At 71.3% G+C, this 55,599-nt stretch carries 53 protein-coding genes and 2 pseudogenes (2 of these 55 cut by a window edge); 24 read left to right on the top strand and 31 right to left on the bottom strand.

All coding sequences use genetic code 11. The annotated features are described in order from the left end of the window. Positions 1-1,142, top strand: partial view of an NACHT domain-containing protein gene (locus ACZ4UV_RS29040; RefSeq protein WP_451022855.1) — the 3' end only. 1,903 nt of this gene lie to the left of the window's left edge; 1,142 of the gene's 3,045 nt are visible here — the last part of the coding sequence; its start codon lies beyond the left edge, outside the window; its stop codon occupies positions 1,140-1,142. Positions 1,143-1,205: 63 nt separating this feature from the next. Here the strand turns inward: ACZ4UV_RS29040 and ACZ4UV_RS29035 are convergent, their stop codons facing one another. After that, the gene (locus ACZ4UV_RS29035) at positions 1,206-3,731 is read right to left on the bottom strand and encodes an ATP-dependent Clp protease ATP-binding subunit (RefSeq protein WP_467841749.1); all 2,526 of its coding nucleotides are present in this window, start codon (positions 3,729-3,731) and stop codon (positions 1,206-1,208) included. Between the two features lie 430 nt (positions 3,732-4,161). Between ACZ4UV_RS29035 and ACZ4UV_RS29030 the strand changes: the two genes are divergently transcribed. After that, the gene (locus ACZ4UV_RS29030) at positions 4,162-4,848 is read left to right on the top strand and encodes an SCO3374 family protein (protein WP_451022774.1); all 687 of its coding nucleotides are present in this window, start codon (positions 4,162-4,164) and stop codon (positions 4,846-4,848) included. Here ACZ4UV_RS29030 and ACZ4UV_RS29025 read toward each other — a convergent pair. The 11 genes and pseudogenes from ACZ4UV_RS29025 to ACZ4UV_RS28975 all read right to left on the bottom strand — a co-directional run bounded on the left by ACZ4UV_RS29025 (position 4,827) and on the right by ACZ4UV_RS28975 (position 13,270). Further along, the gene (locus tag ACZ4UV_RS29025; protein WP_093500012.1) at positions 4,827-5,162 is read right to left on the bottom strand and encodes a histone-like nucleoid-structuring protein Lsr2; all 336 of its coding nucleotides are present in this window, start codon (positions 5,160-5,162) and stop codon (positions 4,827-4,829) included. The genes ACZ4UV_RS29030 and ACZ4UV_RS29025 overlap by 22 nt on opposite strands. A 307-nt stretch (positions 5,163-5,469) precedes the next feature. After that, positions 5,470-6,003 carry an amino-acid N-acetyltransferase gene (locus ACZ4UV_RS29020; RefSeq protein ID WP_294009416.1) on the bottom strand — a complete coding sequence of 178 codons (534 nt, stop codon included), beginning with the start codon at positions 6,001-6,003 and terminating at the stop codon, positions 5,470-5,472. Between the two features lie 9 nt (positions 6,004-6,012). Further along, positions 6,013-6,435, bottom strand: a complete 423-nt coding sequence (locus ACZ4UV_RS29015) for a BlaI/MecI/CopY family transcriptional regulator (protein ID WP_451022773.1) — start codon at positions 6,433-6,435, stop codon at positions 6,013-6,015. A gap of 138 nt (positions 6,436-6,573) precedes the next feature. After that, positions 6,574-6,753 (bottom strand): hypothetical protein, encoded by a 180-nt coding sequence (locus tag ACZ4UV_RS29010; RefSeq protein ID WP_390047548.1) that lies wholly within the window; start codon positions 6,751-6,753, stop codon positions 6,574-6,576. Between the two features lie 83 nt (positions 6,754-6,836). After that, positions 6,837-7,442, bottom strand: coding sequence for a hypothetical protein (locus ACZ4UV_RS29005; protein WP_451022775.1), 606 nt, complete (start codon positions 7,440-7,442; stop codon positions 6,837-6,839). 156 nt (positions 7,443-7,598) lie between these two features. Further along, a pseudogene (locus ACZ4UV_RS29000) lies at positions 7,599-7,784 on the bottom strand (hypothetical protein); the annotation flags it as partial. Further along, a complete protein-coding gene (locus ACZ4UV_RS28995) occupies positions 7,777-8,574 on the bottom strand; it encodes a type III pantothenate kinase (RefSeq protein WP_390047550.1) in 798 nt (265 codons plus the stop codon). The gene ACZ4UV_RS28995 and the pseudogene ACZ4UV_RS29000, both read right to left, overlap by 8 nt. 4 nt (positions 8,575-8,578) lie before the next feature. Beyond that, on the bottom strand, positions 8,579-9,556 hold the full coding sequence (nadC, locus tag ACZ4UV_RS28990) for a carboxylating nicotinate-nucleotide diphosphorylase (protein ID WP_451021134.1): 978 nt from the start codon (positions 9,554-9,556) through the stop codon (positions 8,579-8,581). Between the two features lie 5 nt (positions 9,557-9,561). Next, on the bottom strand, positions 9,562-11,310 hold the full coding sequence (locus tag ACZ4UV_RS28985) for an L-aspartate oxidase (protein WP_390047554.1): 1,749 nt from the start codon (positions 11,308-11,310) through the stop codon (positions 9,562-9,564). After that, positions 11,307-12,308 carry a pantoate--beta-alanine ligase gene (gene panC / locus ACZ4UV_RS28980; protein ID WP_467841742.1) on the bottom strand — a complete coding sequence of 334 codons (1,002 nt, stop codon included), beginning with the start codon at positions 12,306-12,308 and terminating at the stop codon, positions 11,307-11,309. Before panC ends, ACZ4UV_RS28985 begins: the two co-directional genes overlap by 4 nt. Continuing rightward, positions 12,305-13,270: a Rossmann-like and DUF2520 domain-containing protein gene (locus ACZ4UV_RS28975; protein WP_467841739.1), complete on the bottom strand. Its 966-nt coding sequence runs from the start codon at positions 13,268-13,270 to the stop codon at positions 12,305-12,307. The genes panC and ACZ4UV_RS28975 overlap by 4 nt, the downstream gene beginning before the upstream one ends. Positions 13,271-13,444: 174 nt before the next feature. Here ACZ4UV_RS28975 and ACZ4UV_RS28970 point away from each other — a divergent pair, with 174 nt between their 5' ends. Further along, positions 13,445-14,632, top strand: coding sequence for a threonine aldolase family protein (locus ACZ4UV_RS28970; protein ID WP_390047560.1), 1,188 nt, complete (start codon positions 13,445-13,447; stop codon positions 14,630-14,632). A 37-nt stretch (positions 14,633-14,669) separates the two neighbouring features. Here the strand turns inward: ACZ4UV_RS28970 and ACZ4UV_RS28965 are convergent, their stop codons facing one another. Further along, positions 14,670-15,344, bottom strand: a complete 675-nt coding sequence (locus tag ACZ4UV_RS28965) for a response regulator transcription factor (RefSeq protein WP_351501695.1) — start codon at positions 15,342-15,344, stop codon at positions 14,670-14,672. A 76-nt stretch (positions 15,345-15,420) separates the two neighbouring features. Continuing rightward, the gene (locus ACZ4UV_RS28960) at positions 15,421-16,626 is read right to left on the bottom strand and encodes a sensor histidine kinase (protein ID WP_351501693.1); all 1,206 of its coding nucleotides are present in this window, start codon (positions 16,624-16,626) and stop codon (positions 15,421-15,423) included. A 118-nt stretch (positions 16,627-16,744) separates the two neighbouring features. Between ACZ4UV_RS28960 and ACZ4UV_RS28955 the strand changes: the two genes are divergently transcribed. Next, positions 16,745-17,767 carry an SAM-dependent methyltransferase gene (locus ACZ4UV_RS28955; RefSeq protein ID WP_467841735.1) on the top strand — a complete coding sequence of 341 codons (1,023 nt, stop codon included), beginning with the start codon at positions 16,745-16,747 and terminating at the stop codon, positions 17,765-17,767. 137 nt (positions 17,768-17,904) lie between these two features. On the opposite strand, the gene ACZ4UV_RS28950 is transcribed toward ACZ4UV_RS28955, so the two are convergent. Beyond that, positions 17,905-19,056: an NADH-quinone oxidoreductase subunit D gene (locus tag ACZ4UV_RS28950; protein ID WP_390047566.1), complete on the bottom strand. Its 1,152-nt coding sequence runs from the start codon at positions 19,054-19,056 to the stop codon at positions 17,905-17,907. 31 nt (positions 19,057-19,087) lie between these two features. On the opposite strand from ACZ4UV_RS28950, the gene ACZ4UV_RS28945 reads away from it, so the two are divergent. Both ACZ4UV_RS28945 and ACZ4UV_RS28940 read left to right on the top strand, forming a co-directional pair. Continuing rightward, positions 19,088-19,591, top strand: a complete 504-nt coding sequence (locus tag ACZ4UV_RS28945) for a PH domain-containing protein (RefSeq protein WP_351501687.1) — start codon at positions 19,088-19,090, stop codon at positions 19,589-19,591. Next, positions 19,588-20,916 (top strand): PH domain-containing protein, encoded by a 1,329-nt coding sequence (locus tag ACZ4UV_RS28940; protein WP_451021131.1) that lies wholly within the window; start codon positions 19,588-19,590, stop codon positions 20,914-20,916. Before ACZ4UV_RS28945 ends, ACZ4UV_RS28940 begins: the two co-directional genes overlap by 4 nt. Before the next feature lie 182 nt (positions 20,917-21,098). Here ACZ4UV_RS28940 and ACZ4UV_RS28935 read toward each other — a convergent pair whose 3' ends face one another. Together ACZ4UV_RS28935 and ACZ4UV_RS28930 are read right to left on the bottom strand one after the other, a co-directional pair. Further along, positions 21,099-22,304, bottom strand: coding sequence for a hypothetical protein (locus ACZ4UV_RS28935; RefSeq protein WP_467841730.1), 1,206 nt, complete (start codon positions 22,302-22,304; stop codon positions 21,099-21,101). 97 nt (positions 22,305-22,401) lie between these two features. Continuing rightward, positions 22,402-23,514: an alpha/beta hydrolase gene (locus ACZ4UV_RS28930; protein WP_451021570.1), complete on the bottom strand. Its 1,113-nt coding sequence runs from the start codon at positions 23,512-23,514 to the stop codon at positions 22,402-22,404. 224 nt (positions 23,515-23,738) lie between these two features. On the opposite strand from ACZ4UV_RS28930, the gene ACZ4UV_RS28925 reads away from it, so the two are divergent. The 6 genes from ACZ4UV_RS28925 to ACZ4UV_RS28900 all read left to right on the top strand — a co-directional run bounded on the left by ACZ4UV_RS28925 (position 23,739) and on the right by ACZ4UV_RS28900 (position 28,800). Beyond that, positions 23,739-25,550 carry a phosphatidylglycerol lysyltransferase domain-containing protein gene (locus ACZ4UV_RS28925; RefSeq protein ID WP_451021569.1) on the top strand — a complete coding sequence of 604 codons (1,812 nt, stop codon included), beginning with the start codon at positions 23,739-23,741 and terminating at the stop codon, positions 25,548-25,550. A 100-nt stretch (positions 25,551-25,650) separates the two neighbouring features. Continuing rightward, a complete protein-coding gene (gene folP, locus ACZ4UV_RS28920; protein WP_390047576.1) occupies positions 25,651-26,544 on the top strand; it encodes a dihydropteroate synthase in 894 nt (297 codons plus the stop codon). Further along, a complete protein-coding gene (locus tag ACZ4UV_RS28915; RefSeq protein ID WP_451021568.1) occupies positions 26,541-27,044 on the top strand; it encodes a nuclear transport factor 2 family protein in 504 nt (167 codons plus the stop codon). The genes folP and ACZ4UV_RS28915 overlap by 4 nt, the downstream gene beginning before the upstream one ends. Positions 27,045-27,293: 249 nt before the next feature. Continuing rightward, complete coding sequence (folB, locus tag ACZ4UV_RS28910; protein ID WP_351499954.1) at positions 27,294-27,653, top strand: dihydroneopterin aldolase; 360 nt, start codon at positions 27,294-27,296, stop codon at positions 27,651-27,653. Next, entirely contained in the window at positions 27,650-28,261 is a 612-nt protein-coding gene (gene folK, locus ACZ4UV_RS28905) for a 2-amino-4-hydroxy-6-hydroxymethyldihydropteridine diphosphokinase (RefSeq protein WP_390047580.1), read from the top strand. The genes folB and folK overlap by 4 nt, the downstream gene beginning before the upstream one ends. A gap of 50 nt (positions 28,262-28,311) precedes the next feature. Beyond that, positions 28,312-28,800, top strand: a complete 489-nt coding sequence (locus ACZ4UV_RS28900; RefSeq protein ID WP_294009458.1) for a DUF3180 domain-containing protein — start codon at positions 28,312-28,314, stop codon at positions 28,798-28,800. Positions 28,801-28,813: 13 nt separating this feature from the next. On the opposite strand, the gene folE is transcribed toward ACZ4UV_RS28900, so the two are convergent. The 6 genes from folE to dacB form a co-directional block, all read right to left on the bottom strand. Continuing rightward, positions 28,814-29,419 (bottom strand): GTP cyclohydrolase I FolE, encoded by a 606-nt coding sequence (gene folE / locus ACZ4UV_RS28895; RefSeq protein ID WP_351499950.1) that lies wholly within the window; start codon positions 29,417-29,419, stop codon positions 28,814-28,816. Between the two features lie 138 nt (positions 29,420-29,557). Then, complete coding sequence (ftsH, locus tag ACZ4UV_RS28890) at positions 29,558-31,597, bottom strand: ATP-dependent zinc metalloprotease FtsH (protein ID WP_390047582.1); 2,040 nt, start codon at positions 31,595-31,597, stop codon at positions 29,558-29,560. A gap of 209 nt (positions 31,598-31,806) precedes the next feature. After that, positions 31,807-32,367: a hypoxanthine phosphoribosyltransferase gene (gene hpt / locus ACZ4UV_RS28885; protein ID WP_093500061.1), complete on the bottom strand. Its 561-nt coding sequence runs from the start codon at positions 32,365-32,367 to the stop codon at positions 31,807-31,809. Positions 32,368-32,443: 76 nt separating this feature from the next. After that, entirely contained in the window at positions 32,444-33,556 is a 1,113-nt protein-coding gene (tilS, locus tag ACZ4UV_RS28880; RefSeq protein ID WP_390047584.1) for a tRNA lysidine(34) synthetase TilS, read from the bottom strand. Positions 33,557-33,747: 191 nt separating this feature from the next. After that, complete coding sequence (locus tag ACZ4UV_RS28875; protein ID WP_351499944.1) at positions 33,748-34,881, bottom strand: zinc-dependent metalloprotease; 1,134 nt, start codon at positions 34,879-34,881, stop codon at positions 33,748-33,750. Positions 34,882-34,994: 113 nt separating this feature from the next. Then, positions 34,995-36,611, bottom strand: a complete 1,617-nt coding sequence (dacB, locus tag ACZ4UV_RS28870; RefSeq protein ID WP_467841722.1) for a D-alanyl-D-alanine carboxypeptidase/D-alanyl-D-alanine endopeptidase — start codon at positions 36,609-36,611, stop codon at positions 34,995-34,997. Positions 36,612-36,735: 124 nt separating this feature from the next. Between dacB and ACZ4UV_RS28865 the strand changes: the two genes are divergently transcribed. Both ACZ4UV_RS28865 and ACZ4UV_RS28860 read left to right on the top strand, forming a co-directional pair. Continuing rightward, positions 36,736-37,227 carry an inorganic diphosphatase gene (locus ACZ4UV_RS28865; RefSeq protein WP_018547987.1) on the top strand — a complete coding sequence of 164 codons (492 nt, stop codon included), beginning with the start codon at positions 36,736-36,738 and terminating at the stop codon, positions 37,225-37,227. 162 nt (positions 37,228-37,389) lie between these two features. Further along, complete coding sequence (locus ACZ4UV_RS28860; protein ID WP_451021765.1) at positions 37,390-39,048, top strand: threonine/serine exporter family protein; 1,659 nt, start codon at positions 37,390-37,392, stop codon at positions 39,046-39,048. 81 nt (positions 39,049-39,129) lie between these two features. Here ACZ4UV_RS28860 and ACZ4UV_RS28855 read toward each other — a convergent pair whose 3' ends face one another. Then, positions 39,130-40,086 carry a DedA family protein gene (locus tag ACZ4UV_RS28855; protein ID WP_467841816.1) on the bottom strand — a complete coding sequence of 319 codons (957 nt, stop codon included), beginning with the start codon at positions 40,084-40,086 and terminating at the stop codon, positions 39,130-39,132. 141 nt (positions 40,087-40,227) lie between these two features. Here ACZ4UV_RS28855 and ACZ4UV_RS28850 point away from each other — a divergent pair, with 141 nt between their 5' ends. Beyond that, the gene (locus ACZ4UV_RS28850; protein WP_451021763.1) at positions 40,228-40,593 is read left to right on the top strand and encodes a YbjQ family protein; all 366 of its coding nucleotides are present in this window, start codon (positions 40,228-40,230) and stop codon (positions 40,591-40,593) included. 34 nt (positions 40,594-40,627) lie between these two features. Here the strand turns inward: ACZ4UV_RS28850 and ACZ4UV_RS28845 are convergent, their stop codons facing one another. After that, entirely contained in the window at positions 40,628-41,389 is a 762-nt protein-coding gene (locus ACZ4UV_RS28845; RefSeq protein WP_390047592.1) for a MerR family transcriptional regulator, read from the bottom strand. A 136-nt stretch (positions 41,390-41,525) separates the two neighbouring features. Between ACZ4UV_RS28845 and ACZ4UV_RS28840 the strand changes: the two genes are divergently transcribed. Both ACZ4UV_RS28840 and ACZ4UV_RS28835 read left to right on the top strand, forming a co-directional pair. Then, positions 41,526-42,812 carry an ion channel protein gene (locus ACZ4UV_RS28840; RefSeq protein WP_451021762.1) on the top strand — a complete coding sequence of 429 codons (1,287 nt, stop codon included), beginning with the start codon at positions 41,526-41,528 and terminating at the stop codon, positions 42,810-42,812. A 76-nt stretch (positions 42,813-42,888) separates the two neighbouring features. After that, entirely contained in the window at positions 42,889-44,298 is a 1,410-nt protein-coding gene (locus ACZ4UV_RS28835) for a glutamate decarboxylase (RefSeq protein ID WP_390047596.1), read from the top strand. 120 nt (positions 44,299-44,418) lie between these two features. Here ACZ4UV_RS28835 and ACZ4UV_RS28830 read toward each other — a convergent pair whose 3' ends face one another. From ACZ4UV_RS28830 to ACZ4UV_RS28820, 3 genes are all read right to left on the bottom strand, one after another. Further along, positions 44,419-44,958 (bottom strand): DinB family protein, encoded by a 540-nt coding sequence (locus ACZ4UV_RS28830; protein WP_451022610.1) that lies wholly within the window; start codon positions 44,956-44,958, stop codon positions 44,419-44,421. A 105-nt stretch (positions 44,959-45,063) separates the two neighbouring features. Then, the gene (locus tag ACZ4UV_RS28825) at positions 45,064-46,524 is read right to left on the bottom strand and encodes an aldehyde dehydrogenase family protein (protein ID WP_451022609.1); all 1,461 of its coding nucleotides are present in this window, start codon (positions 46,522-46,524) and stop codon (positions 45,064-45,066) included. Positions 46,525-46,678: 154 nt separating this feature from the next. Beyond that, a complete protein-coding gene (locus ACZ4UV_RS28820; RefSeq protein WP_351499958.1) occupies positions 46,679-47,503 on the bottom strand; it encodes a helix-turn-helix domain-containing protein in 825 nt (274 codons plus the stop codon). A 333-nt stretch (positions 47,504-47,836) separates the two neighbouring features. On the opposite strand from ACZ4UV_RS28820, the gene ACZ4UV_RS28815 reads away from it, so the two are divergent. Next, complete coding sequence (locus ACZ4UV_RS28815; protein ID WP_451022608.1) at positions 47,837-48,337, top strand: ATP-binding protein; 501 nt, start codon at positions 47,837-47,839, stop codon at positions 48,335-48,337. Between the two features lie 91 nt (positions 48,338-48,428). Here the strand turns inward: ACZ4UV_RS28815 and ACZ4UV_RS28810 are convergent, their stop codons facing one another. Beyond that, positions 48,429-48,698 carry a DUF397 domain-containing protein gene (locus tag ACZ4UV_RS28810; RefSeq protein WP_177232996.1) on the bottom strand — a complete coding sequence of 90 codons (270 nt, stop codon included), beginning with the start codon at positions 48,696-48,698 and terminating at the stop codon, positions 48,429-48,431. Between the two features lie 214 nt (positions 48,699-48,912). On the opposite strand from ACZ4UV_RS28810, the gene ACZ4UV_RS28805 reads away from it, so the two are divergent. The 4 genes and pseudogenes from ACZ4UV_RS28805 (at position 48,913) to ACZ4UV_RS28790 (ending at position 50,864) form a co-directional block, all read left to right on the top strand. After that, positions 48,913-49,155: a hypothetical protein gene (locus tag ACZ4UV_RS28805; RefSeq protein ID WP_451022607.1), complete on the top strand. Its 243-nt coding sequence runs from the start codon at positions 48,913-48,915 to the stop codon at positions 49,153-49,155. An 85-nt stretch (positions 49,156-49,240) separates the two neighbouring features. Continuing rightward, positions 49,241-49,544: pseudogene (gene rpsN / locus ACZ4UV_RS28800) on the top strand (30S ribosomal protein S14). A gap of 173 nt (positions 49,545-49,717) precedes the next feature. After that, entirely contained in the window at positions 49,718-50,194 is a 477-nt protein-coding gene (locus tag ACZ4UV_RS28795) for a hypothetical protein (RefSeq protein ID WP_451022611.1), read from the top strand. Between the two features lie 154 nt (positions 50,195-50,348). Further along, entirely contained in the window at positions 50,349-50,864 is a 516-nt protein-coding gene (locus tag ACZ4UV_RS28790; RefSeq protein WP_390047603.1) for a DUF4232 domain-containing protein, read from the top strand. A 296-nt stretch (positions 50,865-51,160) separates the two neighbouring features. Here the strand turns inward: ACZ4UV_RS28790 and ACZ4UV_RS28785 are convergent, their stop codons facing one another. Beyond that, entirely contained in the window at positions 51,161-52,300 is a 1,140-nt protein-coding gene (locus ACZ4UV_RS28785) for a DUF2786 domain-containing protein (protein WP_467841713.1), read from the bottom strand. Positions 52,301-52,449: 149 nt separating this feature from the next. Here ACZ4UV_RS28785 and ACZ4UV_RS28780 point away from each other — a divergent pair, with 149 nt between their 5' ends. Together ACZ4UV_RS28780 and ACZ4UV_RS28775 are read left to right on the top strand one after the other, a co-directional pair. Further along, a complete protein-coding gene (locus tag ACZ4UV_RS28780) occupies positions 52,450-53,223 on the top strand; it encodes a Clp protease N-terminal domain-containing protein (protein ID WP_451023287.1) in 774 nt (257 codons plus the stop codon). Positions 53,224-53,289: 66 nt separating this feature from the next. Then, complete coding sequence (locus ACZ4UV_RS28775; protein WP_467841710.1) at positions 53,290-54,978, top strand: bifunctional 3'-5' exonuclease/DNA polymerase; 1,689 nt, start codon at positions 53,290-53,292, stop codon at positions 54,976-54,978. A 9-nt stretch (positions 54,979-54,987) separates the two neighbouring features. Here ACZ4UV_RS28775 and ACZ4UV_RS28770 read toward each other — a convergent pair whose 3' ends face one another. Then, positions 54,988-55,599, bottom strand: partial view of an AfsR/SARP family transcriptional regulator gene (locus tag ACZ4UV_RS28770; protein ID WP_467841707.1) — the final stretch only. 2,577 nt of this gene lie beyond the right edge of the window; the window shows 612 of its 3,189 coding nt (coding positions 2,578-3,189); its start codon lies off the right edge, out of view — the gene reads right to left on this strand; its stop codon occupies positions 54,988-54,990.

Genomic DNA, 55,599 nt, shown 5'->3' with positions numbered 1-55,599 from the left:
AGCACGCCACGGCGTTGGATCCGGGGGTGCGGGCGGAGGTGGAGCAGCGGGCGGCGGCCCTGATTCCGCCGCGTACGAGCGAGGACGCGAAGCTCCTGGCGGAGGCGGGCCCGCTGGTGCTGGAGCTGCTGCCGGGGCCGGAGGGGCTGACCGACGCGGAGGCACTGGGGGTGACGGTGACGGCTTCGCTGCTGGGCGGGGAGGAACCGACGGGAGCCCTGGGGGTGCTGCGGAGGTTCCGCGAGCATCCTGACCTGGATGTGCGACGACAGCTGGTCGGCACCTGGGGGCGCTTCGAGGCCTCGGAGTACGCGAAAGAGGTGCTGGATCACCTGGATCGCAAGCAGCTCGGCCTCACCTGCGAGTCCGCCGAACAGCGAGCGGAACTGGCGCGGATGCGGCCCTGGCCCTACCTGGACTTCCGCGGTGAGCAGTCGGTCGAAGAGATCTACGCCGCCATACCCGCGCCCGAGACGGTGACCATCCTCGACGTGCAGGACAACTCCCTGCTCACCGATTTGAGTGCGCTTCTGCGGTTCAGTTCCCTCGCAAGCCTGAGGCTGACCGATTGCGAGGCCGCGCACGGCCTGGACGGGCTCGCCGAGCTTCGCCTCCTCCAGCTCAGCTGCAACGGCATCGCGGATCTCACAGGTCTCGGAGCGTTGCACTCACTCAGATACTTCTACGTGGATCAGGAAATACCCGCCGAACGTCTCACGGACATCCTGCCCGTCGATGCTCCGCTGGAAGTCCTCTTCCTGGGAGCGAACTCCACGAACCGGAGCGGCCTTCGAGGGCTGCAGCAGTGGTCGACTCTCCGCCGACTCAGCTTCAGCCGACTCGGTGCCGGGCTGACGGCGGACGACTGGCGGGCCGTCGCCGAACTCCCCCGACTGACCGACCTCTACATCAACAGGTCGGTCCTCAGGAATTTCCCGGAATCCTTCGAGGCCATGCCCGAGTTGCCGGGCATCACCTCAATCAGAGTCTCCCCCCTGTCCGGCGGCGAGGACCTCTCCGTCCTGGCCTCCCGGTTGCCGGGACTTCGCCAGGTGGACCTGCGCGGCACCGCCAGCCATCTGACCGCGGACCACTACGCGGCCCTCTTCCCGAACGCCACCGTCACCATGGACCACGTCTGAGCAACGCGAAGGGGCCGGTGCTCCGAAAAGCACCGGCCCCTCCCTCGGCGTACCCCCGAAGGGCTACGCCTCCTTGCTCAGGTTCGGTCCGGCGCCGCCGGCCGCCTGCTCGATCGGCGGGACGTCGGGCAGGGCCGACTTCTCCTCGCCGCGGAAGGTGAAGGTCTTGGTTTCGCCCTCGCCCTCCGTGTCGACGACCACGATGTGACCGGGGCGCAGCTCGCCGAAGAGGATCTTCTCCGAGAGCGTGTCCTCGATCTCGCGCTGGATCGTGCGACGCAGCGGACGCGCGCCCAGCACCGGGTCGTAGCCCTTCTTGGACAGCAGCTCCTTGGCGGACTGGGAGAGCTCGATGCCCATGTCCCGGTCCTTGAGGCGCTCGTCCACCTTGCTGATCATCAGGTCGACGATCCGCAGGATGTCCTCCTGCGTGAGCTGCGGGAAGACGACCACGTCGTCGACGCGGTTGAGGAACTCGGGCCGGAAGTGCTGCTTGAGCTCGTCCTGGACCTTGTTCTTCATGCGCTCGTAGTTGGTCTTCGTGTCACCCGAGGCCGCGAAGCCCAGGTTGAAGCCCTTGGAGATGTCCCGGGTGCCGAGGTTGGTCGTCATGATGATGACCGTGTTCTTGAAGTCCACGACCCGGCCCTGGGAGTCGGTCAGGCGACCGTCCTCCAGGATCTGCAGCAGGCTGTTGAAGATGTCCGGGTGGGCCTTCTCCACCTCGTCGAAGAGGACGACGGAGAACGGCTTGCGGCGGACCTTCTCGGTCAGCTGGCCGCCCTCTTCGTAGCCCACGTAGCCGGGGGGCGAACCGAAGAGACGCGACACCGTGTGCTTCTCGCTGAACTCCGACATGTCGAGGGAGATCAGCGCGTCCTCGTCACCGAAGAGGAACTCGGCGAGCGCCTTGGACAGCTCGGTCTTACCGACACCGGACGGGCCGGCGAAGATGAACGAGCCACCGGGGCGCTTCGGGTCCTTCAGACCGGCACGCGTACGGCGGATCGCCTTCGACAGCGCCTTGACGGCGTCGACCTGGCCGATGACCCGCTTGTGGAGCTCGTCCTCCATGCGCAGCAGACGCGAGGACTCCTCCTCGGTCAGCTTGAAGACCGGGATGCCGGTGGCCGTGGCGAGGACCTCGGCGATCAGCTCGCCGTCGACCTCGGCGACGACGTCCATGTCGCCGGCCTTCCACTCCTTCTCCCGCTTGGCCTTGGCGGCCAGGAGCTGCTTCTCCTTGTCGCGGAGGGAGGCGGCCTTCTCGAAGTCCTGCGAGTCGATCGCGGACTCCTTGTCCCGGCGGACGGCGGCGATCTTCTCGTCGAACTCGCGCAGGTCCGGCGGAGCGGTCATCCGGCGGATGCGCATCCGGGAGCCGGCCTCGTCGATCAGGTCGATCGCCTTGTCCGGCAGAAAGCGGTCCGAGATGTACCGGTCGGCCAGGGTGGCGGCCTGGACCAGCGCCTCGTCCGTGATGGAGACCCGGTGGTGGGCCTCGTACCGGTCACGCAGACCCTTGAGGATCTCGATCGTGTGAGGCAGGGACGGCTCGGCGACCTGGATGGGCTGGAAGCGGCGCTCCAGGGCCGCGTCCTTCTCCAGGTGCTTGCGGTACTCGTCCAGGGTGGTGGCACCGATGGTCTGCAGCTCACCGCGGGCCAGCATCGGCTTCAGGATCGAAGCCGCGTCGATGGCGCCCTCGGCGGCACCCGCACCGACCAGCGTGTGCAGCTCGTCGATGAACAGGATGATGTCGCCGCGGGTGCGGATCTCCTTGAGCACCTTCTTCAGGCGCTCCTCGAAGTCACCGCGGTAGCGGGAGCCGGCGACCAGGGCGCCGAGGTCCAGGGTGTAGAGGTGCTTGTCCTTGAGGGTCTCGGGCACCTCGCCCTTGACGATGGCCTGGGCGAGGCCCTCGACGACGGCGGTCTTGCCGACGCCGGGCTCACCGATCAGGACCGGGTTGTTCTTGGTACGGCGGGACAGCACCTGCATGACCCGCTCGATCTCCTTCTCGCGCCCGATGACCGGGTCGAGCTTGGACTCACGAGCGGCCTGGGTGAGGTTCCGGCCGAACTGGTCGAGGACCAGGGACGTCGAGGGGGTGCCCTCGGCAGGGCCGCCGGCGGTGGCGGTCTCCTTGCCCTGGTAGCCGGAGAGCAGCTGGATGACCTGCTGCCGCACCCGGTTGAGATCAGCGCCCAGCTTGACCAGGACCTGGGCGGCGACGCCCTCGCCCTCACGGATCAGGCCGAGCAGGATGTGCTCCGTGCCGATGTAGTTGTGACCCAGCTGAAGGGCCTCGCGGAGCGACAGCTCCAGGACCTTCTTGGCACGGGGGGTGAAGGGGATGTGCCCGGACGGGGCCTGCTGGCCCTGGCCGATGATCTCCTCCACCTGCTGGCGGACCGCCTCGAGCGAAATCCCGAGGCTCTCAAGGGCCTTGGCGGCGACACCCTCACCCTCGTGGATCAGGCCCAGGAGGATGTGCTCGGTGCCGATGTAGTTGTGGTTGAGCATCCGGGCTTCTTCCTGAGCCAGGACGACAACCCGCCGCGCGCGGTCGGTGAACCTCTCGAACATCGTTAATCGCTCCTCAGAGCGGTCAGGCAGTGGGGGGAACTTCCCCTCTCTGTCCTTCCGCAGCTTAGTCCCGCAAGCGGGGACCGCTCATTCCAACTGCCGACACCGTCGATGGCCTCCTGACCCCGAACGCCGACATCTGCTCCAACCCGATGGTGCGAGACGATGTTCCCGCAGGCCAGGCAGTTACCCTTTCCGCCAGTACGCCGATGGCGAACGTGAGACGCCCTCGCCTGCGTGTCGCCCCCTCCCACTAGGGATGTCTTACCCGCAGCTACGGACAGTCCATGCCGTGGGCCCCCGGTCCCTCCGCTACGGGCGAACAACCTTGCGTCTCTCCGGACCCCCGCACGCCCCGTTTTCCGGAACTGTGCGCATCCACACGCGCACCCAGCGTAACTCGAATGGTGTCGGGGCGGTTTCAGTCGGTATGGCTGGCACAGCACCTCTGGCCGCTTCAACGGTCCCTCACCCCCGTCGTCCGTTCGATTCCGCTTCCGGTTCCGAGTGCGGCGCCGGTTCCGGCCCGGGCGGCGTCCGGCACTGGTACGAGAACGATCTGGGGTGGGCAACGGTGCCCGGAGCGCCCGGAGAGTCGCTAAGGCTGGTCACGGGCGTGCGCTTCGACGTGCTGGAGGTGCCGGCGCGGGCGGGTGCACGGGCGCTCAGGCACCTGGTGCCGGGCTCTCCGGTGGCCCTTCAGGGCGACCGGATGCGGCTGCTGGTGGCAGCGGGCAGTGCGGAGGAGCTGCCGGGGCTGCTGGCCTGGCTGGAGTGGGGCGCACCGGCCCTCGATCTCGATCTGCGGGCGCTGGGCGCCGGGGGCGCGATGGACGCACCGGTACGGCCCGGGCCGGCGGTCACCGGGATCCGGCCGCCTTCCGGATCCGCCGGGGCCCCGGCCGAGCCCGTGCAGGGGGCCGCCGTCTGGCTGCGGCCCCCCGAGTCCGGGTGCGAGGTCGAGGCCTCGCTGCCGACGCTGTCGGCCATGGGGGGCGTCGGAGGCGCCCCCGATCTCGTACGACTGGTGGACACTGTGGCCACCGAGTGCCACCGCGTCCGGCTGCGGCGCGTGGGCCGCGGGCCGGAGGACAGTCAGGCGTTCGCGTCCTCGTAGGCCTGGCGAATCGTCGCCGGAACACGGCCGCGGTCGTTGACGTCGTAACCGTTCTCCTTGGCCCACGCGCGAATCTGCGCGGTGTCCTGGCTGCCGCCGGAAGCCGCACGGGCCTTTCCGCGTCCGCCCGAGGCACGGCCACCGGTACGTCGGCCACCCTTGACATAGGGGTCGAGAAGGCCGCGCAGCTTGTCCGCATTGGCGGTCGTGAGGTCGATCTCGTACGTCTTGCCGTCCAACGCGAACGTCACGGTCTCGTCCGCCTCGCCGCCGTCGAGGTCGTCGACAAGAAGGACCTGAACCTTCTGTGCCACCGGATTTCCTTTCATCGATAACTTCAGGGCCGGGGTCGCGGCGCCCGCCGTTTCGCCGCCCCCTGTTATATGCAGTACTGCAGTACCTCGGAAAGCAAACCGCTTTTGCGGGAAAAACACAAACCCCTGGGAGAGGCCGAGGGGCCCGCTCCCACCCGGAAACATGCGCGTTTCGGACATAGGGCACCGGGGCAAGGGGGGATGCCCGGAATAGCAGGCCGATCTCCGGCCGATCTCCGGCCATCTCTGCCTCGATGGCCCTTGTACGCCGCGATCCCCGTGGATCCCTCTCGATGCCTCTCGGCGATCACAGATGCAGAAGCATCCGACTGTTGCCCAAGGTGTTCGGTTTCACTCGTTCGAGTCCGAGGAACTCCGCGACACCCTCGTCATAGGAACGCAGCAGCTCCGCGTAGACATCGGTGTCCACGGGTGTCTCACCGATCTCCACGAAGCCGTGCTTCCCGAAGAACTCGACTTCGAAGGTCAGACAGAAAACGCGGCGAACACCAAGCCAACGTGCGGTCTCCAGCAACTTCTCCAGCAACTGATGACCGACACCGGCGCCCTTGAGGCCCCGGTTCACCGCGAGAGTGCGCACTTCCGCGAGGTCTTCCCACATCACGTGCAGCGCGCCGCAGCCGACCACCTCGGCGTTGTCGTCGCGTTCCGCGACCCAGAACTCCTGGATGTCCTCGTAAAGCGTCACCGTGGCTTTGTCGAGCAGGATGCGGTCGCGAACGTACACGTCGAGCAGGCGGCGCACGGCCGGGACATCGCTGGTCCGGGCCCGCCGGACGGTGATGGCTTTTGCGGTGACTTCGGGGCGCGTCGCTGACATGAGCGGACGCTATCGCCCGCCGGCGTCCGCCACCGAGCCGGGGTTCTCCTCTTGCGGAGCCGCCCGGTCTTCCCTCTCGCTATCCGGACCCTGCACGATGCGTACCGCGTCCCGCAGGGCCCGCCGCTGTTCGTCGCTCATCATCCCGAAGAAGGCGACGAGTGCGGCGGCCGGGTTGTCACTCTGCGACCAGGCCTCGTTCATCAGGGCGGCGGCGTAGGCGGCCCGGGTGGAGACGGCCTCATATCGATAGGCGCGCCCTTCGGCCTCCCGCCGGACCCAGCCCTTCTGATGGAGATTGTCCAGGACGGTCATCACCGTGGTGTATGCGATGGACCGTTCCCGCTGAAGGTCTTCCAGGACTTCTCGAACGGTCACCGGGCGGTTCCACTTCCACACCCGCGTCATGACCGCGTCTTCGAGTTCTCCCAATGGGCGAGGCACAGCTCAGAACAATAGTGGGAGATCTCACCAATGGCGTGCCGGACGTGCACTTTCATCAACAAAGGCGAACAAAAAGGGCGTACGACCCGGAAAGTGCGGTACGCCGCGGCGGGCGCGGCCCGGCTCTCAGACTCCGTCGGTCTTGGTGACGGCGGCCTGGCGGGCGTTCTCCGCGAAGGCCGCGTCGACGGCGGCGTCCTCCTTGGCCTTGGCGGCCCCGCCCTGGGTCTTCACGATCACCCGGACCAGACCGATGAAGAAGACGGCCATGACGACCGGAGGCACAAGCGCGGAGACGTAGTCCATGGGTCCAGGGTAGCCACGGAGTATCGGGCGAAAGGGGCGGGGTGGGCGAACCACTCCGCAACCCCCCGCCAGCTGCCGTTTTCTCAGCCCGCGGCGAGTTGCTGCGGGGGCCCGGCGGGCGGCGTGGCGGGCCGGCGCCGCGGAAAGACCTCGCCCGGCGTGGGAATGGGCCGCTTCGGCACGGCGGGCTCGGGCGGCGCGGGCCGCTCCGCGGGCTTCTCCTTGGGCTTCTTCTCCGGCTCCTTGGCCACTCCGCCCGGCAGGGCCGTCAGCCGGGCCCTGGAGACCGGAACGGCCGGTGCCGGTACCTTCCGGGCACCCTGGGCGAGCCGGGCCCGCACATCGCGCTCGGCGAGGTCCTGGCAGCGTCCGAGCAGAGCGGCGGCACCAGCGTTCCCCCGCAGCGCCCGCAGCGCGGCGAGGTCGTCCGGGGTGGGCCGGTGCCCGGCCCCCAGCGCCTCCTCCAGGAGGGCGAGATAACCGACGACGGTCCCCGGCAGGGCGGCACGGTACCGGGCCAGATCGGCCACCAGGAAGGCCCGCAGCCGGGCCCCCTCGCCGATCGCCTCGTCGAGCGACTCGGCGAGCCGATGACAGTCCTTGACGTCCTCGGCGGAGACGGGACCGGGGTGAAGGGCGAGGGCGAGAGCACGGCGGAGCACACGCAGCTCCTCCGCACCGAACGCCATGCCGCCGCGGGATCCGTATGGCGTGGGCATGGACCGAAGATACGCGTAAATCAGACAAACTCGACATAGCGACCGGGTGTGGCGCGACAGGGCCACCCACCTGGACGGTGCTCATCCACATCTCAGCCCGCTCGGCGCTCATCTCAGCTCCGGCGCTTGTCTCAGCCCGTCCGGCGTTTGAGGACGAGGCCGTTCAGGCAGAAGCGGGGGTCCGGGGGCGGCAGCCCCCGAAACGGACGGCCGCAACCGGGGGCGAAGGGGGCCCACCCCCTGAAGGGACGGGACGGGTAGGGGCGGCGGGGGCGAAAGACCCCACGCCGCCCCCACCGACCGCTCACATCCGCGACACGTTCCGCTCGTACACCAGCCGCAACCCCACCAGCGTCAGCCACGGCTCATGCTCGTCGATCACCGACGACTCCCCCAGCACCATCGGCGCCAGCCCACCCGTCGCGATCACCGTCACATCGTCCGGATCATCCGCCAGCTCCCGCGCCATCCGCCCGACCACCCCGTCGACCTGCCCGGCGAACCCGTACACGATGCCTGCCTGCATGGCCTCCACCGTGTTCTTCCCGATCACGCTCCGCGGCCGGGCCACCTCGATCTTCCGCAGCTGCGCCCCCTTGACGCCCAGCGCCTCCACGGAGATCTCGATACCGGGCGCGATCACACCCCCGACGTACTCGCCGCGCGCGGACACCGCGTCGAAGGTCGTCGCCGTCCCGAAGTCGACGACGATCGCCGGCCCACCGAACAGCTCGACGGCGGCGACCGCGTTGATGATCCGGTCCGCGCCGACCTCCTTGGGGTTGTCGGTGAGGATCGGCACCCCGGTCTTCACCCCGGGCTCCACCAGCACCGCCGGCACATCGCCGTAGTACCGCCGCGTGACCTCGCGCAGCTCGTGCAGCACGCTCGGCACGGTCGCGCAGATCGAGATCCCGTCGATGCCGTCGCCCAGCTCGTCGCCGAGCAGCGGGTGCATGCCCATCAGGCCCTGGAGGAGCACCGCCAGCTCGTCCGCGGTACGGCGCGCGTCCGTGGAGATGCGCCAGTGCTCGACGATGTCCTCGCCGTCGAAGAGCCCGAGGACGGTGTGTGTGTTGCCGACGTCGATCGTGAGGAGCATGGGGTCACTCCGCCTCGCGCAGGTCCAGGCCGATGTCCAGGATCGGCGAGGAGTGGGTGAGGGCGCCGACGGCCAGGAAGTCCACGCCCGTCTCGGCGTACGCGCGCGCGTTGTCCAGCGTGAGCCGCCCGGACGCCTCCAGGAGCGCGCGCCCGTCGACGATCGCGACGGCCTCCTCGCACTCCATCGGCGTGAAGTTGTCCAGCAGGATCAGGTCGGCGCCCGCGTCGACGACCTCGCGCAGCTGGTGCAGGGTGTCGACCTCGACCTCGATCGCCAGCTCCGGGAACGCCTCCCGCACCGCCTTGAAGGCCGGGCCGACGCCGCCGGCGGCGACCACGTGGTTGTCCTTGACCAGGGCCGCGTCGGAGAGCGACATGCGGTGGTTGACGCCGCCGCCGCTGCGCACCGCGAACTTCTCCAGCGACCGGAGCCCCGGTGTGGTCTTCCGGGTGTCACGCACGCGTGCCTGCGTGCCGTCCAGAGCGTCCGCCCACGCGCGCGTGACGGTCGCGATGCCGGACAGCCGGCACAGGATGTTCAGCGCGCTGCGCTCGGCGGTGAGCAGGTCGCGGGTGCGGGTGGTGATCGACAGCAGCGGCTGGCCGGCCTCGACCCGGTCGCCGTCCTCGACGTGCCGCTCGACCTCGAACTCGTCGGTGCAGACCACGGAGACGACGGCCTCGGCCACCCTGAGGCCCGCCACGACACCGGCCTCGCGCGCGACGAAGTCGCCGGTCGCCACCGCCTCCTCGGGGATCGTCGCGACGGTCGTCACGTCCAGGCCGCCCGCCAGGTCCTCCTGGATGGCCACGTTCGCGATGTCCTCGACCTCGATGGGGTCGAGCCCGGCGGCGGCCAGCAGTTCGGCGAGCGCGGGATCGAGCCCGCACTCCAGGTACTCCTCGTCGCCCTCGGCGCCACAGGCACAGCCGTCGCCGCAGCCGCCGCCGTCGGCAAGGGGAAGGTCGTTGGTGCTCACGTCTGTCACTGCTCCTGGTGTGGCTGGTGCGGCCGGGTAGGGGGGAAGTCTGCGGTGTCGGTGGTGCCGACGGCCAGCGTCCGGTCCGGATTCAGCCGTACGACGATGTGGCGCCCCCATCGGGCGTCGTCGCGGTCGGCGTGGTCCTCGCGCCAGTGGCAGCCGCGGGTCTCCTCGCGGCGGCGGGCCGCCTCGACGAGCACGCGCGCGACGCACAGGAGGTTGGTGGCCTCCCAGGTGTCGACGCCGGGCTCGGCGGTCTTGCCGTTCTCGTCCAGGGCGTCACGGGCGTCCGTGTGCAGCCGCTGGAGCTGTGCGGCGGCCCTGGCCAGGGATTCCTCGGAGCGCAGCACGCCGGCGCCCTCGGTCATGATCCGCTGGATCGCGAAGCGGGCCTCGGGAGCGAGCAGCGGGTGCGCGGGCTTCTCGGGGTGCGGGACCGGTGCGGGCACGCGCGCGTGCAGGCCGTTGTCCGCGCGGGCCGCCGTGATGTCGGCGGCGATGCGCTCGGCGTAGACGAGGCCTTCGAGGAGGGAGTTGGAGGCGAGCCGGTTCGCGCCGTGCACGCCGGTGCACGCGACCTCGCCGCACGCGTAGAGCCCGGGAACGGTCGTGCGCCCCTGCGCGTCGGTGCGCACGCCCCCGGAGGCGTAGTGAGCGGCGGGCGCTATCGGGATGGGCTCGGTGACCGGGTCGATGCCGTTGGCCCGGCAGGCGGCCAGGATGGTCGGGAAGCGGTGCTCCCACATGTCGGCGCCGAAGTGCCGGGCGTCGAGGTACATGTGCTCGGCGCCCTTCGCCAGCATCCGGCGCAGGATGCCCTTGGCGACGATGTCCCGGGGTGCCAGTTCGGCGAGCTCGTGCTGCCCCACCATGAAGCGCACGCCGTCGGCGTCGACCAGGTGGGCGCCCTCGCCGCGCACCGCCTCGGAGACCAGCGGCTGCTGGCCCTCCGCTTCGGGGCCGAGGAAGAGCACGGTCGGGTGGAACTGCACGAATTCGAGGTCGCTGACCTCCGCGCCGGCCCGCAACGCCAGCGCCACGCCGTCGCCGGTCGACACCGACGGGTTGGTGGTCGCGGAGAACACCTGGCCCATGCCGCCGGTGGCGAGGACGACCGCGGGGGCGTGCACGGCGCCCACGCCGTCGTGCTGGCCCTCGCCCATGACGTGCAGGGTGACGCCGGCCGTACGGCCCTCGGCGTCGGTCAGCAGGTCGAGGACCAGGGCGTTCTCGAAGGTGCGCAGCCCACGCGCGCGTACCGCCTCCACCAGGGCCCGGGAGACCTCGGCGCCGGTGGCGTCGCCGCCCGCGTGCGCGATCCGGCGGCGGTGGTGGCCGCCCTCGCGGGTGAGGTCCAGGCCGCCCTCGGAGGACTCGTCGAAGATCGCGCCGGTGTCGATGAGCCGCCGTACCGCGTCCGGGCCCTCGGTGACGAGGAGCCGTACGGCGTCCTCGTCGCAGAGGCCGGCGCCGGCCACCAGGGTGTCCGCGAGGTGCTGTTCGGGGGTGTCGCCCTCGCCGAGGGCCGCTGCGATGCCGCCCTGCGCCCAGCGGGTGGAGCCGTCGTCCAGGCGGGCCTTGGTGACGACGACCGTGGTGAGGCCGGCGGCCTGGCAGCGCAGGGCCGCGGTCAGGCCGGCCACCCCGGACCCGACGACGACCACGTCCGCCGAGATGCTCCACCCGGGGGCGGGCGCGTGCAGTCGTATGCCGGTGCTGGTGCCTGTGCTGCTGGTGCCTGTGCTGGTCACGAGGCGGCTCCGAGGGTTCCGAAGGTGAGCGGAAGGTTGTCGATCAGCCGGGTCGTCCCGACCCGGGCGGCGACGGCGAGGACGGCCTCTCCGGTGAAGTCGTCGTCGATCTCGGTGAAGTCGGACGGATCGACCAGGGCGAGGTAGTCCAGTTCGAGCGGCGGGTCGTAGTGCACGGCCTCGTCCAGGACCTGGCGGGCGGCCGCGCGGACCGCCGCGGCGGCGTTCGGCACGGCCTTGGCGACGGCGTGTGCGTCGGCGGCCGCACGGGACTCGCCTATGGCGCTGAGCGCCTCGGCGCGCGCCCGCGTGGACGGCACCTCCAGCGCCCGCGCGCGCAGCGCCTCCTGTGCCGCGTGCCGGTCACGGCCGGCGAAGAGCGCGCGGGACAGCGTGAGCGCCGTGCGCCGGTCGTCGGCCGTCAGGTAGCGGTTGCGGCTGGACAGCGCGAGCCCGTCGGCCTCGCGCACGGTCGGTACGCCGACGATCTCGATGCCGAAGTTCAGGTCGCGCACCATGCGCCGGATCACGGCCAGCTGCTGGGCGTCCTTCTGCCCGAACAGGGCCGCGTCGGGCCGGGTGAGGTGGAGCAGCTTGGCGACGACGGTGAGGACGCCGTCGAAGTGCCCGGGGCGGGAGGCGCCCTCCAGGCGCGTGCCCATGGGACCGGCGGTGACCCGCACCTGGGGCTGCCCGCCCGGGTAGACCTCGTCGACGGAGGGGGCGAACACCACGTCCGCTCCGGCCTGTTCGGCGATCTTCAGGTCGGCGTCCAGGGTGCGCGGGTAGCGGTCGAGGTCCTCGCCGGCACCGAACTGGAGCGGGTTGACGAAGACCGTGACGACGACCTCGCCGTCCGGGCCGGCGATCTCGCGCGCGGCCCGGATCAGGGTGGCGTGGCCTTCGTGCAGGGCGCCCATGGTCATCACGACGGCGCGGCGGCCGTGCCGCACGCGCGCGTGCAGTTCGTCGGCGGTGCGCAGCAGCGCGGTGCTCATCGGGGGTTCCCCTCGGTGCCGTCGGTACCGGTCGTGCCGTTGCCGCCGTCGGCGCCGTCGGCACTGTGGGCGAGGACGCCGAGCAGGTCCTCGGCGAGCTCGGGCTTCAGCAGGCCGTGCGCGAGCGCGCGGTCGGCCGTCGCGCGGGCCATCGCCAGGTAGCCGTCGACGGCCTGCGGGGCGTGCCTGCGCAACTCCGTGACGTGCGCGGCGACGGTGCCCGCGTCCCCGCGCGCGACCGGCCCGGTCAGCGCCGCGTCACCGGATCGCAGGGCGTTGTCCAGGGCCGCGCCGAGCAGCGGGCCGAGCATCCGGTCGGGGGCCTCCACGCCTGCGGTGCGCAGCAGCTCCATGGCCTGGGCGACCAGGGTGACCAGGTGGTTGGCGCCGAGGGCGAGGGCCGCGTGGTAGAGCGGGCGGTTCTCCTCGAAGATCCACTCCGGTTCGCCGCCCATCTCGATGACCAGGGCCTCGGCGGCCAGCCGCAGCTCCTCGGGCGCGGTCACCCCGAACGAGCAGCCCGCCAGCCGCTGCACGTCCACCGGCGTCCCGGTGAAGGTCATCGCCGGGTGCAGGGCCAGCGGCAGCGCGCCCGCGCGCAGGGCCGGGTCCAGGACCTTCGCGCCGTACCGCCCGGAGGTGTGCACGAGCAGCTGGCCGGGGCGTACGGCACCGGTCTCGGCGAGGCCGGACACCAGGCCGGGCAGGGCGTCGTCGGGGACGGTCAGCAGGACCAGTTCGGCGCGCTGGAGGACCTCGGCGGGGGGTACCAGCGGGACGTCGGGCAGCATCGCCTCGGCACGCCGCCGGGAGGCGTCGGAGACCCCGGAGACGGCCACCGGGCGGTGCCCGGCGAGCTGCAGGGACGCGGCCAGCGCGGGGCCCACCCGGCCGGCGCCGACCACGCCGACGGTGAGCCGCGCGGGGCGGTCACTGGGGTCTGGCTGTTGGACTGTACTCACGCGAGGGTGGCCTTCCCGTTCCAGTCCGCTCTGGGTACCGGACGATTTCTCGTCATGTTAACGCTATCCGGTCCTGGGCCGATCGGTCGTCCACAGGCTGTGGGTGACGGGTCACACCGGTGGTACGGAAAAATGACGGGCCCCCGGGCGACGTGCCACGGCATCATCCACGGCATGAGTGATACGGCCACGGCCCAGGACGAGCAGCCGAAGGAACCCCTGTCGGCGGAGGACCGGATGCGGGAGCGGCGCTCCGCCGCCTACCGGGGGGCCACGCGCATCCTCGCGCGCATGGGCATGCGGGCTTCGCTCCGCGAACGGCTCGCGCGGCTCCAGGAGGCGGCCCCCGCGGTGTACGACCTGGACGAACCGTCGGACGTCTACGGCAACGGCGTCGTCGAGGCCCTGGAGCGGCGCGTGGCGACCGTGCTGGGCACGGAGGCCGCCGCGTTCTTCCCGACCGGCACGATGGCCCAGCAGGTCGCCCTGCGCTGCTGGGCGGCCCGCACCGGCAGTCCCACGGTCGCCGTGCACGCCCTCGCCCACCCCGAGGTGCACGAGCGCAACGCCTTCCGCGAGGTGGCCGGCCTGCGCACCGTGCGCGTCACCGGCGAGCCCCGGCTCCCCACCGCCCAGGAGATACGCGACTTCCCGGAGCCCTTCGGGGCGCTGATGCTGGAGCTGCCCCTCAGGGACGCCGGATTCGTCCTGCCCTCCTGGGAGGAGCTCACGGAGGTGGTGGAGGCGGCGCGCGAGCGCGACGCGGTGGTGCACTTCGACGGCGCGCGCCTGTGGGAGTCCACCGTCCACTTCGGGCGCCCCCTGCCCGAGATCGCGGACCTGGCGGACAGCGTCTACGTGTCGTTCTACAAGTCCCTCGAAGGTTTCGGCGGCGCCGCGCTGGCCGGCCCGAAGCCCCTGGTCGAGGAGGCGAAGACCTGGCGCCACCGCTACGGCGGGATGGTCTTCCAGCAGTTCCCGACCGCCCTGTCGGCCCTGGCCGGCCTGGACCGCGAGCTGCCCCGGCTCCCGGACTACGTCCGCCACGCGCGTGTGGTCGCCGCGGCCCTGCGGGACGGCTTCACCGAGGCGGGCGTCCCCTGGTCCCGCATCCACCCCGAGGAGCCGCACACCCACCAGTTCCAGGTCTGGCTGCCCTACGCCCCCGACGCGCTGGTGGAGGCGGCGGTACGCCAGGCCGAGGAGACCGGCACCTACCTCTTCTCCGGCTTCTGGGACCCGAAGGGCCCGGGCCTGTCGACGACCGAGGTCACGGTGACGGCCGAAGGTCTCAAATGGACACCGGAGGACGTGAAGGCGGCGGTCGCGGACTTTGTGGGGCGGCTGCCTGGAACGCCGTGAGCTGAAGCGCCCCTTCAGGGGCGCTGCCCGGCCGGCGTCAGCCGTGTCCGCCGCCCGCCCGCACCAGCCCGGTCTCGTAGGCCAGCACGACCACCTGCACGCGGTCACGGAGCCCGAGCTTGGTCAGGATGCGGCCCACATGGGTCTTCACGGTCGCCTCGGACAGCACCAGCCGGCTCGCGATCTCGCCGTTCGACAGGCCCTGCGCGACCAACACCATCACCTCGCGCTCGCGCTCGGTGAGCCGCTCCAGTTCCTGGTGCCGGGGCTCCTTGCCGACGGAGGGCAGCATCGGCGCGAAACGGTCGAGGAGGCGCCGGGTGGTGGAGGGCGCGACGACGGCGTCGCCGCTGTGCACGGAACGGATGGCGGCCAGCAGCTCGCCCGGGGGCACGTCCTTGAGCATGAAGCCGGAGGCGCCCGCCTTCAGCCCCGAGAAGGCGTACTCGTCGAGGTCGAAGGTGGTCAGGATGAGCACCTTCGGCGCGTCGGGCTGCTCGCAGATGCGGCGGGTGGCCTCCACGCCGTCCAGCTTGGGCATGCGCACATCCATCAGGACGACGTCCACTGCGGTGGACTTCAGCACCTGGAGGGCCTCGACGCCGTCGCCCGCCTCCGCGACGACCTCCATGTCCGGCTGGGCCGCGAGCACCATCCGGAACCCGGTGCGCAGCAGCACCTGGTCGTCGACGAGCATCACGCGGATCGTCATCGGGTCCTCTTCCGTTTCTTGTTCGGCCGCTCGGCCTGGGGGCGTGACAGGTGTCAACCGGGGGCGTGCGTATGCGTCAATGCGCTGGTTTGAGCGGCAGCAGGGCGCTGATGCGGAATCCTCCGCCAGGGCGGGGGCCCGCGTCGAGGGTGCCGCCCACCATGCCGACGCGTTCGCGCATGCCGATCAGGCCGTGCCCCTGGCCGTCGGCGCCGCCCTCCTCGTACATCTCGTGCGGTGCGCCCTTGCCGTCGTCCTCGACCAGCAGGCCGAGTCCGTCGTCGAAGTAGACCAGCCGCACGCTGGCGCCCGCGTTGGGGCCGCCGTGCTTGCGGGTGTTGGTGAGCGCCTCCTGCACGATCCGGTACGCCGTGAGCTCGACGCCGCTGGGCAGCGGGCGCGGGGTGCCCTCGACCTTGAAGTCGACGGGCAGGCCGGAGGTGCGGCACTGCTCGATGAGGTCGTCGATCTGCTCGACGTCGGGCTGCGGGACGTACTCGCCGACCTCCTTGTGCTCGCCGGTGCGCAGCACGCCCAGCAGGCGGCGCATCTCGGCGAGGGCCTGGCGGCCGGTGGAGGAGATCGTCTCCAGGGCCTTCTTCGCCTGGTCGGGGGCGGCGTCGAGGACGTAGGCGGCGCCGTCGGCCTGGACCACCATGACCGACACGTTGTGCGCGACCACGTCGTGCAGCTCGCGCGCGATCCGGGCGCGCTCGGCGGCGACCGCGACCTTGGCCTGCGCCTCGCGCTCCTTCTCCAGCCGGGCCGCGCGCTCCTCCAGCTGCGCGAAGTAGGCACGGCGGGTGCGCATGGAGTCGCCGAGCACCCAGGCGAGCACGAACGGCACCGTCTGGAACAGCACGATCGCGACGTGCCCCGGCAAGCTCGCCTCCCGCTGCGGCCACCGGATCTCCGCCAGGGGCGCGGCGCACAGCCCGGCGTAGAGGCCGAACCGGGACGCCCAGCGCGCGCCGACGGCGGCGTTCGTGCAGACGATCACCAGCATGGCGAAGTTGGCGACCGTCGTCTCCACGTCCAGCACCAGCTGGGCCAGGCCGGTGGCCGCGGCCAGCACCAGCATCGGCTCCGGGAAACGGCGGCGCAGCGCGACGACGACGCACATCACGACGGACACGGCCAGCATGGCGGCCCTGGATCCGTGGTGCTGCTGAGCCTCCCCGAGCTTCCAGGTGCTCGCGCCGGAGAGCCCGAGCAGGACGACGGCCCAGAAGCTGTCGACCCATGTCGGGTGCCTGCGGAGGAAGTCATAGAGGCGCTGCACGTAACCCAGAGTAGGGAAGCGTGATAGGTGCAGGGGTCAACCGGAGGGCCGATCCCTGTTCCGCACGTGTACTCCGCAAGGTGGAGAAGGTGATCACCTGTACGCCTAGTCTGGCCCGGTGACGGATGAGGCGACGCGAGAGACGGCCGACGACGCCCGGGGCTGGCGTGCGGCCACCGAGGCGGCCCTGTACGGCCCCGGCGGCTTCTACCGCCGCCCGGAGGGCCCGGCCGGGCACTTCCGTACGTCGGTGCACGCCTCGCCGCTGTTCGCCGAGGCCGTGGCCGAACTGCTGTGCCGGGTCGACGAGGCCCTGGGCCGCCCCGAGGCGCTGGACTTCGTGGACATGGGCGCCGGCCGGGGCGAACTGGTCACCGGCGTGCTCGCGGCCCTGCCCGCGGAGGTGGCGGCACGCACGCGTGCGTACGCCGTCGAACTCGCCGACCGCCCGCCGGGCCTGCCCGACCGGATCACCTGGCTGACCGAGCTCCCGCGCACGGTCCGGGGCCTGCTCTTCGCCAACGAATGGCTGGACAACGTGCCGGTCGAGGTGGCCGAGGTGGACCCGGCCGGGGTGCCTCGCCTGGTGCACGTCCGGCGGGACGGCACCGAACTGCTCGGCGAGCGGGTGTCGGGCGCGGACGCGCAGTGGCTCGCGCGGTGGTGGCCGCTGGGCGCCGAGCCGGGACTGCGCGCGGAGATCGGGCTGCCCCGGGACCGGGCGTGGGCGTCCGCCGTCACCAGCCTCCAGCGGGGGCTCGCGGTGGCCGTGGACTACGCGCACACCGTGGCCACGCGCCCCCCGTTCGGGACCCTCACCGGCTTCCGCGAGGGCCGTGCGACGGCACCCGTGCCGGACGGGGCGTGTGACATCACGGCGCATGTGGCGCTGGACGCGTGCACGGCGCTCGACCCGGCGCTCAGGCTGCCCGAGGCGCTCCTGTGCACGCAGCGCGACGCCCTGCGCGCCCTCGGCCTGGTCGGCGCACGCCCGCCGCTCACGCTCGCCTCCACGAACCCCGCCGGTTACGTGCGCGCCCTCGCGGCCGCGGGCGAGGCCGCCGAGCTGACCGCTCCCGGCGGCCTCGGCGACTTCCTCTGGCTGCTCCAGCCGGTGGGCATCGAGGACGCGCTGCTCTGAGCGCTCCGCTGGAAGGGCCGCGATCTGCCGCGATCTGCCGTCCGCCGACCGCGGCACCATCGTGGCTGGTCGCGCCCACGCGGCGGCAGCCGCATGTCGGACAAGGCCCCGCGCCCCTTACGGGGCGCTGTTTGCCCTTACTTGTCGATGTCCCCCACCACGAAGAACAGCGACCCCAGGATCGCGACCATGTCCGCCACCAGCGTGCCCGGCAGCAGTTCGGTCAGGGCCTGGATGTTGTTGTACGACGCCGAGCGCAGCTTCAGCCGGTACGGGGTCTTCTCGCCCTTGCTGACGAGGTAGTAGCCGTTGATGCCGAGGGGGTTCTCGGTCCAGGCGTACGTGTGGCCCTCGGGCGCCTTGAGGACCTTGGGGAGCCGCTGGTTGATCGGTCCCGGCGGCAGGTCCGCGAGCCGGTCCAGGCAGGCGTCGGCCAGGTCCAGGGCGTTGTGCGTCTGCTCCAGGAGGCACTCGAAGCGGGCCAGGCAGTCGCCCTCGGTGCGGGTCACCACCGTGAGGGTGTCCTGGAGCTCGCCGTAGGCCAGGTAGGGCTCGTCGCGGCGCAGGTCGAAGTCGACGCCCGAGGCGCGCGCGATGGGCCCGCTCACGCCGTAGGCGTGCACTGCCTCCGCCGCGAGGACGCCCACGCCCCGGGTACGGCCCCGGAAGATCTCGTTGCCGAGGACCAGGTCGTCGAAGACGTCCGTGCGGGAGCGCACGGCGGCCACGGCCGCACGCGCGCGTGCGGTCCAGCCGGCCGGCAGGTCCTCCTTGAGGCCGCCGACGCGGTTGAACATGTAGTGCATGCGCCCGCCGGAGACCTCCTCCATGACGTTCTGGAGCTCCTCGCGCTCGCGGAACGCGTAGAAGACCGGGGTGATGCCGCCCAGCTCCAGCGGATAGGAGCCGAGGAACATCAGGTGGTTGAGGACCCGGTTCAGCTCGGCGAGCAGGGTGCGGGTCCACACCGCGCGGACGGGCACCTCCATGCCGAGCATGCGCTCGACGGCGAGGACCACGCCCAGCTCGTTGGAGAAGGCCGACAGCCAGTCGTGGCGGTTGGCGAGCATGATGATCTGCCGGTAGTCGCGGGCCTCGAAGAGCTTCTCCGCGCCCCGGTGCATGTAGCCGATCACCGGCTCCGCCGAGACGATCCGCTCTCCGTCCAGCACCAGCCGCAGCCGCAGCACGCCGTGCGTGGAGGGGTGCTGGGGGCCGATGTTGAGCACCATGTCGGTGCTCTCCGCGGCGCCGCCGATCCCGACCGTGGTCTCCGTCGTAGGCGTCATGGATCCAGTCTCCCCTACGTACGCTGGCCCTATGGAGACGGGGAGCGCCGCCGGCGCCGAGACCACGGGGACCGAGCCGGTGTGGACGGGGCTGCCGCCCGGCCTGCTGCGGATGCGCCGGCTGCTGCTGGTGGTGTGGCTGGGGCTGCTCGCCCTGGCCCTGGGACTGCTGCCGGGCCTGCTCGCGGGCCCGGTGTGGGCGGCCTTCGCGCTGCTGCCGCTGGCCGCGCTGGCCTGGGGCTGGGCGCTGCTGGGCCGCAACTGGCGCTCCTGGCGGTACGCCGAGCGCGCCGACGACCTGCTGATCACCCGCGGGGTGCTGTGGCGCGAGGAGACCGTGGTGCCGTACGGGCGGATGCAGCTGGTGGAGGTGACCTCGGGGCCCGTGGAGCGGCACTTCGGGCTCGCCACCGTGCAGCTGCACACCGCGGCCGCGGCCACCGACGCGACGATCCCCGGGCTCGACCCGGCCGAGGCGGAACGGCTGCGCGACCGGCTCACCGAGCTCGGCGAGGCCCGATCGGCGGGGCTGTGACGGCGCCGGGCGTCGAGGGCGCCATAGGCGCGGGCAGGACCGTGGGTGAGCGGCGGCTGCACCCGGTGACGCCGTTCCGGCGGGCGTGGGCGCCGGTCGCGGTGCTCACGGGCTGGGCGGTGCACGACCCCAACCAGGCGCAGGAACAGCTGACGAAGCTGACCACGACCATGGTCCTGGGCGGGCTCGCCGCCCTGGTCACGGCGGGTGCCCTGTACGGCTTCCTCACCTGGTGGTTCACCTACTTCTCGGTGACCGACAGCGAACTGCGCATACGCACCGGCCTGTTGTTCCGGCGCACCGCGCACATCCGGCTGGAGCGGATCCAGGCCGTGGACGTCACCCAGCCGCTCCTCGCGCGCGTGGCGGGCGTCGCCAAGCTGCGGATAGACGTCGTCGGCACCGACAAGAAGGACGAACTCGCCTTCCTCGGCCAGGGCGAGGCGCGTGCGCTGCGCGCGGAACTGCTCGCGCGCGCCGCCGGGTTCGCACCGGAGACGGCGCACCAGATCGGCGAGGCTCCGGCGCACGAGCTGATGCGGGTTCCCCCGGCGAAGCTCGCGCTCTCGATCGTGCTGACGGGCGCCACCTGGGGCTCCCTGGCCGCCGCCCTGGTGGCCCCGCCGTTCCTCTGGCTGGCCACCCACAGCGTGTGGACGGTGCTCGCGACCGCCGTGCCGCTGCTCGGCGCGGCGGCCACGACCAGCGTGGGGCGGTTCGTCGGGGAGTACGACTGGACGGTCGGGGAGTCCCCGGACGGGCTGCGCATCGACCACGGTCTCCTCGACCGCACCCACGAGACCGTGCCGCCGGGACGGGTGCAGACCGTGCGGATCGTGGAGCCGCTGATGTGGCGGCCGCTGCGCTGGGTGCGGGTCGAGCTGGACGTGGCGGGTTCGGCGAACTCGGTGCTGGTCCCGGTCGCACCGCGCGCGGTCGCCGAGTCGGTCGTCGCGCGCGTGCTGCCCGGTGTGACCGTGCCCGGTGAGCTGCCGCGGCCGCCGGGGCGGGCCCGGTGGTGCGTGCCGATGTGGTGGCGCGGGTACGGGCTCGCGGTCACGGACGCGGTGTTCGCGGCGCGCCACGGGCTGCTGCGCCGGAAGCTGTCGCTCGTCCCGCACGCCAAGGTCCAGAGCGTACGGCTGACCCAGGGGCCCTGGGAGCGGCTGTGGCGGCTCGCGGACGTTCATGTGGACACGGGGGCCGACAAGACCGTCACGGCCCGGCTGCGGGGCGCCGAGGAGGCCGCGGCGCTGTTGCGGGAGCAGGCCGAGCGGTCGCGGACGGGGCGCCGGGCGGCGCGGCCGGACCGCTGGATGGCCTGACGGCCCGTCCGGTCGGTGGTCGGGTGCGGGTGCGTGGGGGCTGGTCGCGCAGTTCCCCGCGCCCCTAAAAGCAGGTCGGCGCGGTGAGCGCCCCTTCAGGGGCGCGGGGAACTGCGCGACCAGGCACGACGGCGCCGCACCCGACCACCGACCGTCCGTCCCGGCTCGGAACCGCCGCGTGTTCAGGACGCGGCGCTGCGCAGGCCCCCGAGGTTGATCTGCTCCGTCTCGTCGTGCGCGGTCAGGTCGATGACCTGGCCGACGCCGCGCGCCTGCGCGTCCGCGGGCTTGAACTCGGCCTCGGACTCGGCCTTGTGGAGCGCGAGCGCCTCCTGGCCGACGACGTCCGCGAGGTCCTCGTTGTGCATGGCCTCCAGGCCGCCCGCCGGCGTGCCCTTCTGGGTGCCGAAGAAGTCGAAGCCGCCGGTGACCAGCGGGCGCGGGATCGGCGCGGCCGGCAGGACCGCCACCGCGGTGGGCACCGTGAAGTGGCCCGAGGGCTGCACGGAGCGGGCGGACGGTGCCGTCGCGGGGTGGGCGTCCTGGTCCGCCGGTGCCGGGGTGGTGTCCTCCGCCTCCGGGCCGGCCGTGGTGGCGGCGGCCGCGCGGGCGTGCCCGTCGGCCGCCTCGGGCTGCCCCTGCGCCTCGTCCTCCGGCGCGGTCTCGCCCGTCGGGGCGGCCTCGGGCTCGGCGGCCGTCTCCGTCGCGCCCGCCGCCTCGGTGCCCGCGTCGGTCTCGCCCTTCGGGGCGTCCTTCTCGTCGAACCGGGCCAGTGCCACCTTGGCCCGCAGGAACAGCTTGGAACCCTCCGGCGAGAAGATCGCGGGAGCCGTCTCCTCGACCGTCAGCTCCTCGGCCTTCTCCTCGGCGGCCGCCACGGACTCCTCCGCCTCTTCCGCGCTGCGGGCGGGCGGCAGCGCGTTCGACGGCGCGGTGGCCTCGATCTCCAGCAGGCGGCGGCCCTCCAGGGCGCTCGCGCGCTCGGTCTCGGCCGTGGCATAGCGGCGCAGCAGGGACGCGTGCTCGTTGCGCAGTCCCGCCAGCTCCGACCGCTTCGCGCGCAGCCGCTGCTCCAGCTTGGCGCGCAGCTCCCGCGACTCCTCCAGGTCGGTCTCCAGCTCGGCGATCCGCTCCTCGTGGCGCCACTCGTCGCTCGCACGCGCGCGTGACAGGTCGGCCACCTGCTTGCCCGCCTCGCTGTCCCAGCGCCGCATGACGGCGGCGCCGACGGCGGCGGTGGCCGCGGCTATCGCGGCCAGGGTGCGCAGCACCGTCGGTTGGGAGAACAACCAGGGGCCCAGGGCGCAGACGAGGGAGACACCGGCGATCGCCGAGGGAGGCAACAGCCTGTGCAAGGGCGGGGAATGACGGTGACGTCCACGTGGCATGGCCAGAAACTTACCGCGCGTAGGCGAATCGTGGTGCCCCAGGCCGTAAAAACACAGCGACAACGAAGCCTTCACGCGGTACCGGCTGGGCCGGGACTCAGCGGTCGCTCAATCTGCCGCTGATCCACTGGAGGGTCGCAGGGATCTCGCGGCGCCAGGTGTTGAAGTTGTGGCCGCCGCTGTCGAGGATGATCGACGAGATCCGGGTCAGCTTGGTGGCCTCCACGCTCTTGATGAATTTCAGTGTGGCCTTGTAGTTGGTTTCTCCGACTTTGCTGCTGGTGACCAGCAGGGAAGTGTCCGGGGCGGGCTCGTGCTTCAGGAACCACCAGAGGTCGGCGCGGTTCTCGAGGTTCCGGTCGCCCTGGAAGAGGTCGCCGGTCGTGGCGTCGAGGGGCGCCTTGTACGACGGGGAGAGCCCGGCACCGGCCCCGTACACGCCGGGGTGGTGCACCGCGAGCTTGAGTGCGCAGTACCCGCCCGTCGAGTCGCCGACGATGCCCCAGCCGCCCGGCTTCACGGCGGCCCGGTAGTGCGCGCGCACGGCGTCGGGCAGGTCCCTGGCGAAGAAGGTCTCGGTCTGCGGGCCGTGCGGGACGTCCACGCACTCGGTGTCCCTGGGCGGTGCCACCGTGGGCCGCAGCATCACCAGGATCGTCGGCCGCATCTTCCCGTCCCGGACCAGGTGCTGCACCGTGCGCGGGTAGTGCAGCTTGTCGACCAGCGCCCGCGCGGTGCCGGGATAGCCGCTGAGGACGACCACCACCGGGAACGTCCGCGTGCGGTACTGCGGCTGGAAGTACTCCGGCGGCAGGTACACGTACGCGGGCGAGGTGATGTGGGTGGTCCGGCCGACTATGCCGACCTGCTGGATCTGACCGGCCGTCGTCGGCAGCGAGCCGCCCATGCCGTGCAGCTCCGACGTGGACAACACCTGGACCGGCCCGGACGCGTGGTTGACGACGACGCCCTGGTCGGTTTCCGTGCCGAGCAGGTCGGCCCAGCTCGCGTAGAAACCGAAGGCCTGGTTGACCGCTATCCCGACGCACGCGAAGAGCGCCAACTGGGTGGCCAGCAGAAGACCGACGCGGCCGCTGACGGCCCGCCAGTTCCGGCGGCCCAGCCGGGGCCACAGCCACACCGTGCCTACGAACAGCAGTACGGCGAACAAGATCGCCAATGCCAGCAGTTTATTGCTCGTGAGACCCATGAGGTGCTTCCTGCCTGCGCTTTCCCCCGTGACCACCGCCGCTTTCAGCGAGGCTTGCCCCGGGCTTTCCCTGGCCTTTGAACCGGCTTTCCGGTGGGGAGTGAACCTCTCCCCCCGAGACACCGTCCTAGAGGGCGCAATGTCGCCGGATGCCCGAATCGGGCCCGGATTCAAGGTCTCTCGCAGAACTACGGGATGCGATGTCTGTCAGGATAGATGGGGAAATGTCGGGCGAGGTTCCGAGCCGATCACGCCGGGCGCGGCGCATAGTCCGCGGCCCGCGCCCTGAGGCCGTCCCCGCTCTGGTCGGCAGGGCGTGCGCGGTCGTCGGCGTCCTGGACATTGCCGCGGGTGTGTTCCCGCGCTTCCGTCACAGCCGTATGCACGCCATGGCCGAGGTGCTGCCGGGCTCGCTCGGCCCGTTCGCCGCCGCGCTCTCGCTCAGCGTCGGCGTGCTGTTGCTGCTGCTCGCGCACGGGCTCAAGCGGCGCAAGCGACGGGCCTGGCGGGCCGCGGTCGCGCTGCTGCCGGCCGGTGCGGTCTCGCAGTTCGTGTACCGGCACTCGGTCATCGGCGTGCTGATCTCCCTGGCGCTGTTCGTGCCGCTCGTGATCCACCGCGACGAGTTCAAGGCGCTGCCCGACCCGCGCAGCAGGTGGCGCGCGCTCGCCAACTTCGTCCTGATGAGCGCCGGTTCGCTCGCGCTCGGCCTGGTCATCGTCAGCGCCCACCCCAAGCGCACGATCGGCGACCCCAGCCTGGCCGACCGCATCACCCACGTCCTGTACGGCCTGTTCGGTTTCGAGGGCCCCGTCGACTACGAGGGCTCCACCTCCTGGACGGTCGCCTTCTCCCTCGGCGCCCTCGGTCTGATCACCGCGGTCACCACCATCTACCTCGCCTTCCGCCCCGAACACCCCGCCGCACACCTCACCGAGGAGGACGAGACCCAGCTGCGCGCCCTCCTCGAGAAGCACGGCGCCCGCGACTCCCTCGGCCACTTCGCGCTCCGCCGTGACAAGGCGGTCGTCTTCTCGCCCAGCGGCAAGGCGGCGGTCACCTACCGCGTCGTCTCCGGCGTGATGCTCGCCAGCGGCGACCCCATCGGCGACGTCGAGGCCTGGCCCGGCGCCATCGAACGCTTCATGGACGAGGCCAAGGCCCACTCCTGGACCCCCGCCGTCATGGGCTGCTCGGAGACGGGCGGCGAGGTGTGGACCCGCGAGACCGGCCTGGACGCCCTCGAACTGGGCGACGAGGCGGTGGTGGACGTGGCGGATTTCTCGCTCGCCGGACGCGCGATGCGCAACGTGCGCCAGATGGTCAAGCGCATCGAGCGGGCCGGCTACGAAACCCGGGTACGGCGTGTCCGTGACGTCGGCGAGGCCGAACTCGACCGCATCCGCCGCGCGGCCGAGGACTGGCGCGGCACCGACACCGAGCGCGGTTTCTCGATGGCGCTCGGCCGCATCGGCGACCCCGCCGACGGCGACTGCCTGATCGCCACCGCCCACAAGGCCGACGAGACCCCCGGCCAGTACGGCGACCTCAAAGCGATCCTGCACTTCGTGCCCTGGGGCACCGACGGCGTCTCCCTCGACCTGATGCGCCGCGACCGCTCCGCCGACCCCGGGATGAACGAACTGCTCATCGTGGCCGCCCTCCAGGCGGCCCCGAAGCTGGGGATCACCAGGATCTCGCTGAACTTCGCGATGTTCCGTTCGGCGCTCGCCCGCGGCGAGAAGATCGGCGCCGGGCCGGTGCTGCGCGCCTGGCGCGGGCTGCTGGTGTTCCTCTCCCGCTGGTTCCAGATCGAGTCGCTGTACAAGTTCAACGCGAAGTTCCAGCCCCGCTGGGAGCCGCGCTTCGTGGTCTACCGGGCCTCCGGCGACCTCCCGCGCATCGGGCTCGCCGCCATGCAGGCCGAGGGCTTCGTCAGCCTCGCCCTGCCGCTGCCCCGCTTCCTGCGCCGCCAGACACCCGCCCCCCGCCCGTGCGCCCACAGCCTCGCCGAACAGGGCGTACGAGCGGCCTGACCCCATGACCGGCCCGAGCGGACACCCCTCCCCCTCCGGACCCGGGGGCGCCGCTCGGGCCACGGGGCTGCCCACGGGGCCCTGGGCCTACGCTGAACGTATGAGCAACCACAGCGGACGTGGCCAGGTGACAGGGCTTCCGGCATGGGACCGGTGCGCGGTCATGGGGGTCGTGAACGTCACCCCCGACTCCTTCTCCGACGGCGGCCGCTGGTTCGACACGACGGCCGCCGTCAAGCACGGCCTCGACCTCGGCGCCCAGGGCGCCGACCTGGTCGACGTCGGCGGCGAGTCCACCCGCCCGGGCGCCACCCGCGTCGACGAGGACGAGGAACTGCGCCGCGTCATCCCTGTCGTCCGCGGCCTCGCCTCCGAAGGCGTCGTCGTCTCCGTCGACACCGTGCGCGCCTCCGTCGCCCGGCAGGCCCTCGCCGCCGGCGCCGCCCTCGTCAACGACGTCAGCGGCGGCCTCGCCGACCCCGACATGATCCCCGTCGTCGCCGACTCCGGCGCCCCCTTCGTCGTCATGCACTGGCGCGGCTTCCTGGAGGGCGGCAACGTCAAGGGCGTGTACGCCGACGTCGTCGGCGAGGTCCTCGACGAACTGCACGCGCGCGTGGACGCCGTCCTGGCCGGCGGCATCTCCCCCGACCGGATCGTCGTCGACCCCGGCCTCGGCTTCTCCAAGAACTCCGAGCACGACCTGACCCTGCTCGCCCACCTCGACCGGCTGCACGCCCTGGGCCGCCCGCTGCTCGTCGCCGCCTCCCGCAAGCGGTTCCTCGGCCGGGTCCTGGCCGGACCCGAAGGAGCGCCCCCGCCGGCCCGGGAGCGCGACGCCGCGACGGCCGCCGTCTCCGCACTCGCCGCGCACGCCGGCGCATGGGCGGTGCGCGTGCACGAGGTACGCGCCACGGCGGACGCGGTACGGGTCGCGCGCGCAATAGAAGGAGCGCGCACGGGAACGGACGCGCCGGGCGAAGGAGCCCGGTGAGCGCCCCCCATACCGACGTCGAGCAGGTCGAGGCCGCCAACACCGCCTTCTACGAGGCACTGGAGAACGGCGACTTCGAGACCGTCTCCTCCCTCTGGCTCACCCCCGCCGACCTGGGCGTCGACGAGGAGTACCACGACCCCGCCGACAGCGGCGTGATCTCCTGCGTGCACCCGGGCTGGCCGGTGCTGACCGGCCGCGGCGAGGTCCTGCGGTCGTACGCGCTGATCATGGCGAACACCGACTACATCCAGTTCTTCCTCACCGACGTGCACGTCTCCGTCACCGGCGACACCGCCCTGGTGACCTGCACGGAGAACATCCTCAGCGGCGGCCCGGCCCCCGAGGGCAGCCAGGAACTCGGCCCGCTGGTCGGACAGCTGGTCGTCGCCACGAACGTGTTCCGGCGCACCCGGGACGGCTGGAAGCTCTGGTCCCACCACGCCTCCCCGGTGCTCTCCGAGACCGACGAGGACGAGGCGGACGACACGCCCTCCTGAGCCCGGGACACCCCCTGGCGGCCCAAGAAGTGGCTGGAATCACGAACTCGCGAGTAGGTACGGCCACCGGCCCATGAGCCGCCGGGTTCTCCGGGGGAAACAGCCGATGAACCCTGCCGCGTCCCGGTGAACCCCACGCCCCGTACCCCGGCGCCGTCGGTGCCCGCAGGTAGATTCGTGTGAGGCCGGTCCATCGCCCGCACGCGATGCGGCCCGGCCGCCACACCGACGATTGCAGGAGTGATTCGCGTGGATCGTGTCGCGCTGCGCGGCCTCAGGGCCCGCGGGCACCACGGTGTCTTCCCCAAGGAGCGCGAGGAGGGCCAGACCTTCATCGTGGACCTCTCCCTTGGCCTGGACACCCGTCCGGCGGCGGCCGACGACGACCTGACGAAGACCGTGCACTACGGCATCGTGGCCGAGGAGGTCGTCGCCGTGGTCGAGGGGGAGCCGGTGAACCTGATCGAGACGCTCGCCGAGCGGATCGCCCAGGTCTGCCTCAAACACGAGGGGGTAAGAGAGGTCGAGGTCCAGGTCCACAAGCCGGACGCGCCCATCACCGTCCCCTTCGACGACGTCACCGTCACCATCACCCGGAGCCGAGTATGACCGCATCCTCCCTGCGGGGTCCGAGCGACCCGACCGTCCAGCCGGTGCCCGCCTCCGTCGTCGAGCAGGTCGACGCCGCCGACACCACCCTGTCCAACCCCAAACGAGCCGTGGTCGCCCTCGGCTCCAACCTCGGCAACCGCCTGGAGACCCTGCAGGGAGCCATCGACGCCCTGGAGGACACCCCGGGCGTCCGCATCAAGGCCGTGTCGCCGGTCTACGAGACGGAGCCGTGGGGCGTCGCGCCCGGCAGCCAGCCGACGTACTACAACGCGATCGTGGTGCTGAAGACCACCCTCCCGCCGTCCTCCCTGCTGGAGCGGGCACACGCGGTCGAGGAGGCCTTCAACCGGGTGCGGGACGAGCACTGGGGCCCGCGCACCCTCGACGTCGACATCGTCGCCTACGCCGACGTCGTCTCCGACGACCCGCAGCTCACCCTCCCCCACCCGCGCGCCCACGAGCGCGCCTTCGTGCTCGCGCCCTGGTACGACATCGACCCGGAGGCCCTGCTGCCCGGCCGCGGCACGGTCGCGGACCTCCTGGCGGCCGTCACCCGGCACGGTGTGGAAGCGCGGGGGGACCTGGAACTCCGACTGCCCGAGTAGTCGTTAAGGTCGAGACGACCACATCGCTGCGGGGGAGCTGAAGGAAAACAGTGAAAGAGCTGCGGATCAGGGTGCTGGCCGGCGTCTTCGTCGTGGCCGGAGTGCTGTCCTGGGCGGCCGCCCGCCTCTGGAACGCGGTGGGGACGCTGCCCAGCGTGCCGGTGGCCGCCCCGATCGTCCTCGCCCTGATCGCCGTGGTCCTGCTCTCCACCGCACTCTCGCTGCGCGCCCGCCTCAAGGCCCAGCGCGAGCGCCGCCCCGGCGCCAAGGGAGTCGACCCCCTGATGGCGGCCCGCGCGGTCGTCTTCGGCCAGGCGAGCGCCCTCGTCGCCGCCCTCGTCGCCGGCATGTACGGCGGCACCGGCGTCTTTCTCCTGGAACTCCTCGACCTCCCCACCCGCCGCGACCAGGCCCTCTACGCGGCCTTCTCGGTCGTCGCCGGCATCGGCGTGATAGCGGCGGCCATCTTCCTGGAACGGGTGTGCAAGCTCCCGGAGGACGACGACAACGACCACAGCGGGGCCGAACCGGTGGCGTGACCCCTGGCGGGCGTCAGCGGGCCAGTATCAGGCTCATCGCCTCGGCGCGGGTCGTGGCGTCCCTGAGCTGACCGCGGACCGCCGACGTCGTCGTCTTGGCACCCGGCTTGCGGATCCCGCGTACCGACATGCACATGTGCTCTGCTTCGACGACGACGATCACACCCCGGGCCTCCAGAATCCGCATGAGGGAGTCCGCGATCTGCGTGGTGAGCCTCTCCTGCACCTGAAGACGGCGTGCGAACACCTCCACCAGGCGCGCCAGCTTCGACAGACCCGTGATCTTGCCGGTCTCCGCAGGGATGTAGCCGACATGGGCCACGCCGTGAAACGGCAGCATGTGGTGCTCGCACAGACTGACGATTTCGATGTCCTTCACCAGGACCATCTCGTCATGCCCGAGGTCGAACGTCGTCGTCAGGACCTCCTCGGGCGACTGCTGATTCCCCGCCAGAAGCTCGCGATACGCCCGCGCCACCCGCGCCGGAGTCTCCCGCAGGCCCTCGCGGTCCGGGTCCTCGCCGACCGCGATCAGAAGTTCGCGTACGGCGTTCTCGGCGCGCTTCTCGTCGAACTCGCCGATGGTGCCTTCGCCGTCCAGGGTCACGGGGTCGGTCATCTGGGATGCCTCGTTCCTCGGGGGTGGGCGCATGTGGATCACGCGCCTCATGTACAGGCATTACGGAAATGCCGCGCCCCCCAGGCTAGATCCTGGGGGGCGCGGCATCCATTCCGAGCCAGGTGAGGCCGGTGTGAGTCAGCTCTCGGGGCGGTCCTCGGGAGCCTTCTCGACCGCGGGGGCGGATTCGGCCGCCGTGGCCTTGGCGGTGCTGATCGCCGCGGTGGCGCCGTTGGTCCCGTTGGTCAGTGCGAGCTCCTTCGGGGAGAGCACCGGCGGGCGGGTGGACGGCGTACGGCGGGAGGATCCGGTCCAGGCGGGCCGCGCCGGGCGCTTGACGATGGCGGAGAAGATCTCGGCGATCTCCTCCTTGCCCAGGGTCTCCTTCTCCAGGAGCTGGAGAACGAGGTTGTCGAGGACGTCGCGGTTCTCGACCAGGATCTCCCAGGCCTCGTTATGAGCATTCTCGATGAGTTTCTTTACTTCCTCGTCCACCAGGGCGGCGACCTCTTCCGAGTAGTCGCGCTGGTGGGACATCTCACGGCCGAGGAAGGGCTCGGTGTTGTCGCCGCCGAACTTGATCGCGCCGAGACGCTCGGTCATGCCGTACTGCGTGACCATCGCGCGGGCGGTGGCCGTGGCCTTCTCGATGTCGTTCGCGGCGCCGGTGGTCGGGTCGTGGAAGACCAGTTCCTCGGCCGCGCGGCCGCCCAGCATGTAGGCGAGCTGGTCGAGCATCTCGTTGCGCGTGGTCGAGTACTTGTCCTCGTCAGGCAGGACCATCGTGTAGCCGAGGGCGCGGCCGCGGGACAGGATCGTGATCTTGTGGACCGGGTCGGAGTTCGGGGAGGCCGCCGCGACCAGGGCGTGGCCGCCCTCGTGGTACGCGGTGATCTTCTTCTCCTTGTCCGACATGATCCGGGTCCGCTTCTGCGGGCCCGCGACCACGCGGTCGATCGCCTCGTCGAGCATCTGGTTGTCGATGAGCTTGCGGTCGCTGCGGGCCGTGAGCAGGGCCGCCTCGTTCAGCACGTTCGACAGGTCCGCGCCGGTGAAGCCCGGCGTGCGGCGGGCGACCGCCGCGAGGTCGACGTCCGGCGCGACCGGCTTGCCCTTCTGGTGGACCTTGAGGATCTCCAGACGGCCCTGCAGGTCCGGCGGGTCGACCGCGATCTGGCGGTCGAAGCGGCCGGGGCGCAGCAGCGCCGGGTCGAGGATGTCGGGCCGGTTCGTCGCGGCGATGAGGATCACGCCGCCCTTGACGTCGAAGCCGTCCATCTCGACGAGCAGCTGGTTCAGCGTCTGCTCGCGCTCGTCGTGACCGCCGCCGAGGCCGGCGCCGCGGTGGCGGCCGACCGCGTCGATCTCGTCGACGAAGACGATCGCCGGGGCGTTCGCCTTGGCCTGCTCGAAGAGGTCACGGACTCGGGAGGCACCGACACCGACGAACATCTCGACGAAGTCGGAACCGGAGATCGAGTAGAAGGGGACGCCCGCCTCGCCGGCGACGGCGCGCGCGAGCAGCGTCTTGCCGGTGCCGGGGCGGCCGTAGAGGAGCACGCCCTTGGGGATCTTGGCGCCGACGGCCTGGAACTTGGCCGGCTCCTGCAGGAACTCCTTGATCTCGTGGAGTTCCTCGACGGCCTCGTCGCAGCCCGCGACGTCCGCGAAGGTCGTCTTCGGGGTGTCCTTGGTGATGAGCTTCGCCTTGGACTTGCCGAAGTTCATGACCCGGGAGCCGCCGCCCTGCATCTGGTTCATCAGGAACAGGAAGACGACCACGATGAGGACGAAGGGCAGCAGGGAGAGCAGGACGCTGACGAAGGCGTTCTGCTTGGTCGGCGCGACGGTGTAGCCGTCGGTGATCTGCTTGTCCTGGTACTTGGTCTGCAGCGTGTTGGCGAGGGCCACGCCCTGGTCGCCGATGTAGCTCGCCTGGATCTTCGAGCTGCCGTCGACCTTCTCGCCGTTCTTGAGCGTGACCTTGATGGTCTGCTCGTCACCGGTGGTCAGCTTGGCCGATTCCACCTTGTTGTCATTGATCGCCGCCACGACCTGGCCGGTGTCCACCGTCTTGTAGCCGCCGGACGAGCCGACGACCTGCATCAACACGACCACGGCAAGGACGGCCAGCACGATCCACATGACCGGCCCACGGAAGTATCGCTTCACGTCCATCCATACGGAGCGGTGTCGCCCCGTCCCTCCTGCCATAGTGAGTTTGATAAGACAGTTCTTCTGACGGTACCCCAGCATTGTGGCCCGAAGCCGCACGAAGCTGCGCGGACCACTGGTGAAACCCGTCTCTGCATGCTCCAACGGCGCGAAACCCGCTGGGGTTCCCGATCGTCTTACGTAAGTGGACCCTGCGGCGTATCAGCCGGGGTTCAGCCGCCGTAGACGTGAGGCGCGAGCGTACCCACGAACGGGAGATTGCGGTACTTCTCCGCGTAGTCGAGGCCGTAGCCGACGACGAACTCGTTGGGGATGTCGAAGCCGACCCACTCGACGTCGATGGCGACCTTGGCCGCGTCCGGCTTGCGCAGCAGGGTGCAGATCTTCAGGGTCTCGGGCTCGCGGGAGCCGAGGTTGTTGATCAGCCAGGACAGGGTCAGGCCCGAGTCGATGATGTCCTCGACGATCAGGACGTGCCGGCCCTTGATGTCGGTGTCGAGGTCCTTGAGGATCCGCACCACACCGGAGGACTGGGTGCCCGCGCCGTACGAGGACACGGCCATCCAGTCCATCGTGACGGGGGTGGACAGCGCCCGGGCGAGGTCCGCCATGACCATCACGGCGCCCTTGAGGACGCCGACGATGAGCAGGTCCTTGCCCGCGTACTCCGCGTCGATCTTCGCGGCCAGCTCGGCCAGCTTCGCGTCGATCTCTTCCTTGGTGATGAGCACCTGCTGGAGGTCGGCACCCATGTCTTTCGCGTCCACCCGCATCACTTTCGGTCGGTCGTCCCACCGGCCTACCCGGCCTTTCGGAGGAGCGCCGAGGAGCTCTCCGTGAGGTCGGGATTCAGCCTTGCCGAATCACCAGTCTGCCACCCTGGCGCTGGGCGACGACCTTGCCGGGGAGATTGATGGCCCCCTGGCCTCGCCAGCCGGTGATGAGGCGGTCGACTTCCTCGATGTGCCGGGCGAACAGGGAGCCGGCCGGTGCGCCCGCCTGGATGGCCGCGCGGCGCAGGATCCGGCGGCGCACCGCGGGGGGCAGGGCGTAGAGCTTGGCGCACTCCAGCAGGCCCGCGGCGTCCCGTACGGAGGCCTCGGCCTGACTGGCCCAGGTGTCGAGGGCGTCGGCGTCGTCCCGGGAGAGCTGGGCGGTGCGGGCGAGCGCCTCGACGACGCCCTTGCCGAGGGCCTTCTCCAGGGCGGGCAGGCCCTCGTGGCGGAGCCGGGAGCGGGTGTAGGCCGGGTCCGCGTTGTGAGGATCGTCCCAGACGGGCAGGGACTGGACCATGCAGGCCTTGCGGGCGGTCTGCCGGTCCAGCTGGAGGAACGGGCGGCGGTAACGGCCGCCGGCCCCCGAGACCGCGGCCATTCCGGACAGGGAGCGGATGCCGGAGCCGCGGGCGAGGCCGAGCAGGACGGTTTCGGCCTGGTCGTCCCTGGTGTGGCCGAGCAGGATCGCGGCGCCGCCGTGCCGTTCGAGCGCGGCGTCCAGGGCGGCGTAGCGGGCGTCGCGGGCGGCGGCTTCGGGTCCGCCGTCGCGGCCGACGGCCACAGTGATGGACTCGACCGGATCGAGGCCGAGTTCGCGCAGCCGCAGGACGACCTCCTCGGCGCGCAGGTCGGAGCCGGGCTGCAGGCCGTGGTCGACGGTGATGCCGCCCGCGCGGATGCCGAGCTTGGGGGCCTCGAAGGCGAGGGCGGAGGCGAGTGCCATGGAGTCGGCGCCGCCGGAGCACGCGACGAGGACGAGCGGGGAGGGGGGCCGCTCGTTCGGTGTCTGCTCCGGGATCTCCGGGGCCTCGGGGAGGCCGCCGGCATGGCGCGCGAGGCGCACGCCGATGCGCCCACCGGCGCGCTCGCCGGCGGTGCGGGCGTGGCGGCTGTCGTCGGTGAGGATGTCGTGGAGGACGCGGCGAACCGCCAGGCGTATCGCCGCGACCGCAGGATGGGGACCCATGTCCGGTTCCCTTCATGAAGTTGTCGGGGGGTGAACCCGAGATCGGTCACTCAGAGTGTGTAGATGGTGACAGAAACGGGCCGTTCCCCGAGCATCGCACGCCTACCCATCGCTCACGGTCCCTCGGACGGGTGATTGGAGGGGCGTTCGCCTGCCGTCGGCCGGTTTCCGTTCACCACACATCCGTCGGTTCACGACTCGGCCTTGCGGTGCACCCGCGCGACCCAGTCCGCCGGTTTGGCGATCTCCGCCTTGGTCGGCAGGGTGTTCGGCGAGGTCCACACCCGGTTGAAGCCGTCCATGCCGACCTGCTCGACGACGGCCCGCACGAACCGTTCGCCGTCCCGGTACTGACGGAGTTTGGCGTCCAGACCGAGCAGCTTGCGCAGGGTCATGTCGAGCCGGGAGGCGCCCTTGGCGCGCCGCTGCTGGAACTTCTCGCGGATCTCGGCGACGGTCGGCACCACCGCGGGTCCGACGCCGTCCATGACGAAGTCGGCGTGGCCCTCCAGGAGGGACATGACGGCGGTGAGCCGGCCGAGGATCTCGCGCTGGGCCGGGGTCTGCACGAGTTCGACGAACGACCGTCCGCCGTCGTCCTCCTCGGCCTCGGGGCGGCTCCCGGCGAGGGACTGGGCGGCGTCCCGGATGCGTTCGAGGACGGTCATCGGGTCGACGTCCGTCTCCGACAGGAACGACTGGATCTCGCCCTCCAGATGGGCGCGCAGCCAGGGCACCGCCGTGAACTGGGTGCGGTGCGTCTCCTCGTGCAGGCACACCCACAGGCGGAAGTCGTGGGGCCGGACGTCGAGTTCGCGCTCCACGTGGACGATGTTCGGGGCGACGAGCAGCAGCCGGCCGCCGCCGTTCTCGTCCGCCGGGAGGTCCCGGGAGGAGGGGGCGAAGGTCTCGTACTGGCCGAGGACCCGGGACGACAGGAACGACAGCAGCATGCCGAGTTCCACGCCGGTGACCTTGCCGCCGACCGCGCCGAGGACCGAGCCGCCGGGAGTGCCCGCGCGCCGTTCCTGCATCTTCTCGAGCAGCGGCTTGAGGAGTTCACGGAAACCGGCGACGTTCGCCTTCACCCAGCCGGGCCTGTCCACCACCAGAACGGGGGTGTCGTGGATGTCGTCGGTCCCCATACGAGTGAAGCCCCGGACGTGTTCCTCCGAGGCCTTCGCGTGCCGCCGCAGTTCCGCGACGATGCCCCGGGCCTCGTCGCGGCTCACCTCGGGCCCCGGCCGCACGAGCCGGGTCGCGGTCGCCACCGCGAGATTCCAGTCGACCATCCCAGAAGAAGCAGCGCCACCGATGCTCGTCATGCGTCAACCGTACGTTAGCGCTACCGCTTGGGGCAGGCCGTGGCGGTTGGTGAGGTTGGCGTGACTTGTGTGGTGGGGTCGGGTTGGGGGCTTGCGTGGGCAGGGGCGGTTGGTCACAGGCCCGCCAAGGCCGTTGCCGTCCTGTCCAGGGCCGCCTGGGCCGCCGGCGGGTTGGTCGTGTTCGAGGTGAGGAAGGCGAAGGCCAGGAGGCGGCCGTCCTTGTCGACGACCGTGCCGGCGAGGGTGTTGACGCCGGTGAGGGTGCCGGTCTTGGCGCGTACGACGCCTGCCGCGCCGTCCGTGTAGCGGCCGGCGAGGGTGCCCGTGAAGTGGGCGACGGGGAGGCCGGTGAGGACCGCGCGCAGGCCCGGCCGGTCGACGTCGGCGGCCTTGACGAGGAGAGCGGTGAGGAGGTTCGCCGTCACCCGGTCGTCTCGGTTCAGGCCGCTGCCGTCGTGGAAGGAGGCTCCGGCCATCGGCAGGCCCAGCTTGGTCAGCTGGGCGTCGATCGCGGCCGCTCCCCCGTCGAAACTGGCCACCTTGCCACTCGCGAGCGCCGTCTGGCGGGCGAGTGCCTCGGCGATGTCGTTGTCGCTGTTGGTCAGCATGCGTTCGACGATCGAGGAGAGCGGCGGCGAGGAGACGGTGGCGAGGGTCTCGGCCCGACTGCTCGCCTTGGAGGTGCCGGGCGACGAGGTCTTGATGCCGGCGTCCGCCAGGAAGCCCGCGAACTTCCGTGCCGCGTCGGCCGCCGGGTCGCCCACCCGGAGCACGGGTCCCTCGGTGGAGTCGTTGGTGCGGCCCTCGTCGGCCGTCAGGGGGCTCACGCGCGCGAGGTTGTCGTTGACGCCGATGGAGTGCAGGTCGGGGCCGGAGTAGAGCGTGGTGTCGTACGACAGCGTGATCTGTCCGATGCCCCGCGCGGTCAGCGATTTCGCCGTCTCGGTGGCGAGGGTGCGCAGGCTGGCCCAGCCGGCCGCGTCCTTGCGGGCGGTCAGGGTGGGGTCGCCGCCGCCGATCAGGACGACCTCCCTGGTGCCGGGTTCGAGGGCCACGCGCGTGGTGATGCGGTGGTCGGGGCCGAGGGCGGAGAGGGCGGCGACGGCGGTGGCGATCTTCGTGGTGGAGGCGGGGGTCATGGCGGTGTCGGCGCCGGAGCCGTACAGGCGGCTGCCGGTGGCCACGTCGACGACGACGGCGGCACGGGTGCTGCCGAGCGCCGGGGCCTTCAGGAGGGGCCCCAGGAGCTTCGTGACGGCCGTTCCGGAGATGCCGACGGACTTTCCGGCGGGCGCCGACTTCACGATGTTGGTGGCGCCGTCCAGCCCCGTCAGGACGGGCCCGGCGCTGGGTGCGGGGCTGGGCCTGCCGTCGGCTGTGACGGAGTCCGCACCGGAGCCGTGATCTGTGCCACCCGTCCGCTCCAGGGCGGCGGCCCGGTCCCGCTCGGCCGTACGCTGGCCGTCGGCGTCCCAGGGGCCCGCCGCGGTCACCGCACCGGCGGCCAGCGCGAGCCCGGCCGTGGCGGCGCCCGCGGTGTACTGCCAGGTCCTGAGGGTCCGGGACCGAGGTCGAGGGGGGCGGACCAGGGTGGCCAGCCGGGGTCCCGTCGCGCGCGTGACGCGTGCGAGCCACGGTCCCACTGCCTGCCGCAACCGCGCGACCTGCGGTTTCGTGGCGTTCACCAGGTGTACCAGCCGCGGTCGTACGGCGCCCACGATCTTCCGCACACGCGGTTTCGCGGACTGCCAAGGCCTCAGCTCTGGCACGACCACCAGCCCCTTTCGCGATCACACACCTGCGTGGGGGACACTTAACCATCAGAACTATGTGTTGATCATGGAGGAGCCACCGGTGGAGTTCGACGTCACGATCGAGATCCCGAAGGGTTCGCGGAACAAGTACGAGGTGGACCACGAGACCGGTCGGATCCGCCTCGACCGTCGTCTCTTCACCTCGACCGCCTACCCGACCGACTACGGCTTCGTCGAGAACACCCTCGGCGAGGACGGCGACCCGCTGGACGCGCTGGTCATCCTGGACGAGCCGACCTTCCCGGGCTGCCTGATCAAGTGCCGCGCCATCGGCATGTTCCGGATGACGGACGAGGCCGGCGGCGACGACAAGCTGCTCTGCGTCCCGGCGACCGACCCGCGCGTGGAGCACCTGCGCGACATCCACCACGTGTCGGAGTTCGACCGTCTGGAGATCCAGCACTTCTTCGAGGTCTACAAGGACCTGGAGCCCGGCAAGTCCGTCGAGGGCGCCAACTGGGTCGGCCGCACCGACGCCGAGGCGGAGATCGAGCGGTCGTACAAGCGCTTCAAGGAGACCGGCGGTCACTGAGACCACCCCGGTACACCAGCACCGGGAAACGGGCCGCACGCACGCGTGGGGCCCGTTTTTCGTGTCTGCGTGATCTCCCTCACGGCTGGTTTTCGTGTCCGCTGTGTGGTCACGCGCATACTGAGGCTGTCGTGAAGGTGTCGTTCAGGGAGCGTTACGACGGTGACGGAGGCGGAGGACCGCAAGCCCAGGTCGGACGAGGCGCGGTACGACCCGGAACTCACGTCCGAGTTCGCCGTCCCCCGGGGCATCGAGGTCCCCGAGGGCGGCGGCGGTGAGCCGGAGACGACGTCCGAGTTCGCGGTGCCGAAGGGACTCGCGGCACCGCAGCCGGCGGGTGCCGAACCGGAGGGGTCGGCGTTCAGCCCGCCGAGCACCTACAGCGCCCAGGACGCCCCGCCCGTCTTCACGCCCGCCTCCGGGTTCCCGGCCGTCAGCCTCGTCAAGGACGCGCCCTGGCAGGACCGGATGCGCACGATGCTGCGCATGCCGGTGGCGGAGCGGCCGGCCGTGGAGCCGGTGCAGAAGGCCGAGGAGGGCGCTCCCGCCGTCCCGCGCGTGCTCGACCTGACCCTGCGTATCGGGGAGTTGCTGCTGGCCGGCGGGGAGGGCGCGGAGGACGTGGAGGCCGCGATGTTCGCGGTCTGCCGGTCGTACGGGCTCGACCGGTGCGAGCCGGGCGTCACCTTCACGCTGCTGGCGATCTCGTACCAGCCCTCGCTCGTCGACGACCCCGTGACCGCCTCCCGGACGGTGCGGCGGCGCGGGACCGACTACACGCGCCTGTCCGCCGTCTTCCGGCTCGTGGACGACCTCACCGACCCCGAGACCCATGTCTCCCTGGAGGAGGCCTACCGGCGGCTCGCGGAGATCCGCCGCAACCGGCACCCGTACCCCGGCTGGGCGCTGACCGCCGCGAGCGGGCTGCTCGCCGGAGCCGCCTCCGTGCTGGTCGGCGGTGACCTGCTGGTGTTCGTGGCGGCCGCGATCGGCGCGATGCTCGGCGACCGGCTGGCGTGGCTGTGCGCGGGGCGGGGGCTGCCGGAGTTCTACCAGTTCATGATCGCCGCGATGCCGCCGGCCGCGATCGGGGTCGCCTTCTCGCTTGCACACGTCGACGTCGCGGCGTCCGCCGTCGTCACCGGTGGACTCTTCGCGCTGCTGCCCGGGCGGGCCCTCGTGGCGGGCGTCCAGGACGGGCTCACCGGTTTCTACATCACCGCCTCCGCGCGGCTGCTGGAGGTCATGTACTTCTTCGTCGGCATCGTCATCGGGGTGCTGACGGTCCTGTACTTCGGCGTGAAGCTGGGCGGTCGGCTCAACCCCGACGCGGCGCTGATCACCTCGGAGCGGCCGCTGCTGCAGATCGCCGCCTCGATGGTGCTGTCGCTGACCTTCGCCGTCCTGCTCCAGCAGGAACGATCCACCGTGCTGGCCGTCACCCTCAACGGAGGTGTGGCGTGGTGCGTCTACGGTGCGATGCGCTACGCCGGGGGGATCTCGCCGGTCGCCTCCACGGCGGTGGCGGCCGGGCTGGTGGGGCTGTTCGGGCAGCTGCTGTCGCGGTACCGGTTCGCGTCCGCGCTGCCGTACACGACGGCGGCGATCGGGCCGCTGCTGCCGGGGTCGGCGACCTACTTCGGGCTGCTGTCGATGGCTCAGAACGAGGTCGACAAGGGGCTGGTGTCGCTGGCCAAGGCGGCGTCGCTCGCCATGGCCATCGCCATCGGGGTCAATCTGGGGTCGGAGATCTCCCGGCTGACCCTGCGGGTGGGGTCGGCCGGGAAGCGTCGGGCCGCGAAGCGGACCAGGGGGTTCTGAGCGCCCACCGGGGTGGGGGTTCAGGTGCGACGGCGACTGCGGGTGCGTCGTGGCTGGTCGCGCAGTTCCTCCCCCAGCCCCTCAGGGGCGGTACTGCTGCTCCTGCTGCTCCTCGTTGTACGGGTACTGCTGCTGGCCGTAGCCGCCCTGGTCGTAGTACGGCTGCTGCTGGCCGTAGCCGTACTGCTGCTGGGGCTGGGGCTGCTGGCCGTACTGCTGCTGGGGCTGAGGCTGCTGGCCGTACTGCTGCTGGGGCTGAGGCTGCTGGCCGTACTGCTGCTGGGGCTGAGGCTGGGACGGCTGGCCGTACTGCTGCGGGGTGTACGTCGGCTCGATCCTGCGGAGCTGGGTCGTCGCGTCGTCCATCACCGGGGGTGCCGGGTACTGCGGCACCGGCCCCGGCTCCTGTGCCGCCGCCTTCTTGTCCTTCGCGCGGGCCCGCAGGAACTCGATGATGATCGGGACGACCGAGATCAGGACGATCAGGATCAGGATCGCCTCGATGTTGTTCTTGACGACGTCGATCTTGCCGAGCCAGGAGCCGAGCAGGGTGACGCCGGCGCCCCACAGGACGCCGCCGATGACGTTGAAGGTGAGGAACGAGCGGTAGGCCATGCCGCTGACGCCGGCGATGATCGGCGTGAACGTGCGGATCACCGGCACGAAGCGGGCCAGGATCAGGGACTTCGGGCCGTGCTTCTCGAAGAACTCGTGCGCCTTCGCCACGTTCTCCTGCTTGAAGAGGCGGGAGTCCGGGCGGTTGAAGAGCGTCGGGCCGACCTTCTTGCCGAACATGTAGCCCGCCTGGTCGCCGAGGATCGCGGCGAGGCAGATCAGGCCTATGGCGCCCCACAGCGGGAAGTCCAGCTGGTTCGAGGTGATCAGCAGGCCGCAGGTGAAGAGGAGGGAGTCGCCCGGGAGGAAGAAGCCGATCAGGAGGCCGGACTCGGCGAAGACCACCAGGAGCAGGCCCCAGATGCCGAACGAGTCGAGAAGTTGGTTCGGATCCAGCCAGCTCGGGCCGAGGGCGAGCGTCATCACGGTTCCGGGCTCCTGAAGGGGGAAGGCACGTCGGGTTCCTTGTGCGGGCGCACAAAGCTATCAACGTAATGTGTCCGCCCCAGGTTCCACCGGTGGAACCTGGATGGACTGTGCCCGGCCTGGGGAATGGCTGTGGACATGGGTATCGAAGAGTACGGCGGCGGTCAGGGACCGCAGGCCGATGTGCTGGTCGTCACCACGAACGACATCCCCGGACACCGGGTGCGGGAGGTCGTCGGCGAGGTCTTCGGGCTGACCGTGCGCTCCCGGCACCTGGGCAGTCAGATCGGCGCGGGTCTGAAGTCGATGATCGGCGGCGAGCTGAAGGGGCTGACGAAAACGCTCGTCCAGACCCGCAACCAGGCCATGGAACGGCTGATCGAGCAGGCACGCGCGCGTGGGGCCAACGCGGTGCTGGCCTTCCGGTTCGACGTGACCGAGGCGGCGGACGCGGGGACCGAGGTCTGCGCGTACGGCACCGCCGTCGTCATCGACAAGGAGTAGGTCCGAACCGACAGGGAGCAGGTCCGAGCCCGGGTCACGCGGTGTGCCGGGCCGCGTTCGCCTCGATCGCCTCCTTGAGGTGTTCCGCCAGGCCCGGGGCCATCGCATCGTAGAAGGCCTTGAAGCGCTCGTCGGAGACGTACATCGCGGCGAGGCAGCGGTGCATCTCGTGCGGGCAGTCGTAGAACCAGGCCGAGATGTGCCGCCGGTGTTCCTCCGCCATGTCCATGGCCCGTTCGCCGGCCGGCGGCTCGGCGGCGGTCACCAGGGCGGCGTAACGCTCGCTCCAGTCGTCGACCTCGTCCTTCATGCGTTGCCAGTCGGCCTTGGTGTAGCGGGCCGCGCGGCGCTGGGACTCGGCGTAGGCCTCGGTGCCGCCCCAGCGCTGCTCGGCCTCCTCGGCGTACTGCTCGGGGTCCTTGTCACCGAAGACCTCGAAGCGTTCCTCGGGGGTGAGGTTGATGCCCATCCTGCGTGCCTCCATGGCGTGCTCCACGGCCGCGGCCATCCTCTGCAGCTTCTCGATCCGGGCGGTCAGCAGTTCGTGCCGGCGGCGCAGGTGTGCGCGCGGGTCCGCGTCCGGGTCGTCGAGCAGGGCCGCGACCTCGTCGAGCGGGAAGCCGAGCTCCCGGTAGAACAGGATCTTCTGCAGCCGGTCGAGGTCGGCGTCGCCGTAACGCCGGTGCCCCGCGGTGCTGCGCTCGCCCGGCACCAGCAGGCCGATCTCGTCGTAGTGGTGCAGGGTGCGCACGGTGACGCCGGCGAACCCGGCGGCCTGTCCTACGGAGTAGTTCACTTCCGCTCCTTTCCGTGCTCCACCCTGGGGCCTCACGTCACGTGAGGTGCAAGCCCGTTCCTCACGGAGACCTTCGGACGCCTTTCGCCGCACAGTTCGGGATGTTGTGTCGGTTTTGCCCGCTTATCGTGAGCCCGTGGCCCAGGACACCGCGCAGCAGGCGCTCCCCATCCCGCCCTCGGCCCCCGCGCGCGCCCTGCTGCCGCTGATCCTGCCCGCCCTCGCCGTCGGGGTCGGCAGCAGCCTGCTGTTCCTGCTGGTGAGCTCGCTGGCCGAACGGCTGCAGCACGTGCTGTGGAACAACCTTCCGGACGCCCTGGGCGTCGGACGGTACTCGGTGCTGTGGATGCTGGTGATGCTGACGGCCACCGGGATCGCGGTGGGCCTGGTGGTGTGGAAGGTGCCCGGTCACGCGGGGCCCGATCCGGCCACCCTGGGCCTGGAGGCGGTGGCGCTGCCGCCCGTGGTGCTGCCGGGGCTGACGCTGGCGACCGTGCTGATGCTGGCGGGCGGCCCGAGCCTCGGACCGGAGAGCCCCCTCATCGCCGTCAACGTCGGGCTCGCACTGTGGCTCGGGCGGCTCGCGATGCCCCGGCTGCCGGGCTCGCTGTGGCCCGCGCTGGCCGACGCGGCCACACTCGGCGCGCTGTTCGGGACACCGGTGGCGGCGGCCCTCGTGATCTCCGAGGCGCTGGCCGGGAAGCCGCTGAAAGGGGCGCTGTGGGACAACCTCTTCGGGCCGCTGATGGCCGCGGGGGCGGGCGCGATGACGACCGCGCTGGTGGCCCACCCGACCCTGGACCTCGGGCTGCCCGCACTCGGCCACCCGCGCTGGCCCGACCTGGTGGCAGCCCTGGTGATCGCCCCTGCGGCGGCACTGCTGGGCATGTGCGCCGTCTGCGCCTTCCCGTACGTCCACGGCGCCTTCCGGCGCCTCGGACACCCCATGGTGGCCCTTCCGGTCGGCGGGCTGGTGCTGGGCCTCCTCGGGGCACTGGGCGGCCATCTGACGCTCTTCAAGGGGCTGGACGAGGTCGCGGAGTTCGCGAAGGATCCGGCGGGCTGGTCGGCGGGCCAGTACGCCGTGATGACGGTCGTCAAGCTGGTGGCCCTGACGGTGGCCTCCGCCTGCGGTTTCCGCGGCGGCCGGATCTTCCCGTCGGTGTTCATCGGCGCGGCCTTCGGGCTGTGCGCCCACGCTCTGGTGCCCGCGGTCCAGCCCTCGGTGGGCGTGGCGGCGGGGGTGCTGGGCATGCTGTTGGCGATCACCCGGCAGGGCTGGGTGAGCCTGTTCACGGCCGCGGTGCTCGTGGCGTCGACGAGCATCCTCGCGCTGCTGTGCATCGCGTCGCTGCCCGCGTGGCTACTGGTGACCGGGCGGCCGAGAATGCAGTTGCGGGCGGACGGTACGGCCCTGCGCTGATCCTTGTGAATTCCCTCGCGTCATCCATGTCGCACACATCGCCTATATCGTTCGCGTCGTCCAGGAGGCACTCCTCATGCCGCTGCACAAAGGTCCCCAGAAGCACCAAGAGCGACCCATGTCCGTCAACCCGTTCTTCGGCGAGGCGAACCCGGTCGCCGGCATGGCCGAGGCCCCGCCCACGCACCGGCTGCCGGACGGCCCGCTGCCGCCCTCGACCGCCTACCAACTGGTGCACGACGAGCTGATGCTGGACGGCAACGCCCGGCTGAATCTGGCCACTTTCGTCACCACCTGGATGGAGCCCCAGGCCGGGATCCTGATGGCGGAGTGCGACGACAAGAACATGATCGACAAGGATGAGTACCCGCGCACCGCCGAGCTGGAGCGGCGCTGTGTGGCCATGCTCGCGGACCTGTGGAACGCGCCGGATCCGGCGAACACCATCGGCTGTTCGACGACCGGCTCCAGCGAGGCCTGCATGCTGGCCGGGATGGCGCTCAAGCGGCGCTGGATGAAGCGCAACACCGACCGCTATCCGGGCACCGCCCGCCCGAACCTGATCATGGGCATCAACGTCCAGGTCTGCTGGGAGAAGTTCTGCAACTTCTGGGAGGTCGAGCCCCGGTTCGTGCCCATGGACGGCGACCGCTACCACCTGGACCCGCAGGCCGCCGCCGACCTCTGCGACGAGAACACCATCGGGGTCGTCGCCATCCTCGGCTCCACCTTCGACGGGTCCTACGAGCCGGTCGCCGACCTCTGTGCGGCCCTGGACGCCCTCCAGGAGCGCACCGGGGTCGACGTCCCGGTCCACGTGGACGGCGCGTCCGGCGGGATGGTCGCGCCCTTCCTCGACGAGGACCTGGTGTGGGACTTCCGGCTCCCGCGCGTGGCCTCGATCAACACCTCGGGGCACAAGTACGGGCTGGTCTACCCGGGCGTCGGCTGGGCGCTGTGGCGGGACAGGGAGGCGCTGCCCGAGGAACTGGTCTTCCGGGTCAACTACCTGGGCGGCGACATGCCCACCTTCGCCCTGAACTTCTCCCGCCCCGGCGCCCAGGTGGTCGCGCAGTACTACACGTTCCTGCGCCTGGGCCGGGACGGCTACCGCGCGGTGCAGCAGGCGTCCCGGGACGTGGCGACCGAGCTCGCCGAACGCATCGAGGCGCTCGGCGACTTCCGGCTCCTCACCCGGGGCGACGAGCTGCCCGTGTTCGCCTTCACCACCGCCGACCACGTGACCGCGTACGACGTCTTCGACGTCTCCCGGCGGCTGCGCGAGAACGGCTGGCTGGTGCCCGCCTACACCTTCCCGGCGAACCGGGAGGACCTGTCGGTGCTGCGGGTGGTGTGCCGCAACGGCTTCTCGAAGGACCTGGCGGACCTGTTCGTCGAGGACCTGTCCCGGCTGCTGCCCGGACTGCGCCGGCAGCCGCATCCGCTGACCCACGACAAGGACGCGGCCACCAGCTTCCATCACTGAGCGCTCCGCTGGGAGTGCCGCGATGTGGCGCCTGCCGTCTGCCCTCTGCAGCGTCGTCGTGGCCGGTCGCGCAGTTCCCCGCGCCCCTTTCGGGGCGCGGGGCGCGGGGCGCTCAAGGAGCTAGGAGCCCTGTTCCAGCGCCACGAGTTCGAAGGCGGTCTTCCCGTCCAGCGACTCGCGGATGATGTCCGCGTGGCCCGCGTGCCGGGCGGTCTCGCGGATGAGGTGGAGGCAGACCCAACGCATGGAGACCCGGCCCTCCGGCGGGAACCAGGGCTGCGGCGGGAGCGGGAAGGTGTCGTCGAGGCTGGGGACGGAGCGGATGAACTTCTCCGTCTCGGCGGCGACCTGCTCCCAGTGGGCGAGCTGGGAGGCCACCGTCTCGTCGCCGACCAGCTGGAAGGTCTCGTGCCAGTTCGACTGGTCGCGCTGGATCGCCGGCGGCTCCTGCTTGGCCCGCGCGATCCAGCTCTGCTCGACCTCGGCGCAGTGCTTGAGCAGGCCCGCCAGGGACAGCTCGCTCGCGCTCGGCCTGCTCGCGGCCTGCTCGTCGGTCAGGCCGAGCAGGGCCCGGCGGATGCCGCCGCGCTGCTCCTCGATGAAGGAGAGCAGTGCTCCGCGCTCGTCGCCCTGTGCTTCCGCGGGAACGTGAGTGACCATGTCCGGCCGCCTTTCCTCGGTCTGTGCTGCCCTGACCTGACCGAAGCTACGGGCCCTCTAGGACAGCTCGCGTCCTAAAGGGCCCGGGTGGCCGAACTCCCTCGGCTAGAACGGGAAGCCGCTCCGGCCGTGCTGTACCGAGATCCACTTCAGGGTGGTGAAGGACTCCACGGTCGTCTCGCCGTTCAGGCGGCCGATCCCGGAGTGCTTCTCGCCGCCGAAGGGGACGACGGGCTCGTCGTGGACGGTGCCGTCGTTGACGTGGAACATCCCGGTGTCGATCTGCTTGGCGAAGGCCACGCCCCGCTCGACGTTCCCGGTGTGGACCGCGCCGCTGAGGCCGTAGGGGGTGTCGTTGACGAGGCGTACGGCCTCCTCCTCGCCGTCGAACGGGATGAGGAAGGCGACCGGGCCGAAGACCTCCTGGCGGAGCAGGTCGGAGTCGGCGGGGACGCCGGTGAGGACCGAGGGTTCGACCAGGTTGTCGGTGGTCGTGCCGCGCAGCAGGGCGGTGGCGCCCTCGGCGACGGCCTGCTCGACGGTGGCCGAAATCGACTCGGCCTGCTGGGAGTTGATCAGCGGGCCGATCACGGTCTGCGGGTCGCTCGGGTCGCCGGCCTTGAGGGTCCGCACCTTGGCGACGAACTTCTCGGTGAACTCGTCCGCGATCGAGCGGTCGACCAGGACGCGGTTGGCGGCCATGCAGACCTGGCCCTGGTGGACGTACCGGCTGAAGACCGCGGCGTCGACCGCGTAGTCGATGTCGGCGTCGTCGAGGACCACGATCGCGCTGTTGCCGCCCAGTTCGAGCACCGAGCGCTTGAAGAGCGAGGCGCAGACGGTGGCCACGTGCCGGCCGACCTTGTCGGAGCCGGTGAAGGAGATGACCTTCGGGATCGGGTGCTCGATGAAGGCGTCGCCGATCTCCGCGATGTCGGTGACGACGACGTTGAGCAGGCCGCCGGGCAGGCCCGCGTCCTCGAAGATCTTCGCGACCAGGGTGCCGCCGACGATCGGGGTGTTCTGGTGCGGCTTGAGGACCACTCCGTTGCCGAGCGCGAGCGCCGGGGCAACCGACTTGATCGAGAGCAGGAAGGGGAAGTTGAAGGGGCTGATCACGCCCACCACACCGACCGGCACCCGGTAGACGCGGTTCTCCTTGCCGTCCACCGGGGAGGGCAGGATTCTGCCCTCGGGGCGCAACGCCCACTGGATCGACTCGCGCAGGAACTCCTTGGCGAGGTGAAGCTCGAAGGCGGCCTTCAGATGCGTGCCGCCGAGCTCGGCGATGATCGCCTCGGTGATCTCCGCGTCGCGCTCCTCGATGAGGCGCAGGGCCTTCTCGAAGACGGCGCGGCGGGCATAGGGATTGGTGGCGGCCCACTGCTTCTGGGCGCGCGCGGCGGCCTGGTAGGCCTGATCTATCTCCTCGACCGCGGCTATGGTGATCGACGCGAGCTTCTCACCGTCGTACGGGTTGAAGTCGATGATGTCCCAGGAACCGGTCCCCGGGCGCCACTCACCGTCGATGTACTGCTGGGCCAGGTCGGTGAAATAGGACGACATGTGATCCCTCGATCCCCTGCTGCGACGGCAGTCGATGCGGACACCCGGCCCACATCCACATCACGGTCTGATCACGCGTCATCGTACTTGCGTCACAGGGCAGTTGGGGCATCAGTTCGATGATCTAGGGGAATCCCCACGTGCATCGACATGTCTACGACAGCTGGAGCAGCCCGCGCAGCAGGTCCCGGCTCTCGTCCGGTCCCGGGCTGTCCTGCTGGAGCTCCTTGAGCGCCTGCTCGTACTGGGCGACGTCCTCGCGCTTGTCGAGGTAGAGCGCGCTGGTGAGCTGCTCCAGGTACACCACGTCGGACAGGTCCGACTCGGGGAAGCTCAGGATGGTGAACGAACCGCCCTCCCCGGAGTGCCCGCCGAAGCTGAACGGCATGATCTGCAACCGTACGTTGGGCCGCTCGGAGATCTCGACGAGGTGCTGGAGCTGGCCGCGCATCACCTCGCGGTCGCCGTAGGGACGGCGCAGGGCGGCCTCGTCCAGGACGATGTGGAAGTCGGGTGCGTTCTCGGCCACCAGGTACTTCTGCCGCTCCAGGCGCAGCGTGACGCGCCGTTCGATGTCGGCCTCGCCGGCCCCCTTCATACCGCGCCGCACCACCGCGCGCGCGTACTCCTCGGTCTGCAGCAGGCCGTGGATGAACTGCACCTCGTAGGCGCGGATCAGATGCGCCGCGCCCTCCAGGCCGACATAGGTGGGGAACCAGGTCGGCAGGACGTCGGAGTAACTGTGCCACCAGCCGGCCACGTTGGCCTCCCGGGCGAGGGAGAGCAGCTGTTCGCGCTCGGCCTCGTCGGTGATGCCGTACAGCGTCAGCAGGTCTTCCACGTCCCTGGTCTTGAAGCTCACCCGGCCCAGCTCCATGCGACTGATCTTCGACTCGGAGGCGCGGATCGAGTACCCCGCGGCCTCGCGGGTGATCCCCCGGGCCTCGCGCAGCCGCCTGAGTTGCGAGCCGAGCAGCATTCGCCGCACCACCGATCCGGGCTCTCCCGCGCTCACGTTCGCCAGCCTCCCCAACCGTCTTCAGGGCCCGCAGTCTGCCACTAAAACACTTCGAGCAGTACTCGTCCGGTTACGGAAACGGCAAGCGGCCAAAGTTTAAGCACAGGAACTTGCAAGCAGGTAGTAAGCCAAGGGCAGCAAGTTGGCGGAAAAAATGGCCAACAAGCGGTACGGGAGGGTCCAATTCGGTCGCGTGCACGTGCATCTGCCCTTGCATCTGCTCTGCGCATCCGAAACCATGGTCCCGCGCCACCGCTGCATCGCAACGACCGCGAATTCCCGGGAGTGCCTCGCATGGGGACGAATGGATCGACCATGCTCAAGCCATTACGGCAGGGCCTTCCGCCGCTTGATCCCGCGGCCGTGTCCAACGCCGCCTCCTGCGCCCTGCCCGCCCGCTACGAAGCGGTGCGCGAGGCCCGCCGGTTCACCCGGAGAACGCTCGGCCAGTGGGACGTCGGCGACCGCTTCGACGACATCTGTCTCGTCGTGTCGGAGCTCGTCACCAACGCCCTGCGGCACGCCGTGCCCGGTGAGACCGACTGCCTCGTGGCGCCCCAGGTGCCGGCGGTGCGGCTGCACCTGATGCGGTGGACCGGACGGCTGGTGTGCGCGGTGCGCGACCCCAGCCACGAGACGCCCGCCCCGCGCGACTCGGACGACTTCTCGGCGGAGTCGGGCCGCGGGCTGTTCCTGGTCGACTCGTTCAGCGACGGCTGGGGCTGGCACCCGCTGGCGGGCACCCTCAGCGGCAAGGTCGTGTGGGCGCTGTTCCGGCTGCAGGCCCCCGAGTGACGGACCCGGCGTCTTCGGACGCCGGGTTTCTACGCGCGTTACCCGGGCGTTGTGCACCGAACACACCGGGTTGCCCCGGATACGGCCGCCGTCAGCTCGTGATCAGGTGGTCGAACTCGCCGTCCTTGACGCCGAGGAGCATCGCCTCGATCTCGGCCCGCGTGTAGACGAGCGCCGGCCCGTCCGGGAAGCGCGAGTTGCGGACCGCCACGTCGCCGCCCGGCAGCCGGGCGAACTCCACGCAGGAGCCCTGCGAGTTGCTGTGCCTGCTCTTCTGCCAGGCCACTCCGTCCAGCTGCGTCGCAGCCATGCCGTTGTACACGTCAAACCCCCCGTACACGCCGTCAACGTCGAGGTCCACAGGTCGCTCCCCGGTGGTGCACTAACTGGCTGATGTGACCATTGATGCAGCGGTCAACTGACCCGGATCATAACCTTGTTCACGTGCAGATGCATGAGCAGATGCACGTGCACGCGGGGTGTTCCTGCGGTTACAGCTTTGACGTCCGCTTTACTCAACCCGTTCCAGCGTCTGCCCCAGACTCCGCAGGACATGCGACCGCCAGCCCCCGTCCATGATCACGCGCCATGATCTGCGCGGGATCGCCCGGATCGAATCCTTCATGCACAAAGAAAAGACGCTTACTTCGGCCCTGGTGTTCCATCGCTCGTGTGACGGTCCGGTGAGCGAGATTGGCCGGATCCGGATCGCACCTCCGGAGGGACGGCATCCGCTGCCTGTCGTAGGCGAGAACCTGCAGGTCGACGACGCCGAGCGAGAACCGGCACGTACGGCTCCGGCTGAGCGCGCGCCGTGAAGACCGTCGGCACGGTCGGAGTGGAGGCGGCCGTGGCACGCATCGCGCGCGGGGCGTGAAGGTCTGACGGGGGCGAAGCACCGAAATGGCGAAGAAGAGCAAGATCGCGAAGAACGAGCGGCGGCAGGCGGTCGTCGCGCGGTACGCCGCCCGCAGGGCCGAGCTGAAGGAGATCCTCCCGGCCGTCCTCGACCGGGGCGGAGCGCCTGGCCGCCGGGCGTGAGCTGCGCGGGCAGCCGCGCGACGCGAGCGCCACGCGCGTGCGCAACCGCGACCGGGTGGACGGCCGCCCGCGCGGTCGCTTCCGTACGTTCGGCCTGTCCCGGCTGAATCTGCGGGACCAGGCCCACAGCGGATACCTACCTGGCGTACGCCAGTCCTCCTGGTGAGTGCTGGTAGCTTGCGGCTGTCGTCCGGGCGGCCGGGCGGCCGACCCCTAGAGCTCGGGAGCGTTGCGGTGACCACGGCTACGGTGAGTACGGCTACGACGCGTATGGAGACGGCGGCGGTTTCGGTCACGCCCACGGCTGCGGGGCACGGTGCATCGGCCGCGCGGAAGGCTCTGCGGGTCGTGGCCGCCGCCGCGGGGCTGGCGGGCGCGCTCGCGCTGACCGCGTGCAGCGGGGGCGGCGGGTCCGGCAGCGGATCCTCGGCCACCCCGTCGGGCACGTCGTCCGCCGGCGCCGCCGCCACGGCCGGCTCGGAGGGCTCCACGGCCTCCTCCGACGCGCTGCAGGGCAGCTGGATCACCACGAGCGGCGGCAAGATCGTCGCCCTGGTCGTCACCGGCAAGCAGGCCGGGCTCTTCGAGACCGGTGGGGCCGTGTGCAGCGGGACCGCCGGCGAGGAGGCCGGGATGCGGATGATCCATCTCACCTGCACGGACGGCAGCAAGGACCGGGTCACCGGAATGGTGGACTCGGTCAGCAAGAGCGGCATGAAGGTCACCTGGTCCGGAAAATCGGGCGAGGAGACCTACACCAGGGCCGAGGGCGGCAAGCTGCCGTCGGGGCTGCCGACCGCGAGCCTGGGGCAGTAGGGTCGCGTCCGACCGCCGTGCGGCGTTCCCGACGGCCTGTGCGGGGCGGCGGGAACACGCCGTGCGGCCTCCGGAAGCGGGGGCGGGCGCGCGGGGCCCGGGCCGGGGCGTGATGATGCTGGGACACCGTCACAACCTCGATGGGGATCTGCACATGCGCGCCATTCCGCTCACCGTCACCGCCGTCGCCGCGGCCCTCGCCCTGACCGCCTGCAATGACGGCGGCTCGGGCTCCAGCGGCAAGAACAGCTCGGCCTGCGAGATCGGCAAGGTCTCGGTCCAGGTCGGCTCCGCGAGCGTGGCGCCGGCCGCGGGGGACACCGGCGAGGTGCCGGTCTCCCTCACCAACCAGAGCGCGCCGTGCACGCTGGACGGCTTCGCCGGCGTCACGCTGAAGGCGGGCGGTACGTCGGCGACGGTCGGCGCGCAGTCGGGTGCGAAGAGCCAGAAGCTCAAGCTCGCCAAGGGCGACTCCGCGACGTTCTCGATCAGCTATGTGCGCGGCAAGGACGGCGACCAGGCGAGCCTCGCGGCCACCTCGGTGACGGTGTCCCTGCCGGGGAGCGACGCGACGGAGAGCTTCCCGTGGAAGTACGGGGCGGTGGCGGGCAACGGGACGGCGGACAAGCCGAATGCCTCGGTGGGGGCGTTCCAGCAGGCGGGGGACTGATTCGGGGGCGGTGCGGTCGCCTTTCGGCCGACCCCCGGTGGGGGTCTCGCGCAGTTCCCCGCGCCCCTGAGAGGGGCGGTTCAGCGCCGTGGATCCGGGCCGCACCGTGGGGGTTCTCGCGCAGTTCCCCGCGCCCCTGAGAGGGGCGGTTCAGCGCCGTGGATCCGTGCCGCGGCGTCGGGGTTCTCGCGCAGTTCCCCGCGCCCCTGAGAGGGGCGGTTCAGCGCCGTGGATCCGTGCCGCGGCGTCGGGGTTCTCGCGCAGTTCCCCGCGTCTCTGACGGGGTGTGCTGCGGTTCAGGGGAGTGGGGTGTGTGAGGTGACGTGTGCCTGGTCGGCTGCTTTTGTGCCCTCTGTCCAGCCTGCCTCGTCGGTCACTCCGCGCAGGCGGGTCGTCGTGGTCTCCGGGAACATCTGCTCCATGCGGTCGGTCACGGCCAGCTCTCTCGTGGCCAGGACCGGGAGCAGGTCCCGGGGCGACCCGGTCTCGGCCACGGCCGACCGGGCCGCTGCTCGGAGGCGGTCGCCGACCCGGTGGGCGTAGGCCGCCAGGAAGGACTGGCGGAAGGTCTTCGTGCGCTTGCGGCCGCCCGCCCGCTGCGCCGCCTCCGCCTTCGTCATCGCGTGCGTGGCCTGCACCAGCAGCGAGGTGTGGAGCAGCTCGACCACCTCGAGGTCCGCCTCGAAGCCGACGACCGTGGAGAACGCCAGCGGCTCGTTCCACACCGCGCGGCAGTGGTTGGCCGTGGCGACCGCGTCCAGCAGCACCGCCTTGGCCTGTTCGTACGGCGGCTCGACGCCGATCCGGCAGGCACTCGGCGCGTCCGGCGCGGGCGCCCCCGCGGCGAGCAGCGCCTCGTCCACGCTGTGCCGGGCCATCAGCTCCTGTGCCTTCGCGCTGAGCGCCTCCGCCTCCTCCGGAAAGCCGGTCGCCTCGGCCTTGGCGAGCAGCGCGCGGATCCGGCCGAGCATGCGGGCGGACTCCGGGCGGTGCGCGGTCGCGGCGGGCCGGGGCTCGTCGAGGGGCTCCAGGGCGGGCAGCCGCACCAGCAGGCGGTAGAGCTCCAGGACGGCGGTGGCGTGCGAGAAACGGTCGCCCACGCGTGCGTGGCCGTCCGGCTGCGGCAGCGCGTCGAGCTGCGCCCGCCAGCGGGGGCCGCGCGGCCGGTCGTCCGGCGCCTGCGCCCGGATCAGCCCGGCGGCGAGCCGGACGTGCGGGTCGTCCAGCTCGCGGCGCACCAGTCGTACGACGTCGGCGGGCTGCCAGCCGCGCCGCCAGGCCGCCGCGACGAACTCCCGGCCCCGGTGCGCGAGTTCCGCGTCGGCGCCGGAGTCGGCCGCGAGGAGGGACGCGCCCGTGTCGAGGCCGGAGTCGGTGTCGTCGTACAGGGCGCTCTGGAAGGCTCGGTCGACGGTGCTGGGCTGGCTGCTGGTCACGTGTCGATCGTGCCACGCGGTGCCGACGGCGGTCGCCGGCCGTCCACACCCTGTGGACAACGCCCCGGCCCGCGGCCACGGGACTCACCCGGCGGGCGAAGTGTCAACCAACGGTTGACAGTCATGGAGTGTCAACCTACGGTTGACACATGGCTACCGACCCGAACATCACGGCATCCGTACGCCTCGACGACCTCATCGCGGCGATCAAGAAGGTGCACCCCGAACCCCTCGACCAGCTCCAGGACGCGGTGATCGCCGCCGACCACCTGGGCGACGTGGCCGACCACCTGATCGGCCACTTCGTCGACCAGGCCCGGCGCTCGGGCGCGTCCTGGACCGACATCGGCAAGAGCATGGGCGTGACCCGGCAGGCGGCACAGAAGCGCTTCGTGCCGAAGGAGTCCGCCACCCTCGACCCCGGCCAGGGCTTCGACCGCTACACCCCCCGCGCGCGGAACGTGGTGATGGCGGCCCACAACGAGGCACTCGCGGCCCGCAACCCCGAGGGCCGCCCCGAGCACCTGGTCCTCGGCCTGCTGGCCGAACCGGACGGCATCGCGGCGAAGGCGATCCTCGCGCAGGGCGTCCTGCTCGACACCGTGCGCCAGACGGCGACGGCCGCACTGCCGCCGGCCTCGGACGACGTCCCCGACCTCGTCCCCTACGGCCCGGAGGCCAAGAAGGCCCTCGAACTCACCTTCCGCGAGGCCCTCCGCCTCGGCCACAACTACGTCGGCACCGAACACCTGCTGCTGGCCCTCCTGGAACACGAGAACGGCGAAGGCGTCCTCAGCGGACTGGGCATCACCAAGCCGGCGAGCGAGGAGTACATCGCCAAGGTGCTCGGTCTGCTGCTGGAACAGAAGAAGGCCGCGGCGGAGGCGGCGACGGCGAGCCGAAGGGGGGACGAGGCGGGCTGAACGCCCCTCGGAGCGTTGAAACCGCAGGTCAGAGCGATTGTCAGTGGCGGGTGCCACACTCGCAGCATGACCGACCGGTGGGCTCTCGCTCCGACCGAGGACGGTGGCGTGGACGTCGCCCCCCTCGGTCCGGACGGGCTGCCCGCCGGGCCGGTGCGGCGGGAGCCCGATCTCGCCGGGGCGGTCAGGGGCCGCCCGGAGGTAACGCGCTGGGTGTGGCGGTCGACCGCCGAGGTCTACCCGCGTCTGCTCGCCACGGGGGTGCGAGTGGAGCGGTGCTACGACATCGAGGACGCCGAGACACTTCTGCTGGGCCACGAGGGACGGTCCGGCGAGCCGCACTCGGCCGCCGCCGCCCTGGCCCGCCTCCGCGGCGGCCCCGTACCCCCCGACCCGCCGCAGCGCGCGGCCGAACCGGGCGCGCAGTCCCCGCTGTTCGAGCCACAGGGCACCACCCGCCTGACGCTCGACGAGCTCCTCGCGGTCTACGCCGAGCAGCAGCGTCGGCACGACCGGGCCGAACACCCGGACCGGATGCGGCTGCTGACCGCCGCCGAGTCGGCGGGGATGCTGATCGCCGCCGAGATGAACCGCGCGGGCGTGCCCTGGAGCGCCGAGGTCCACCGCGAGGTGCTGCGCGAACTGCTCGGCGAGCGGTACGCGGGCGGTGGCGAGCCGCGCAGGCTGGCCGAGCTGGCCGACGAGGTGTCGGCCGCGTTCGGCAGGCGGGTGCGCCCGGATCTGCCCGCCGATGTGATCAAGGCCTTCGCCCAGGCCGGGATCAAGGTGAAGTCCACCCGCCGCTGGGAGCTCTCGGGCATCGATCATCCGGCCGTGAAACCACTCCTCGAATACAAGAAGCTGTACCGGATCTGGGTGGCGCACGGCTGGACGTGGCTCCAGGACTGGGTGCGCGACGGCCGCTTCCGGCCCGAGTTCCACGCGGGCGGTACGGTCACCGGGCGCTGGGTGACCAACGGCGGGGGCGCCCTGCAGATCCCCAAGGTGATCCGGCGGGCCGCGGTCGCCGACCGCGGCTGGCGGCTGGTCGTGGCCGACGCCGACCAGATGGAACCGCGCGTGCTGGCGGCGATCTCCCGCGACCCCGGGCTGATGGAGGTCGCCGGGCGGGAGACCGACCTCTACCAGTCCGTCTCCGACCGCGCCTTCTCCGGCGACCGCGCGCAGGCCAAGCTGGCCGTCCTCGGCGCGGTCTACGGCCAGACCTCGGGCGACGGGCTGAAGAACCTGGCCGCGCTCAGACGCCGTTTCCCCAAGGCGGTGGCCTACGTCGACGAGGCGGCGCGGGCGGGTGAGGAGGGCCGGCTGGTGCGCACCTGGCTGGGCCGGACCTGCCCGCCGGCGAGCGGCGCGGGCGACGGCACCGAGGAGGCGGGGATGCCCCAGGAGGAGCCGGAGGAGCAGGCCGCCGAGGGCTGGGTGCCGGGCTACGCCTCCACCAACTCCCGGGCCAGAGGCCGCTTCGCGCGCAACTTCGTGGTCCAGGGCAGCGCCGCCGACTGGGCCCTGCTGATGCTCGCGGCGCTGCGCCGGACCTGCGCGGACCTGGCGGCCGAGCTGGTCTTCTTCCAGCACGACGAGGTGATCGTGCACTGCCCCGAGGAGGAGACCGAGACGGTCGTGGCGGCGATCCGGGACGCGGCCGACCTGGCCGGACGGCTGACGTTCGGGCAGACACCGGTGCGGTTCCCGTTCACGACGGCGGTGGTGGAGTGCTATGCCGACGCGAAGTGACCGGTCTGGTCAGCCGCCGGGCGCCAACAGGTCGCGCAGCTCCGCGAGGACGTCGGACTCGTCCGTGCCGTCCAGGGCGGTGAGGGCCGCGCGCCAGGCGTCGTACGCCTCGTCGGTGCGCCCCTGCCCGCGCAGGAGCAGACCGAGTTGGTGGCGGGCGAGACCGCCGCTGTAGCGGTCGGCGCGGGCGTCGGCGCGGCGCAGGAGTTCGGCGCACTCGTGGTGGGCGCGGTCGGTCCGGCCGAGGGCGCGCAGCGCGCGGACCAGACCGAGCCGGGTCTGGGACTCGCCGTGCCAGTCGCCGTGGCCGCCGAGGATGCGCAGGCTCTCCCCGAAGTGCGCGGCGGCGGCCGCCGGTTCACCGAGGCGGAGCTGGGCGTAGCCGATGTTGCAGTGCGCCGAGTGCTGCAGGATCACGGCGCCGATCGCGTCCCCGATCGCGAGGGAGCGCCGGTGCTGCTCGATGGCGGCGCGCGGGTCGGTGTGCTCGTAGAGGTTGCCGAGATGGCTGTGGGTGACGGCCTCGCCGTAGGGGTCGTTCAGCTGCCGGGAGTAGTCCAGGCTCTGCCGCAGCGCCTCGCCCGACTCGTCGTACCGGCCGAGCCCCTCCAGCAGCAGCCC

It is taken from the genome of Streptomyces sp. NPDC028289, assembly GCF_055565975.1.
This window is presented reverse-complemented; position numbering and strand designations above follow the sequence as displayed.

What these genes read in the sequence shown, in the direction of transcription:
- ACZ4UV_RS29035 (WP_467841749.1), bottom strand. Translation starts at nt 3,731, where the DNA reads ATGTTCGAGAGGTTCACCGACCGCGCGCGGCGGGTTGTCGTCCTGGCT.
- ACZ4UV_RS29030 (WP_451022774.1), top strand. Translation starts at nt 4,162, where the DNA reads ATGGCTGGCACAGCACCTCTGGCCGCTTCAACGGTCCCTCACCCCCGT.
- ACZ4UV_RS29020 (WP_294009416.1), bottom strand. Translation starts at nt 6,003, where the DNA reads ATGTCAGCGACGCGCCCCGAAGTCACCGCAAAAGCCATCACCGTCCGG.
- ACZ4UV_RS29010 (WP_390047548.1), bottom strand. Translation starts at nt 6,753, where the DNA reads ATGGACTACGTCTCCGCGCTTGTGCCTCCGGTCGTCATGGCCGTCTTC.
- ACZ4UV_RS29005 (WP_451022775.1), bottom strand. Translation starts at nt 7,442, where the DNA reads ATGGCGTTCGGTGCGGAGGAGCTGCGTGTGCTCCGCCGTGCTCTCGCC.
- ACZ4UV_RS28995 (WP_390047550.1), bottom strand. Translation starts at nt 8,574, where the DNA reads ATGCTCCTCACGATCGACGTCGGCAACACACACACCGTCCTCGGGCTC.
- panC (WP_467841742.1), bottom strand. Translation starts at nt 12,308, where the DNA reads ATGAGCACCGCGCTGCTGCGCACCGCCGACGAACTGCACGCGCGCGTG.
- ACZ4UV_RS28970 (WP_390047560.1), top strand. Translation starts at nt 13,445, where the DNA reads ATGAGTGATACGGCCACGGCCCAGGACGAGCAGCCGAAGGAACCCCTG.
- ACZ4UV_RS28965 (WP_351501695.1), bottom strand. Translation starts at nt 15,344, where the DNA reads ATGACGATCCGCGTGATGCTCGTCGACGACCAGGTGCTGCTGCGCACC.
- ACZ4UV_RS28950 (WP_390047566.1), bottom strand. Translation starts at nt 19,056, where the DNA reads ATGACGCCTACGACGGAGACCACGGTCGGGATCGGCGGCGCCGCGGAG.
- ACZ4UV_RS28945 (WP_351501687.1), top strand. Translation starts at nt 19,088, where the DNA reads ATGGAGACGGGGAGCGCCGCCGGCGCCGAGACCACGGGGACCGAGCCG.
- ACZ4UV_RS28935 (WP_467841730.1), bottom strand. Translation starts at nt 22,304, where the DNA reads ATGCCACGTGGACGTCACCGTCATTCCCCGCCCTTGCACAGGCTGTTG.
- ACZ4UV_RS28930 (WP_451021570.1), bottom strand. Translation starts at nt 23,514, where the DNA reads ATGGGTCTCACGAGCAATAAACTGCTGGCATTGGCGATCTTGTTCGCC.
- ACZ4UV_RS28925 (WP_451021569.1), top strand. Translation starts at nt 23,739, where the DNA reads ATGTCGGGCGAGGTTCCGAGCCGATCACGCCGGGCGCGGCGCATAGTC.
- folP (WP_390047576.1), top strand. Translation starts at nt 25,651, where the DNA reads ATGAGCAACCACAGCGGACGTGGCCAGGTGACAGGGCTTCCGGCATGG.
- folK (WP_390047580.1), top strand. Translation starts at nt 27,650, where the DNA reads ATGACCGCATCCTCCCTGCGGGGTCCGAGCGACCCGACCGTCCAGCCG.
- folE (WP_351499950.1), bottom strand. Translation starts at nt 29,419, where the DNA reads ATGACCGACCCCGTGACCCTGGACGGCGAAGGCACCATCGGCGAGTTC.
- ftsH (WP_390047582.1), bottom strand. Translation starts at nt 31,597, where the DNA reads ATGGACGTGAAGCGATACTTCCGTGGGCCGGTCATGTGGATCGTGCTG.
- hpt (WP_093500061.1), bottom strand. Translation starts at nt 32,367, where the DNA reads ATGCGGGTGGACGCGAAAGACATGGGTGCCGACCTCCAGCAGGTGCTC.
- tilS (WP_390047584.1), bottom strand. Translation starts at nt 33,556, where the DNA reads ATGGGTCCCCATCCTGCGGTCGCGGCGATACGCCTGGCGGTTCGCCGC.
- ACZ4UV_RS28875 (WP_351499944.1), bottom strand. Translation starts at nt 34,881, where the DNA reads ATGACGAGCATCGGTGGCGCTGCTTCTTCTGGGATGGTCGACTGGAAT.
- ACZ4UV_RS28855 (WP_467841816.1), bottom strand. Translation starts at nt 40,086, where the DNA reads ATGACGCTCGCCCTCGGCCCGAGCTGGCTGGATCCGAACCAACTTCTC.
- ACZ4UV_RS28850 (WP_451021763.1), top strand. Translation starts at nt 40,228, where the DNA reads ATGGGTATCGAAGAGTACGGCGGCGGTCAGGGACCGCAGGCCGATGTG.
- ACZ4UV_RS28835 (WP_390047596.1), top strand. Translation starts at nt 42,889, where the DNA reads ATGCCGCTGCACAAAGGTCCCCAGAAGCACCAAGAGCGACCCATGTCC.
- ACZ4UV_RS28830 (WP_451022610.1), bottom strand. Translation starts at nt 44,958, where the DNA reads ATGGTCACTCACGTTCCCGCGGAAGCACAGGGCGACGAGCGCGGAGCA.
- ACZ4UV_RS28825 (WP_451022609.1), bottom strand. Translation starts at nt 46,524, where the DNA reads ATGTCGTCCTATTTCACCGACCTGGCCCAGCAGTACATCGACGGTGAG.
- ACZ4UV_RS28820 (WP_351499958.1), bottom strand. Translation starts at nt 47,503, where the DNA reads ATGCTGCTCGGCTCGCAACTCAGGCGGCTGCGCGAGGCCCGGGGGATC.
- ACZ4UV_RS28815 (WP_451022608.1), top strand. Translation starts at nt 47,837, where the DNA reads ATGGGGACGAATGGATCGACCATGCTCAAGCCATTACGGCAGGGCCTT.
- ACZ4UV_RS28805 (WP_451022607.1), top strand. Translation starts at nt 48,913, where the DNA reads ATGATCACGCGCCATGATCTGCGCGGGATCGCCCGGATCGAATCCTTC.
- ACZ4UV_RS28790 (WP_390047603.1), top strand. Translation starts at nt 50,349, where the DNA reads ATGCGCGCCATTCCGCTCACCGTCACCGCCGTCGCCGCGGCCCTCGCC.
- ACZ4UV_RS28780 (WP_451023287.1), top strand. Translation starts at nt 52,450, where the DNA reads ATGGCTACCGACCCGAACATCACGGCATCCGTACGCCTCGACGACCTC.
- ACZ4UV_RS28775 (WP_467841710.1), top strand. Translation starts at nt 53,290, where the DNA reads ATGACCGACCGGTGGGCTCTCGCTCCGACCGAGGACGGTGGCGTGGAC.